We start from the raw sequence: 56,328 nt of genomic DNA, 5'->3' as shown, positions 1-56,328 counted from the left end.
TACTTCCGAGGAGTCCGAGTTCCGGCTCCTTCACCTGATGTGGGCGGCCGTGCTGAAACCCGTGTCGTTCTCATCGGCGTACGCATCGGTGGACGAGTACCGGCTCCTGACGTCGACCATCCGGTCGAGAGCGGATGAGGCCAAGGGCTTTTTCAGCAGGGCCGGGCGCTGGGAGGGAGGAATGCCCTTCCTCCCGGTGCGCATTCAGCAGCGAGGCTTGTTCATCGAGCTGTACATCGAGCTCCGCCTGCAGAATGCGGGCCTTCGCGTTGTCGGGTTCCGCAACACCTTCGAGAACGGGCAGGCCCCGCCGGAGGCGTATGTCCGTCACGTGCGGGACTCGGTCGCGCCACCGGGAATCCGCCGAACGGAAGCCCTGCCGTTCGGTGGAGGCCGCTCCGACCTGGAGACGGCCGCCGACGTCCGGCGTTCGGGGATCTCCCTGGGGCGCCGACCCTTGGGCAACGCGGTCGTCTGGCTGCATCGGAACCGCGATCCGAAGTGCACCGCACACGGAATTCTCGTGCTCTCGGAAATGCTGTGCGAGGCTGCCCGATACCCCGCCCTGGCCGATGCGATGTCACGCATCTGGATGACCGGCGGACGACTGTCGGCCGCAGCAGACACCGCAGCAGACGCCGCGGCAGTCGCCCGGAACTCTTCACATGGGCCCCCATCCACGAGCGTTGGGGCACCGAAGAAGGAGCGAGACCCTCTCCAGGAGCTCATCTCAACCCCGTACGATCTGCGATTCCCGTCCCGGGGATCCACGGAACAGGAGCGAATGTGATAGTCAAGCGCACCGGTCGCCTCGTGGTACTCGCCGCCGTACCCGCCTCCGTATTCCTGACCCTGGGCTTTTCCGGACCAGCTCTCGCGGAGGGTGGAAAGGCGTACCAGATCGACCTGGCGCAGCTGAACGAATCAGGCTCCAGCGGTACGGTCATGCTCAGCCTCAAGGGCAACCAACTCACCGTGCAAATCGAGTCCGAGGGCATGGTGCCCGGACAGCCGTCGGCGCAGCATCTGCACGGCTCGACGAAGGGGCACGACTTCCGCTGCCCGGACGCCACCGACGACACCGACGGCGACGGGGTCCTCAGCAACACCGAGGCCACGCACGACTACGGCGACATCAACATCTCACTCACCACGGCCGGGGACACCAAGGCCACCAGCGGTCTCGCCGTGGAGCGCATGCCCGTCGCCGACAAGCAGGGCAAGGTCTCCTACAAGCGGACGATCGCCGTCGGCCAGGACGTGGTCGACCACATCAAGGACCTGCACGTCGTGCAGCACGGCATCGACCGCAACAAGAACGACAAGTACGACTTCGAGGGGGCCGGCAAGAGCGAGCTCGACCCGAAGCTGCCCCAGGAGGCCACGGCTCCGACCAACTGCGGAGAGGTCAAGGGCGCGGCCGTGGGGTCCATTCCGGTCGGCGGCATCGAGACCGGCGGCGGTTCTCCGGAGCGCGCGGCGGTACCGGTGACGGTGCGCGACGGTGCGGCGATCACCGTACTCGCGGTGGTGGCCGGTGCGGTGGCCGTCGCGCGGAAGCGGGGCACTGCCGTCCCCGTCCGCAGGGAGACCACCGGGGGCGGCGCGTGAAGCCGGCCCCCGCGATCTCCGCATCCACCACAGGGCTCCGCCAGCGCCGGACCGCAGGCACTCTGGCGGCCGCCGCGCTCGCCGGGCTGCTCCTCGCGGGGTGCGCCGGCCAGAACGCGGTGAAGCCCCCCGCCCCTGAGGGGCAAGCCCTCCAGGGCGGGGCACCGGCCGCCGTCGGCGCCACTCCCACCGGGAAGGCACCCGCGGGCGGATCGCAGGGCGGTACGGGCACGGGTGCGGGCCGGGCCGAGCCCGCCCTCGCCCGGTCGGAGCCGCAGAAGATCACGATCCCCTCCCTCGGCCTGTCCAGCTCCCTGGAGACGCTGCGGCAGAACGCGGACGGCACCATGCAGACCCCGAAGGACCCCGCGCTCGCGGGCTGGTACGAGCCGGGGCCGACCCCCGGCTCCCAGGGACCGGCCGTGATCGCCGGGCATGTCACGTGGAACGGAGCATCCGCCGTGTTCGAGAAGCTGAAGACGATGAAGACCGGTGACACCATCGAGGTGACCCGGCGGGACAGCAAGACGGTCACGTTCACGGTGGACCGGGTCGCCGAGTACCCGAAGGCCGAGTTCCCCACACTGGAGGTCTACAAGAACCTCGACCACGCGGGCCTTCGCCTGGTCACCTGCGGCGGCGACTTCGACCCGAAGAAGCACTACTACGACAGCAACGTGGTCGTGTTCGCCCGCATGACGGACGCCGCGTAGCCAGGACGGCCGGCCAGGTCCGCTCGTACGTGTACCAGCGGCCTGCCCGGCCCGTTCGCCCGGATCCAGACCTCGCTCTCCGCTGGGGCAGGCGCCGACGGATCCGAACGCTTCGCCGCTGGAACGGATCGACCTGCGCCGACACACACGCCGCGCCGACATCCCCTTCAGCGCCGGCCATCGCACATGCACGGGCGACACCTTCGGCAGCTCTGGGGCGACGTCACGTCTCAGGCCCTGCCCTGCGCCCGTTCCAGCTGGTCCAGCGGGCGCAACACGCAGCGATTCAACAGCAGCGAAGGGCTGATCAGGGTCGAGCCGACCTCATGGCCCTCCTTGACGCAGGTGTACGGGGAGCTGTGCACCGCAACGTCATTGCCGACGGCGGTCACCTGGGCGGCCAGCGCGGACTTCTTCGCGCAGACGACCGTGGGACCCAGGACCTCGTCCGTGAGCCGGCCCGCCCGCACCCGGCGCACCCACAGCAGTTCGAGGATCAGCAGCCCGCGTACCGAGTACCCGCCGACGGCGGTGCCCAGCAGCCAGCCGTCACCCATCTGCCGCAGAAGTTCCGGCGGTGAGTACGGTCCCGGCTCGACCTCCAGCACACTGCACCGGGGCACCGCGGCCCCGGTGGCGCCCCGGCCGTGCCCGGTGCTCCGGCCCCCGCTCAGTCGGCGGGTGGCCCTGTGGGTCAGCAGGCCCGTCCAGCGGCCCTCCGTCAGCAACGTGACCGTACGGGCCGGGGTTCCTTCGTCGTCCTCGCGGTAGCTGCCCGCGTACGGGCGGGCCCCGGGGGTGTCCCGGACCGTCAGCGGGGCCGCGGTCCAGCGATCGCCCAGGACCCGGTCGGCCGAGGCCTCCTGGGCCAGGTAGTTGTCCGCCTCGCTGGTGTGGCCGAAGCATTCGTGGACGAACACCCCGGCCGCGGCGGGGGACAGGAGTGCGGCGCCCGACAGCGGCCGCGTGAGCGGCGTCCGCAGGGCCAGCAGCGCGCGGTCGGACTGTAACTGGCGTACGCCCCGCTGGATTTCCCCGGCCACGAAACCGCGGTCGTAGGCCGCGACCCCCCACTGGGGCGTATGGCCGTGGCGCGCGGGGCCGAGCGTGATGTGGACCCGCACCAGCCCGTCGTCCCGTTCCCCCGAGGAGATCTCCGTCCCCGGGCCGAGCAGGTCTGCGGCCTCCCTGAGCACGCCCGGGAGCGGATTCCCGACCGGATTCCCGACCGGATTCCCGACCGGATTCCCGAGCTGATATCCGAGGGTCACCCCGGCGCTTACCGGGAGGGCGTCACCCACGGCTCAGCCTGCTGATCGCCTCCCGGCAGCCGGCCATGAGCTGCTCGCCGGCCGCTGTCAGTTCGGCCGCCTCCAGCAGGTTCTTCTCGGCGGTCCGCAGCTGCCCCGCCTTCTGGAGCCGGTAGCGCTCCAGGCGGTCCAGCTCGACGGGATCGCTCTCCGTCGGCTGGTAGCGCCCGGCGGCGTACGCGTCGTTGATGAAGGACAGGATGCCGTGCAGGATGTGCCCGAGCGGGCGCTCGGCATCGACGAACGGCGAGTAGTGGGTCGCCTTGGGATTCCGTACGAGCGACACGCAGTCCAGCACTCCGCTGAAGCGCTGATGGGTGGCCTCGTGCACGAGCGACTGCGCCAGCATGTACGCGGGGCGCTCGCTGGTCAGGACGAGCCCGCGCAGCCCGTGCACGCTGAAGTTCAGCGGCTTCAGCCCGCGATGGCCGCCCAGCGCTCCGAAGGCCCGGATGTCGGTCGCGACCACGGCCAGCCCCTCGGGCCACACCTGCTCCAGGATGTCCGCCGCCGCCTGCAGTCGCGAGGCGAACGAGCGGGCACGTGCCGGATCGAGCCTGACGGCCTCCTCGTCGCCCTCCGACGCCCAGCCGAGCAGAAGCGAGCCCTGGGCGAGACCGTCCCCGGTGACCACCGGTGCCGAGGTGCCGACCGGCCCGGCGCCGCCCAGCCGTACGGAGGCGGGAGCCGCGGCCGGCTCGTACGCCAGGCAGTCGGCGAGCAGGCGCAGCAGCCGCGCCGGATCCGCGGCGCCCACCTCGCTGCGCCAGATCCAGCCGGTCACCTCCGGCCGCAGCGCCCAGTGCAGAGCGGCGTCCACGTCCATGCCGTCCAGCATTTCGCGGACCGCGGTCAGCGCCGGATCAGACCGGTGCTCCGCGTCCAGCCGCTGGACGGCGCGCAGAGCGCGGACCAGGTACTGCCTGGCGACAACCCGGTTCAGCTGCGTATCGGCCGCTATGGCCTCGGGGCCTTCGGCGAGCACGATCAGGGACAGCTCCGGCAGCCCCGCCGCCGACCTGTCCGCCGCCAGATCCTTTACGCGCATGGTTCTCCCACCTAGATCGTCCGGGCCCGGGCCACGGTCCGCAGGGCCCGCACCAGCGCCCCCTCAAGCCGGTCGAGGTCGGCGCCACCGGGCGGCAGCGGCCCCCACCAGGCCTCCTCCTCCGACAACCGGCGCAGCAGCGGCCGGAGGTACTGGTTCAGGGCGGATTCCGCGTTGTAGGAGAAGGAGACGCTCACCGAACCGCCGTCCTGCTGCGCGCCCTCGGTTCCTTCGTGCGGGGCGAACACCGGGAGGTACAGCACGTCGCCCGGCATCAGCTCGACCTGGAAGGGCGTCTCGGGCAGCCGGCCCGACGGAACGAAGCCCTTCGTCTCCAGCATCCGTTTGCGCTGCCGCTCCTGCGAAGTGTGCTCCGGAAGGCCGACCAGCCAGTTCTTCGACCCCTGCTGCTGGACGACGAAGTTGTCGCTGTGGTCGAAGTGGCAGCCGATGCCGGCGCCCCGGCCCCGGGTCACCGAAAGATCGGCGGTGCACTGCTCCCAGCCGAAGCGCTCGGCCAGAGCCGCGCAGGCTTCGGCGAGTTCGCTCAGCACGTGCTGTGCCTGGTTGACGAACAGCACCTGGCCGTCCTCGCGCCGGTGCACGTCCGACTTCGCCTGCGGCTCATCCGCCAGCCGCCCTTCCAGCGCCTCGATGTCGGACCAGTCGAGGGCGGGGGAGAGGAAGACGTCCCCGCAGCCCCGCCACACCACCGGCCGGCGGCGCCAGAAATCTCGGTAGAAGAGACCGACGTCCAGCTCCCGGCTCTCGACCAGTCCCGACTCGCCCAGCAGTCCCGACTCGTCCGTCACGCTCGTCCCACCCCTTCCGCTGTTCCCGCTCAACGCAACCCCCAGGCATCCAGCCGCTTTTCCAGCGCCTCGCGGACCTCCGGTGCGAGCTCCTCGCCGCGTCCGGTGAGGACTGCGACGAGCGCCCCGAAGACCGCCCGGCTTCCGCCGCCGATCACACACCGGCCCGGAGCGGCGAGATACATCGTGGGAACCAGTCCCCATGCGGCCGGCGCCTCGGCATAGTCACGGAACGCGTACAGCGTCCCCTCGTGCACCGCGGTGTCCGCCAGCCCGACGTCGAAGGTCGCACCGGCACCGGTGGCGATCGCCTGGGCCACGGCCACCGCGGCCTCGTGGTGGACGAGCGGCTCCACACCCGCCGCCTCACCCAGCGCACCGGAAGGTCCGAACAGCCGGGACTCCGCCACGAAACGATGGAAGCACTCGGGAAGGAGCCTCCCCCGCCTCGCGGGCGAGAACGGAACATCCCGGAAGTCCTGGAACTGCGGTGAGGCGATGAAGAGTTCGGCGATCTCATGGGGCGTACGGCCGGTGCGCTCGCGGACCACCTCCAGCGACCGGGGGAAGATCCGCCCCAGGCCGGGCCCCGTACCGGTCCCGCCGCTGACCACCTCCGAGCGGATGTTCCGCCCGACCAGGGCGAGTTCCCGTACGTCCACCCGCTCGAAGGCGGTGATCAGATCCGCGTCGAGCCCCAGCTCAGGATGGGACGGCCCGCCCTCGATGAAGGCGGTGCGTACGGTCTTGTCGTGCAGCAGCCGGTCCAGCACGTGCAGGATGCGCTCGTGCCGCCCGGCCTCGGTCGTCCGGTGGGCCGACCCCGGCAGGTGATCAGGCAGCACGGGTCTCCTCCTTCCACGCCCGCACCAGGGAGAAGAGCCGCTCGGCATTCGGCCGCGACTTCGGCACGAGCTCCCCGGCGGCGTCGAACTTCGGGTCCTCGTATGTGACACCGGCCAGCCGCGGCATTCTCGGCAGAAGATGTTCGAGCAGCATCAACTGCTCGTCGAGCAGCACCCCGTGGTGCAGGTCCCGGAAGCGCCCGTCGACGATCTGGCAGCCCGACAGGTGTACCTCGTGGCAGCGGTCCAGGGGCAGGGCCTCCAGCCCGTCGAGCATGCGCTCCCCTGTACGCCCCATCAGCCACTGGTAGGCGAGGATGTGCCCGACGTCGACCGTGGCGAGCGCACCCGTCTCGCGGACCACCGTGTCGAAGAACTCGAAGGCGTCCATGGTCCCCACCAGAAAGCTGCCACCCTCGGTGAAGCCCGGGAACTCCACCGACAGCGGCGCGTCCAGTCGTTCGACCCACTCGCCGACATGGCTGACGCAGCGCCGCAGCCCCTCGGCGGTCAGCACCGGCGGCATCGGATACGGCAGGCTCCGGCCGCCCAGGGACCATATGCCGAGGTCCTCGATCACCCAGCGGAACCCGTAGCGCTCGATGAGGGCGTTGGTGAAGTCCGCGATCGCGGACTTCTCGTAGCCCTCGGGGCTTCCGGTGTTGAGCATCGTGTGGTGGAACGCGCGCGGACGGCCCGCGCCGAACAGCTCGAAGAGCCGGTCGTAGGCCGGGAAGTAGCGCTCCGGCTCCAGCGGTCCGTAGTCGATGGGCTGGAAGGCGACGAACATGTAGTCGTACTCCTGCGCGCTCCGTCCGAGGAACGCCGTCACCTGGTCCGTGGGGCGTCCCTCGCCGGTCTTGTCGAAACCGATCCGTTCGCCCCAGACGAGATCCATGCCCAGGCCAAGTCCCAGTTTCTCCATCAGGAGACCCCCTCCACTCCTGGTTGATCCAGTACGAGCAGTCGTTTGTCCACCATGCGCGAGAGCCAGCGCCGGGCCTCCGGGCCCTCGGCGGTGAGCCGGCCGTCGGTCGTGCGCTCCACCCCTGGCGGCAGGGCCGCCATCCGGGGCCAGGCGACATCGGCCAGGAACCACTGGGCCCGTACGACGTCCAGGGCGACGCCGAACCGCGGTTTCACCCGCGCCCCGGCCGTCGTCGGCGCCCCGACCCCGGCCCCGGCTCCAGCCCCTGCCCCGCCCGCCGACTCCGGGCGCTGCGCGAGGTCGGGCCGGCTCGCACGTTCCGCGTCGGGAACGGCCTCCACCGACATGCGCAGCAGCCGCTGCCGGGCTTCTTCGGTCGCCGCTTCGTCGAGCAGGGCGCCGCCGACGCGTCCCGCGGCGAAGGCCAGGCCCTCGTTGGTGATCAGGTACTCGTCGTCCGGCCGGATCCGGCGGCTCTCCCACAGATGGCTTCCCGGCTCGGCGACGAGCAGCTGCATGGTGTCGAGGCCCATGTCCTCGGGGTGGCGCTGGATGACCTCGGCCGTGTCGCGGTACCCCTGCTCGGCGGCCGGATGGGCGAAGCCGTCCATGAAGGACAGATTGGTGGTGATCCCGGCCGCGGTCAGATTCCCCACGGCCAGCTCCGCGTGCCGGGCGTCCTGGCCCTTGCGCAGGGAGTCGAGGATGTCCTGGTGGTCGGTCTCGTACCCCGCCGACATCTGCACGCAGCCCAGTTCGTACAGCCGCTTGCAGAACTCCGAGTCGGCCAGCTCGGGTTCGAGCCGGGCCCGGACCCGGAAGGTCAGCGAAACTCCCTGGTCGCGCACCGCCTGCATCACTCGGAGCAGATGCCGCAGTCCGGTGTTCTCGTCGGTGACCGCCACATCCGTGATGCCCAGCCGGGCGGCGAGCGCGACCAGATGCGCGGCGGCCGCCTCCGGGGCGATCTGCTGGAAGGCCCGGGCGTCGTGGTAGCGGTTGCCGTACGAACAGAACGTGCACTTTCCCCAGAAACAACCGACGGTGAGCCGGTAGGGGAACTGGTGGGCCTGGTTGCTGTAGTCGGCGAAGTCGAACTGGCCGAAGTCCGGCATCGGCTGGTCGTTCAGCACGAAGCCGTCCGCGAGTCCGGCCGCCTCCAGCCGTGCCTCCCGCCGCGCCTCCAGCCCCACTTCCCGTCCCGGCTCCAGGTCAGGGTCCGGCCCGGGTCCCGGTTCCGCGGCGGGCGGCTGCGGGCCCGCGGCCATCGGCCCGCCGAGGACCTTCGCGAGATAGTCCTCGCCGTGCCCGAGGCACCAGTGGTCGATGAGGCGCGCCGCCGCGACCCTGTGGCGCAGCGCCTTCTCCCACATCTGCACCGTAGGCCCGCCGACCATGATCCGCTGCTCGGGACGCCGCTGCTTGAGCAGCGTGCACAGGGCGAGCGTGGGAACGAGCTGGCTGAAGAACGGTACGGAGAACGCCAGGACCCTGGACCGGTGTTCGTCCAGCAGTGCTTCGAGACGGTCGGCGCCCCAGCGGGCGGACCAGCCTTCGGTACCGGCCCGCACCAGCCTGTCCAGCCGGGACATCAGGAGGGGACCGGGGAGCATCCACCCGTCCTGGGTGGCCTGCTGGGTGACGTAGCGGACGATCGCGCGGATCGCCACCTCCTGGTCGAAGCCGGAGGTGCGGTCGCGGGACCGGTCCAGCAGCCGCTGGCCGTGATGCTCCCGGTAGCGATCGGAGACGCGTCGGAAGACCTCCTTGGCCGGTGGCCGCGGACCTTCGCCGGACCCGGGCCGCCCGGGGTCCTCGTCCGTCGCGCGCCGGCGCAGGACCGCGCTGCGGTACTCAAGGTTCAGATCGCAGCAGATCACGTCGTAGCCCTGGGCCGTCCACGCCGCGGTGAGCTGCGGCAGCGCGAGGTACGGGAACTGCACGGCTTCGCTCACCGGCGGCATCACCAGCAGTACGTCGCTGCCCGGGCCGCCCGTCATACCTGCTCCGCGCCCTGCCCCGCACCGCGCGGGCCGGTGCCCTGCGGGCCGGTCAGCCCGCCGATCAGCTCCAGCCGCCGGCCGGCCGCGGCCGCGCTCTCCCGGTCGCCCGCGTGCTGCGAGAGCAGCCGCAGCGTGCGCCAGACCCCGGCCCGTAGCGGCAGTTCGTCCGCCAGGCCGCGCAGCTCGTCCAGGGCCGGGCCGGGACCGTCGAGCCGGGTGGTGGCCCGGACCGACATGATGCGCGCGTGCATCGCCAGGGTGTCCCGGCCGTCGACGGCGATCGCTTCGCGCAGCCAGTACCTGGCCGTCCGGTGCCCGCCCCGCGCGTAATGGGCGATACCGATCTTGTACGCGAGCCAGCTCGACCGGTACCCGCCGGCCACGGCCCGCTCGTAGAACTCCTGGGCCTGCGCCGGACTCTGGGAGGCGAGGGCCAGACCGCGCAGCGCGATCGCCACGCCGGGCGCGGCCTCCGTACCGCTGCCACGCTCCGCCGTCCCCGTACCGTCCTCGTCCGCCGGCAGCGTGTGCCCCCGGTGGACGTTGAGCAGGAGGTCCTCCGGCCACGGCGTGGAGGGCAGGAAGGAGGAGGTGCGAGCCCGCAGGCCCAGCCGTGCGGCGACGTCCGCGCCGACCCGGCGGAATTCGTGGGGCAGGAAACCGGACCGGGTCGACCAGGTCATCGCGGACAGCTCACCGCCACAGGCGGCGACCATCGAGGCCAGGTCCTCCACGGAATGGTCAGCCCGGCCGTGCTCGTCCATCAGCCAGTCCAGGTCGATGTCGACCACGACGTCGCCGGACACGTGCGCCGCGAGGTGCCGGGTGAGCAGATCGGGCGGTACGACGGCCAGCCACACCCCGCACAGCCGGACGGTCAGGCAGCAGTCGCTCATCCGGGGTTCGGCGTCGGCGCCGCCCGTGGCGATCAGTGAGACGGAGTCCACCGCCGTCGCCGCCCAGCCCTCGTGGGAGGTCCAACTGGGCACCCACACCAGATCGGTGAGTCCGCCGGCGATCGCGGCCGCCGACCAGAAGTCGTCCAGCCCGAAGGCGCCGGCAACGCCCCGGACCGGGAGCCTCCGCAGCAGCCCGGCAGGGTCCTCGCCCCGCGCGGCCGCCCGGCTCAGGGCCTCCTCGCCGCCCGGGGCGAGCGGTTTGAGGTCGAGGTGGCGGTCGAAGCAGACGACGGTGCGGTCCCGGTAGAGGCCCTCGGTCCAGAGGGCCGCCACCTCACCGTGCTCCTCGAAGAGGTCAACGTGTCCGGACATCCTCGGCCCGTTCCGCGGAGAGGGCCTCCGCTGATTGAGGCTGCGTCTGCGGCTTCGGCTCCCCGCCGGCCTCGTCCCCGGGCTTGTCGGCGGGCTTGTCCGCGGACGGAACCGGGGCGGAGCCGAAGCGGCGGGTGTCCGGGCTGAACATCGTCAGGGCGGTGGTCACGAGGACGAGGACGCCGGCCCAGAGCATGATTGATTCCGCGTCGAGGAAGTGCAGCAGTGCCGCGCCCAGCAACTGGCCGAGCGGCAGCGAAGCGAAGGAGAAGAAGAAGTCCGCGGAGAACGCGCGGCCGTGCAGGCGGTCGGGCACCTCCCGGCGCAGCCCGGCCATCTTCACCACGTCGAAGGCCTGCTGGCCGATCCCGCCGACGACGAAGGCGGCCGTCAGCAGCAGCACCGATTCCGTCAGCACGGGCGCCAGCGCGGTCAGGCCGAACAGGCCGAGCAGCCCCAGCGCGTACAGACCGCGACGGCTGCCGCGGATCCGGCCGCCGAGGAAGGCGCCGACCACCGTTCCCGCCGCGAAGGAGCCGAGGACCAGCGCGTAGACGGTGGCGCTGTGTCCCCGCTCGATGATGAGTACCGGCAGGGCCACCATCCACGGCCCGACGGCGAACAGGACGTGCACCACGGCCAGCAGCTGTACGTAGCGCAGCCAGCGCACCCGCCACAGCACGGCCAGGCCGCCCAGGGCGGAGCGCAGCAGAGGCTCCTCGGGCTCCTCCTCTTCTGCTTCCTTCCGCTCCTCCGGCCCGGCGAGTTCCCCGGCCGGTTCCGGGGCCGGTTCCCCGGTCCGCTCTCCGGCGTGTTCCCGGAAGTCCTCGGTGCTCTTCCCGGCTTCCGGCGCGGCGGACCGCGCCGCATACCGGCCACCGGCCCAGCGGGTGGCGGCCGCGGACAGGCCGAAGGTCACGGCGGCGGCCAGAGCGCCTGCCGACGGGCTGAGCAGCGCGATGAGTGCGGCAGCCAGCGTCGGCCCCACGATGCCCGAGGTGTTGCGCATGCCCTCCAGCAGCCCGTAGGCGGCGGTGATCCGGTGCTCCTCGGCTTCCTCGTCCTCCTCCGAACGGGGACCGGCCGCCGGATCCTTTCCGGGCAGGATGCGAGGGGCGATGACGAGCAGCGCCGGCTCGCTCACCGCCTCGCAGAGCCCGATGACGATCGCGACGGCAAGGACGACCGCGTCCAGGTCTCCGTGCCAGAAGAGGGCCAGGGTGATCAGTGCGAACACCCGCGTGGCATCAGCGGTCACTGCGGCGATTACCGGATTAATACGATCCAGAAGAGCGCCACTGAAGAGAACCACACCGCCCAGCGCGAGAAATCGGGCCGCGAATGCGGCCCCAATGGTCTCTGCCGGAGTTCCCGCCTGCGCAGCGGCAACAACGACGATGATCGGGAACAGTGCATCACCGAGGAGCGAGACCGCCTGCCCGAAACAGAGTGCCGCGAAACGTCGTTGGCCGAGCAGATCAAGATAGATTCTCACGGGGGGCGGGAAGCCTTTCTCGCGCTGAAGCCGGCCGCCGACCCCGGGCGGCCTGAACTGTGAACAGCGAGCTCAGAGCCGCTGTGGGGCCGACGGCCTGCTCAGAGTCAGTTCCGGAAACGGAACGCGTGGAACGCCACGCCCTCGTCCAGGTCCTCGGCCTCAAGCACTTCGAGGCTGTCGAGGGACTCGATGTCCTCGATGATGTTCTGCTCGTTCGTGGACTCGCCCATAATTCCTCCAACATAAGGAAGATGGAACCGATAGACGGATGCCTATCAGTGGAGCGACCCCGATTCTATGGAGCGCGCTTCGCGCCAGTAAAGAGTCGAAGCCAGTTTGGCCGGAACGGCGGCTGAAGTGGAAGGTTTAATTCATCTGTGTCTGCCTGACCTGGGCCAATGGTCAATGAAACTGGAATTCTTAATTCGGATGAGTGTCGTCTGGCTTGATTTCGCCTTGAGTTCAGGGGGGGGCATGCAGACGTCCTGGGCCGGATCACGCCAACTGTCGTTGGACAGGTTGGCGGAGACACGCGCCGGCCACGGCCAGGCCGTCGGGATCACACCCGCCTCGTGGCGGATGCCGACGGCCTGCACCAGCTGTCACGCGGGCGGTGCGGCGCATCCCCTCGCACAGGCGAGAATGGAGGAGAACGGGGGTAACGGACATGGAACACCTGGTAATCGTGGGGATCGGTCTCGCCTGGGGGCTCTTCCAGGCCGCGCGAGGCGGCGCGTTCGGCGGCAGGTCATCGCGGAGGAGACGGCGTTCGGGATCGTGGAAGAACGACGGCGTCAGCTTCTCCTGCGGAGACGGCACGTCCTGCGGTGGCGGCTCCTCCTGCGGTGGCGGCGGAGGCGACTGACACCGCGACCCGTACCGCCGAACCGTCACACGCCGCCGTCCCAACGGGCCCGCCCCGCCTACGCGCCGAACACCGCGTAGCGGCGTGGCGGCTTCTCGCGGGCTGGTTCTGGGCGGCCGCCGCACCACCCGGCGCCTCAAATGATCCATTTGCCGGTCTCTGCAGGGCTCCGGCGACAAGGGCGGGCTCTGAAGGGGAGGAGGTTGCGCGTGCTGCCCGTCGGTAGGGTGGCACATCACCGACTCCGGGCCGATGGTCCGCTGATGTCGCTGCGTACCTGAACGGACTCCCTTCGACGAGTCATTGCGTTACCCGCCGTATCGCCTGGCACGCCTTCGTGCGCAGCAAGGGTGATCCGTACGACGGGGACCTCGTGAGCTACCTGCGTGCCGGCTCGGTGCTCGCGGCGACCGGATCAGCCGTCCATGACGTTCTCAGCCCGGCGAACGACCTGAGCGGTACCACGTGCCGGTGATGAACGATGCGTCGAGCACGCACGCCTCCGTGAGTGGTCCCCACCGCAACTGAGCGAGGCCGAGCTGATCCAGATTGCAGACGCCTTCCTCCCCGACGACGAGGAGTGAGAGCCGCGCAATTGCGGCTTGTCTGCGCACCAGCAGCACGGCGGCACCGCGCCCGTGGTCACACGGTCTTTATCGCGCCTCCGTCGATGATGTGGTCCGCCCCGGTGGTGCTGCCGGCGAGGGGCGATGCGAGGTAGGTGACGAGGGCGGCGACCTCGTCGGGGCTCACGAGCCTGCCGGTGACCATGCCCATGGCGGTCGGGAGATGGGCCAGGAGCTGTTTCTGTTCCAGGCCCATCGACTCGGCCAGCTCGGCTCCGTAGCCGTCGGGGCTTTCCCACATGTCCGTGCGGACGGGGCCGGGCGAGACGGTGTTGACGCGCACGCCCTGGGGGCCGAACTCCTCGGCCAGCGCCTTGCCGAACGCGGTCAGTGCGGCCTTGGCAGTGGTGTAGGTGATGGGGCCCGCATGCGGGGTCCTGGCTCCGTTGGAGGAGATGTTGACGATGGCGCCGCGGCTGCTGGTGAGGTGAGGCAGAGCGGCCCGGGTCGTGCGGACCGAGGCGAGGAAATTCAGGTCGAACGCGTCGTGCCACTGCTGGTCGGTGAAGGTGAGGAAGCCGCCCGTCTGGCCCTCCCCGGCGTCGCCGCCGCCGACGTTGTTGACCAGGAGATCCAGCCCGCCGAGCTCGGCTTCGGCCTGGGCGACGAGCCGGGCAGGACCGTCGGCTTTTGAAAGGTCCACGGATACGCCGATCGCGCCGGTGGCCTTGAGCTCTGGTGTGATCGTCCGTGCCGCGGCCACCACGCGCATGCCCTCACCCACCAGTGCGGAGACGATGGCCAAACCGATCCCCCGACTGGCGCCGGTCACGACAGCGGCCTTGTTGGTCAGCTTCAGGTCCATGGAGCACCCCTATCCAAGAAATGAGTCTTGTTCGATGCGTAAACTCTAGAACTTGCAACACGAATGTTGCAAGTTGTGGATGAGTGGCGACTATCCCGTACTCTTCTCGGAGAGTCAGGGAGAGGGAGCCTCGTGGATCAGAAGAGTCGGCAGCGGCCACTGCGCGCGGACGCGGAGCGGACCGTGAGGGCCATCCTGGAAGCCGCCGAGCGTGTCCTCAGCTCCAATCCGGCGGCCACGATGGAGCAGATCGCGGAGGCGGCCGGAGTCGCCCGGACGACCGTGCATCGCCGGTTCACCAGCCGCGAGGCCTTGGTGGACGCTCTGACGGCCTGGGCCACGCGGCAGTTCCACGAAGCCGTGACGAGCGCCCATCCCGACAGCGCTCCACCATTGGTCGCCCTCTACCAAGCGACCGCCAACGTCCTCCGGGTCAAGATCGGGTGGGGGTTCGCAATGAGCAGGACCACGCCGGAGGACCCCGACGTGGCACGAGCGCATGCCGATGTGCTCGATCAGTGCGACCGCCTGTTCCAGCGCGCACTGGAAGCCGGCGTGCTACGCCCTGACACTGACCTGGCATGGGCTCGCCGTGTCTATTACGCCCTCATTCACGAGGCCGCCCAGAACCGCTCGGACGAAGCCGACAATGTCGATGAACTGGCAACCCTCGTGGTCGACACATTGTTGCGTGGCATGGGTCGAGAGGGCAGCTTCCTCAGCCCTTGACGAGTTCTCTGCACTTCGCACCCCGATGAGCCGAGTGGGGGTTCAGGCTTGGACCCAGCACCCGAGCCGCGTCCACGTCGTCCGGGGTGCCGTCGCCAAGTGGGGGCGCGGAAGTCACGCGCCCACCCGCGCCCGCACGAGTGCGGCGAGCACGGCCGCCGCGAGCGCGGCGACAGCGGCGGCGAACACGGTCCCGGCCGTGGTGAGGCCGTACGCCTCCACCAGGACACCGACGCCGACTGCGGGCGTGGCGAGCATCGCGTACAGGATCACGTAGAAGGCCGAGAACGCCTCGCCGCGCCGTTCGGGGGCCACCGATGTGGCGATGCGCGTGACGCCGTCCCTGACGGCGACGCCGGTGGCCAGCCCGGTGAGCACGGCGGCGGCGATCAGGGGCACGAGGAGCCTTCCGAGCAGAGCGGTGGCGATGAGCGCCGCCGCCACGATGAGCCCGCAGCACGCCACCGGGAGCGCGGCACGCGCACCGAGGCCACCCACCAGGAGCTGACCGGCCCCGGCACTCAGGAACGCGAGCGCCACCACCACCCCCGAGACGGCGAGGTCGCGCACCTGGACCTCGGCGAGGAAGGACTCGGCACCCTCACCGTGATCGACGGCAGCCACCGGTGGGAGGAACTCCCCCTTCCGGACAGCAGCACCCTCCACTTCGCCCAGCGCGACACCCACAGGCTGGAGGGCCTGCTCCACGCCACCGCGCGCCACAACGGCACCCGCGCAAAGGCCGTCCCGCTCGCCTTCAACAAGGGGCAGCTCAGCTTCCACCACTGCCGCACCTACCACGGCAGCGGGCCCAACGTCAGCGGCGCACCCCGCCGGGTGGTCACCGTCCGCTTCCAGGAGCGGCACAACCGATGGCGGCGGACGTACCGTTCCTGTACCACTTCAGCCGCGGCGCCGAGGTCACCGACGAAGCCCCGTTCCGCGAGATCGCCGCCTACTGCCGTGCCCACCGCGACAAAGTCGACCGGGTGTTTCGGACCCTGTCCTACTTCGACTGCGTCAACTTCGCGGCACGCTCCCGGGCACCGGTCCTGTTCTCGGTCGCCCTCATGGACCAGATCACCCCACCCTCCACCGTGTACGCCGCCCACAACCACTACGCCGGGCACAAGGAGATCCATGTCTACCCCTACAACGCGCACGAGGGAGGAGGCCCCCACCACCAGGTGACCCAACTCGCCTTCCTCGGGAAGGTGCTGGCCTGAGGGCGCCGGTCGGGGGACGAACCCGGCAGGACATGGCATGCCGACGGCGGCTCAGAACCCGGGAAGGCCAGGGCAGACGGCGGCCGATCCGGTCGTGCCGTACGGCGGGCCGGGTGCCGCCCATCACGCCAGGAGGGCGCGCCAGTGGTCGGCCGACACCATCATGTCCTCGACGACTCGCTCCAGGAACGTCCCCACCTTGGCCAGCCGCTGCCCCACGGGCGTGTCCAGCCCGAGCGTCTCGGCCGCCGCCATCGCGGCCTGCGCCGCCTCCAGCGTCTGCCGCGAGCTGATCATGATCGAGTGGTACCAGGCGTCGTCGTCGACCACATAGATGTCGCGGCGCCGCTGCGGATCGCGCTCGCGCCGGACATACCCCTGCTCGACAAGGAAGTTCACGGCCACGGAGACGGAGGCCGGGCTGACCTTCAGCCTGCGGGTCAGCTCGGCTGCGGTGCGCCTGCCGTCCTCGGACAGCAGCAGGTCGACGTGCACGCGCGCTGTCATCCTCGGCAGCCCCGACCTGACCGCCAGCTCGATGATCTCCTCTTCCATCGTGCCGCCCGGCACTCCGGCCGCGCGCGGGGGTGCCGGTGTGCCGCGCTGCGCCCGTTGGACCGTCGCCCGGTGCGCCTGCTGGGGCCGGTAGCCTCCGGGGCCGCCGTTGCGTGCGACCTCCCGGCTGATCGTCGAGGTCGGCCGGTCGAGCCGCCTGGCGATCTCGGCGTAGGAGAGCCCGTCGCCGAGGCCGGCCGCGATGCGCTGGCGGTCCTGCTGGGTCAGTCGTCCTCCGGGCATGCCGCCAGTATTGCCTTCGCCGTCATTCAATGCAACGCGCCATTGCATTCGCTTTCAGCGTCATTGCATCAATTTACCGTCTCCCACCTGGAGAAATGCCATTCAGTCGATTGACGGAACTCTGAACGCAACGTAGCTTTCGATACCTGTCAAACACGTAATGTCGCGAGATGAGGAATGGCCATGGGTGAATCCCTCCACACCGTCACGACGCTGCCGGCGGCGCGCCGGCCCGGCTGCCCCTTCGACCCGCCGGCAGGGCTGATCGACGCCCGCCGGCACGGGCCCATCAGCCACTACACCCACCCCGGCGGGAAGCCCGGCTGGCTGATCACCGGATACGACCTGGTCAGGTCGGTCCTGGCCGACCCGCGGTTCAGCTCGCGCAAGGAGCTCCTGAACGTGGTCGACTTCGAGCTCCCTCCGGCGCCGCCCGGCGAGTTCCTCCTCATGGACGAACCACAGCACGGGCGCTACCGGAAACCGCTGGTGGGCAAGTTCACCGCACGGCGCATGCGACTGCTCACCGAGCGCGTCGAGCAGATCACCACCGACTGCCTGGACGCCATGGAGGAGGCCGGCCCGCCGACGGACCTGGTGACCGCGTTCGCCAAGCCCATCCCCACCATCATCATCTGTGAGCTGCTGGGGGTGCCGTACCAGGACCGGGACTCCTTCCAGGAGCAGATCGACTCGTTCATGAACGGGGAGCCGAGCGAAGAGGAGCTGATAGCCGCCTACACCGCGACCCAGCAGTACCTCGCGGAGCTGGTGGCCGCCAAGCGCGCGAACCCCACCGACGACGTGCTCAGCGAGCTCACCGACAGCGATCTGACCGATGAGGAGCTGAAGGGGATCAGCCTCATCCTGCTGGCGGCCGGGTTCGACACCACCGCGAACATGCTGTCCCTTGGCACCTTCGCGCTGCTGCAGAACCCGGCGCAACTGGCCGCTCTGCGCGCCGATCCGGCGCTCGCCGACCGCGCCGTGGAGGAACTGTTGCGGTATCTGAGCGTCGCCAAGACCTTCATGAGGACGGCGCTGGTGGACGTCGAGGTGGGCGGCCAGACCATCAAGGCCGGCACGACGGTCGTCCTGTCGTACAACACCGCCAACCGCGACCCCGAGCGCTTCACCGATCCCCACGTGCTCGACCTCCACCGGAAGGACGGCGGACACCTGGCCTTCGGCCACGGCACCCACCTGTGCCTGGGCCAGCAGCTGGCCCGCGTCGAGATGCGGGTCGCGTTCTCCGCGCTGCTCAACCGCTTCCCCACGCTGCGCCTGGCCGTACCGGCCGAAGAAGTCGGCCTGCGCCCGGAGACCGCGGACATCTACGGGGTGAAGAGCCTCCCGGTCACCTGGGACGTGTGACCGCGAACCGGTGACGGGTGAGTTCGCGTACGGTCGCCCGCCACCGCTGCGGTTGCTCGCCTGCGATGATCGCGCCTTCGTCGCCCTCGCCCTCGTCGCCAGCGACCTGGACCCGGTCAACGGCCGGGCCCGGCCGTCCTTGGTCGTGCTCGATCGCGTTCGGGCTTCCGGATCATCTGCCATGCGCTCAGCCTCAGGCGACAGGCGGGCGCGGTGACACGGCGTCTCGGGCGCTTCGCCGGGTGTCACAGGCCCAGGGTGATGGCCAGTCGGGTCAGCTCGGCGGTGCTGTGGGCGTTCAGCTTGGCGCGGATGCGGCGGAGGTAGGCGTCGACGGTGTGCTTGGAGAGTCCCATGTGGCGGGCGGTCTGGAGGTAGGTGCGGCCTGCGGCGATGTGGCGCAGTGCTTCCTGCTCACGCGGGGCCAGTGCGGCTGCGGGGGTCTGGGTGTGCGGCTTGGTGAGGGTGAGGCTCATGGGATTTCCTCCGCCGAATCGGCTCGGTCATCACTGCTCGCATCCTCGGAAGCAGCGGGCTAAATGCCCGTTTTGTCTCTTATTAAGAGACTGGCCGAGCGACTTCGCGAGAGTGTCCGCCGACTGTCACAGGCGTGTGACAGGGCACGCCTGCACGCGCGGAAGGGTGTGGTCGCAGAGGGGCTCGGGTGCGGCGCGGGGGCACGTGGATTACGCCGGACCGGCCCCAGGTGACGCGTCTGTGAGTGGAACCTGAAGGGCCTCGGCCGCGAACTGGGGCGCTGCGCCTACGGCAACACAAGCTCCGTCGGCCCGGCCCGGCCCGGCCCGGCCCGGCCCGGCCCGGCAGTCGCAGCAGGGTGCGCGCCGGGCGCCGGTGCGCACTCCGATGCGCCCTGACTGTGAGCCGTGGTCGGGTGGGTGAGAGGCCGTGCGGGACCGAACATGAGCAGCAACGTACCGGCCAAGGTTGTTGAACGCGCAATGAGCAGGAGGCTGCCGATGCCGTTCGGTGTGGTGCAGTGGTTCAACGCGAACCAGGGCATAGGTCAGATCCGTCCCGACGGCGAGGAACCGGAGGCGTGGGCGTGGGCGGAGCAACAGGCGGTCCAGGGCAGTGAGGCCCTGGACCGCGGCGATTTGGTCCGTTTCGATCTCGCCCGCGACAGCGATGGCCTGTGGGCGGACAACATCCGCCGCCTTCCCAGACGCCGGGGGCCCGCAGCGCCGACAAGCACGGAGGACGGCGGTGAGCGCGCCAGCCAGGCACGCGACTGCCCGACCCCGCCGGCGTAGCCCGCGGTGCCAAGGCTGGGGGCGCCGGACGACGCCGGAGCCGGTGGCCTGGGCATCCTTCCGCCTCCGGAGATCTCGTGTGCTGCACCATCGGCTCGGGCCCCCGCCTGTGGTGGTGGGGCGCTACCACCGCAGGCGGAGCGTGGACCGAACGCTTCCTCGCCTGCTCCGCCCTCGTAGTCGCGGGTGTGGCCGCCGTCTGGCTGCCCCCACTCGCATCGCTCGCCATCCTCGACGTCATCCTCGTGATCACCGCAGCCGTCCTCTCGCGCGCACCAGCGCCTGGCACGCTCGCTGCAAGACGCCCCGGGAACCTGATGGGAAACCGACGAAAGTCGCCGGCTTCACCCCGGCCCGCGGAACTCGGCGGCATCATCCACGGCGGGCCGGGAGCTGCTGCCTGCTGTCGTCTCGGCGCGCTACGGCGTCGGATCGACACTCGCCGTCGACCACTCCGGTGTCTCTGCTACGCAGAGCTCGATTACTGTCAGTTTGCGCATCGTTGCTATCGGTTCAGCAGGGAGTGCCTTTGTCGTGGGCGGGGCCGGGCGGGGCGGCGTCGTGCCGCCCCGCCCGGCCGCGGGCTACTGCTTCACTCCGGTGGCCGGCCGCGTCAGTCGTCGTCCGGTGCCGGGAGGATCCGCACGGTCACGGTCTTGGTGACGGTCTTCTTGACCACGTTGCCGTGGTGGTTCTTGGTCGTCTTGGTGACCGTCTTGGTCGTGGTGACCTTGACCCTGCCGTCGAACAGGGTGCGTTTGACCGTCTTCGTCACGGTCCTGGTCGTCGTCGTGTTGCCGATCGGGTGCGCCTGGTGGTCGGGCGCTGTCTGCACGGCTGCGACGACCTGCGGTGCCGCCGGTGCGGCGAAGGCGCTGGAGGGCAGCAGCGCGCCACCTGCGGCGAGGGCTCCGGAGGCGCCGAGGAGGGCGAGGCGCTGGGTCAGGGTGGTGCGGATCATGGTGTTGCTCCTTGTGGTGTGAGATGGCCGAGGCCGGGGTATCGGCCTTGTCCGGCGGGCCCGTGCTGGGCCCGTGTCTCCATTGGGCCCCAATGCCCCGTGGCGGGTCATGCCCCTGGAACTCGTGGCTTGACGCGCATCGGCCGACGTGGCAGTGCCGCGGAGCGCACGACGGGGACGCTGCGGAGTCCCGCGTCCCGGAGGCGGGGCCCCCGAGGATCCGCCGGTGCTTCGGATCAAAGACGCTCGGCGTCACGGGCTCCGCCGCCATCACCTTTCTCGGGTTCCGCTGCGCTTGTCGCGAGGGTCCGCCTACGATCCGTCGCCGTGCGGGTTCGCCGCCAGGTCGCGGGGAGGGTACGGGGATGTCGGAGCTCGAACGGATCACGGCTCGCCGGAGCGAGCTGGACGCGCTCGCCGTCAGGTGCGCCCTCGGCGCGAGCATGCCGAAGGCGTACGCTAACTCCCCGTCAGGCACTGCGAGATGAGGTCGACTGGGGGCGGATTGATGCTGACGTGGATCGAGGCCGGGGCATTCGGTGCGGGCGGTGGACTGATCGCCGAAGCGGTCGTCACCTACGGACGTTTACGCAGCTGGCAAGGGGCGCGACATGCGGCGCGGGCTTCAGAGACACCGCTCCCACCACTCGGCAGGTTCGTCGATCCACTTGCGGACTCGCTCGCCGCACTCGTGCGCGTGGCGCTGGGAGGCGCGGCCGGGTGGCTGCTCCACACCGAGGTCACCGGTATCTACGCAGCGGTGACCGTGGGAGCCTCCGCCCCGGCACTACTGGCCCAGATCGGCCGAGCGGCCACACCAACCGAGGCTCTCCGCGCACCCGGCGGAGCACCGCCGGACACACCTCCGACCCCGGCGGATCACGGGGGAACGCCTCCCGTCCCCAGGGAGGCGTCGTCATGACCATCGGCTCGGTCGCCCGGCGCTCCTGGCGCTCGTTCACCGGCAGCACGGTCGCCCACCGCCCCCCGACAGGGGCTCGCGCCCGCGCAGGGTACACACTGCGGCAGCGGCTATGGGCCTCGTTCATCGGCGCGGACCTACCCTCCGGACCCCTCGCCACCGAGCCTTTCCTCCCGGAGAAGCCAACCGGGAACCGGCATCCGGCTTCCAAGGCTGCGCGCGATCGGTCACGCCCTCAGCCGCTTGCTCCGGGCTGGTTTCCTCTCCCACGGCTTCCGCAGGCCGGCGGCCTGGCCGCCGCGGGAGGCGACACCGTGCTGTTGGAGGCATCGTCCCCGGACGGCACCGCCCGGTTCCTCGTGCGCAGGCACCGGGACTCCGTCCCTGGGTACAGCCTGGAACTTGTCGTGCACGGCGTCGAGGGCGCCGCGCCACTGATGACGGCGGTCAGGTACGCGGGCGGGGCCGGTTCTGAGCGGGTGCTGCTCGTGCCTGTGGTGCGGGGGCGTTTTGGCCCTGCTGCCTCGTACGTCCGGCTCCCGGGCTTCGTCGGGGAGGGATGGACGGCCTCCGTGGCGGCACCGGTGGGTCCGGACAGTACGTGGGACGTCGCGACGGTCACACTGTCGGTCGGCGCCTCGCTCAATGACGCGACCCGTGATGCCTGGCGCGAGGTGCGGGCGCTGATTTCGGACGCCGGTCTTCGTCGCGTCATTGACCAGGAGCTGCGGTGACCGGGGCAGCGGGACCTGGGCATCGCGCGAGTACTCAGGATGTAGCCCCCGCGGCGGCCGTGGCGACGCGCCGAACGGGCTGGCGCTGGCCGACGACCCGTGGCGGCCCCACGGCTCGGACCACGGTCGAGAACGTGCTGGAGCGGGCATCCGGCCCGCAGGCCGCAGTCCGGGAGCTGCTGGGAGAGTCGGCGCTGTGGTGGAGCTGCTGCAGCGAGGCGGTTCGTGACGATCCGGCGTGGCTCGCCGGTCGCGGCTCCGAGGAACTGCGCGCCTGGCTCGGGGCCACCGCGCCGGACCAAGAGCACGCGGCTGTGATGCGAGCCGATCACCCCCTCCTCCTGGCCAGGGCGCTCGCCGGGCCGAAGGGCGGTGCCGAGGGGCACGACGGCGCACTCATACGACTGCTCGAAGCGTGGGAGGGCAGCGGACTGCTGTGCTCCGAAGCCGCTCCTGGGCCCGCGGAGCCCTCCGGCAAGGGACTCGCCGAACTCTCGCCCCGTCTCGCCGGCGGAATCGACGCGCTCCTACAACGGAGCCGGCAGCTGCGCCATGCCGCGGCTCCGGACGGGCCGTCGCTGGCTGCCGAGGGACTTCTGGTGATCGCCGCGCTCATGATGGCGGGCATCGCACCGCGCAGGCGCTCTGTCGTGCGGGTCCCCGTGGTCTTCGGCCGCTCACCCGGACGGAGCGGAGAGGCCCCGGCCGCCGAGGGCGCCACCGGCATTCTGGAACTGCGCGAGTTCACCCCGGGACCGGCAGGGCTGTATCCCGACCCGCGGACGATGGACGGGGTGCGCAGCCCGAATGCCCAGTTCGCCTCCGCGCTGGGCACGGCCTGGCGCCTGGCCGGTGCGCAGACCGAAGGCCGCTGCGTGGTGTGGCGGATCATCCTGTCCGACGAACCCTCGGCCCCCGAACGGATCGAGGGGCCCTCCCTCGGCGTTGCCTTCGCGCTCGGGCTTCGCGCCCTGCTGCGGAGCCGGCCCGGTGCGGGCCGGCTCCGAGACGTCTTCTACGGACTGCGCCCGCGCACCGTGGTGACCGGCGCCCTCGACGCGGACGGCCGCCTGCTCAGGGTCGCGGGCTTGGACGCGAAGCTGCTCGCCGCGCGCCGCAAGGGCTTCCGCCTGGTGGCACCCGAGCCGAACCGGCTCGAAGTCTCCGCGACTGCTCCCCGTCCCGGTGACGTGAGGTTCGCTGCCACCCTGCGCGAGGCCGACCGGTACGCCCGGCAGTTCCGCACCGGCCGCATCGCTGTCACAGCGCTCGTCCTCGCCGCCGTGATGACGGGGGCATTCGCCCTCCACCAGCGCGACCTCGCCCGGACCCAGCAGCAGACCGCGCTGATCAGCCAGGTCACCGCACGAGCGGACCAGCTACGCGCCACCGACCCTTCACTCGCGGCCAGGGTCGACATCGAGGCATATCGACTGAATCCCACCGGAGACCGCTACACACGCCTGGTCGAAGACGCGAACAAGCCGCTGTCCACCGTCCTGGGCGATTTCTCCTCCAGTGTCTACAAGGTGGCATTCAGCCCTGATGGCCGTACGCTCGCCGCCGCAGGCCACGACGACGCCAAAGACACAGGCATAGTGCGGTTCTGGGACATGACGAACCCGGCACATCCCGTCCTGCTCGGCGAGCCCCTCCGGGTTCCTGGCGCTGCCTGGATGGTGTTCAGCCCCGATGGAGGCACACTCGCCACATCCCCCGGCCCGGTCCCCGGCAAAGAGAAAGAGGGGGTACGACTGTGGGATGTCACGGACCCAGCCCGTCCCCGCGCGCTCGGCACAGCCCTCCCGCATACCACCGGCGGCAGCCCACTGGGGTTCAGCCCTGACGGGCACTCGCTGGCCACCGGCACCGGCAGCTACACGGAGGAACAACTGTGGGACGTGAGGGACCCCGCCCGCCCCGTCCCGCTGGGCCAGCCCCTCAAGCACGCGTCCGCAGTCAACGTCGTCACGTTCAGCCCGGACAGCCGGTCCCTCGTCACCTCCTCCGTGGACGATGGGGCACGGATGTGGAACGTCACGGACCCCGCTCACCCTGCCCCGCTCGGCAAGATCTGGACCGCTCTCAGCGTCGCGATGTTCACTCCGGACGGCCGCACCCTCGCCATCGGCCACGGCGGCGCCGTCCAGCTGCTGAATGTGACTGACCCGACGCACGTGGTCGCGTTGGGCGGTCCCGTGACGAGTTTCCTCGGTAATCTCAGCGCGATGGCGTTGAGCGCGGACGGCCGCACCCTCGCCACCCCCGGCGGAGAGCGGACTCTCCGGCTGTGGAACATCACCGACCCTGCCCATCCGACATCCATCGCCCCGCCCCTGGCCGGCCACTACATGGCCGCCATGTCGTTCGCCCGCGACGGTCGCACAGTTGCTACCACCAGCGGTGACCGCACGGTGCATCTGTGGCACCTGCCCACCGCCCTGCTGACCGGCCACACCAAAGTCGTCACCTCGACTGTGCCGGCTCCTAACGGCCGCATCCTCGCCTCTGCCTCCACCGACAACACCGTGCGACTGTGGAACACCTCGGATCCAGCGCACCCCACCCCCCTCAGCATGATCAAGGACTTCAGCAACACCGTCATATCCCTGGCGTTCAGCCCCGACAGCCGCACCCTCGCCACCCTCGCCAACGGCGAGAGGCGCGTGATCCTCTGGAACCTCGAAGAACCGACCAAGCCTGCCGTCCTCTCACAGATCAACTTCTCCGTGGGCGCCGGAACCGGCGTCTCGTCGGTGGGGTTCAGCCCCGACGGAAAGACCCTCGCCACCGCCACCGGCACCGTCGTCGTCGGCGGCGAACACAGCGTGAGCCTCTGGGACGTGTCGGACCCCGTCCATCCCCGGCTACGCGGCAAGCCGATCACCACTGACGGTGACACCAGTCGCGGCTGGATGCAGACCAGCTTCGTCTTCAGCTCCGACGGACACACCCTCGCCATCGCCGGTCGCTATACGTCCAACACGGTGCAGCTGTGGGATGTGACCGATCCGGACCGTCCGGCCCGCTCCGGGCCGCCCATCACCGGCGGCGCCTTATGGATGGCGCTCAGCCCGGACGGGCGCACCCTCGCCACGGTCAGCTCAACTGCCATCAGTGGCGGCCCAGGAGACGGCGACGTCAAGTTGTGGAACATCTCCGACCACAACCACCCCACGCTCCTCGGGCCGCCGCTGAGCGGCTACACCAGCCGTGTCACCGCCCTGGCCTTCAGCCCCGACGGGCACACCCTCGCCACCACCGGAGACGGTGTGCGCCTGTGGAACGTCACGGACCCGGCCCACCCTGCGGCGATCGGCCAACCCCTTGCCATCAGCACTGCCGAACTCACCTCACTGGCATACGTCCCCAACAGCCAGACCCTCGCCACTGGCGGATGGGACAACACGGTTCGACTGTGGCCACTGGCAGTGGACGAGAGCGTCCGACAGATCTGCGCCAACACCGACACCCCGACCCGTCCGCAGTGGCAGCAGTACCTGCCCATGCTCCCTTACCACCCCACCTGCGGCTGACGGCGAATCCCACATGTGCGACGATCTTTCGCTGGCAACATCCCAAATGGCCAGCTACCTCTGAGTGGTGTGCATCGTGAAGTTGCAGGTCACGGGCCTGGTGTGCGTGGATGTCGGCGTGCTCGTGCTCGTGCTGGGCGTGGGCGGATGACTCTCGCGTAGATCGTCGGTCAGCGGGCGACTTCGCGGTTCGTCAGGACCAGCAGGGCCCGCACCAGCGCGGTCGCCCAGTTCGGGTCGGCGTGGACCTTGCCGAGCACGCGCCAGTTCTTCAGGTGGGCGAAGCCGTGCTCGACCGGCGCCCGGACCGCGGCCAGCGCTTTGTTGGACAGCTTCTGACCCCGGGTCAGGGGCCGGTTCCGGGCGGCCTTGAACCGCCCCAGTCACCCGGGCAGACGATCTTCACCCTGGACACCCGCCGCAGACCAGCACGAGCACGCCGGCATCCACGCACACCAGCCCGCCCGACCTGCAGTTTTCACGATGCACACCACTCAATGGGTGAGCGGGCTCGTGAGGAGACCGCCGGCACCGCCGCGTGCACGGTGACCGTCACCCCCGCCCGGCCGCTGTGAACGATCCGTTCAGGAGCCGGTGGCGTGGGCCGAGCCGGTGCTCGAGCCGCTGGTGTCGCCCAGGAAGCAGGTGACTTCGCGGTCGCCCGGGCCCCAGCTGGCGGCGGACGGGTAGTAGGAGTACACCCGCAGCGTGTCCGAGAGCTTCGTGGATATCGGCCCACGTAGTCGGTGAGCGCCGTGCCGGCGCACCTCTCCGTGGCGGTCGCGGTGACCTCCTCCCTGCCCGGGTACGCCCCGTCCTCCAGGTTGAAGACGGCCTACGCCTCCCCCTCGTGAGGCTGATCGCAGGGCACGACCCCGGCCGCCGAGGCTCAAGGGCGCTCTGTACGCGGCGATCCGACGTGATTCACGCGCCGGCATCCGGGCCGGGGCGCAACGGCGGTCTCAGGCTCCGGTCGGTCCCGGGTCGCCCCGTCGTCCGGCCCGTGTCACGGAGGCGATCAGGGTGGACAGGGCGAACGTCGCCACGAGGCTTGCAGTCATGACCATGCCTACGCCAATCAGGAAGAGGCCGCTGGCGTCGTCCGACCAGTCGTAGCAGGCGGCGGCGGTCAGACCGGCCGAGGTGCCGATCACGGCGCTCGCGACGTGGCGCCGGGACGCCGCCCAGTACACCGGTGCCAGCAGGGTCAGCACCAACCCGATCACCTGCCAGGCCTCGTACGGGCCGGTCACCGAGCCGTCGGGATGTACGTCACGATGCTGGTCCCAGCCCAGCCAGGCGGCCCATGCCGCAACCGGTATGAGAACCAGCAGGTAGGGAGCGAGTTTCAGTGATCTCTGGCGCATGGCCCAAGCGTCCCGGCCGGCCCAGCACTGCGGCAGAGCGCACGTACTCACCTCCCTTTGAGTAGCCGGACACCCACAGCCCTGGCAACGATGGATGCCGAACGGCCCGACACCTGCTCACCTGCCCTATGCCAACAAGTCGGTGACTGCTTGCGCAGGTTCCGACGCAGACGGACCTTCCGGGCGCGGCCCCACCGGTTCACTGCCGGCAGCGCCCGAAGGTCACGACGTAGGTTCCGGCCCATCGGCGCACAGGCGGCAGAATCCTCGCTGGCTCGACGGTTGTCCCGGTCAGCGCTTGCCGGGCCTGGTCGCAGTCCAACCGACGGGCCGGGTCCTTGTGCGTCAGCCCTGAGACGACCGGCCCGAGCGATCCCGCCTTCTCGATCTGCGGTCCTTCCCCCATTATCAGGCGGGCTATATGCGGACCCACGTCCTCATCCGCGCGGTATGCCCGCTGTCCTTCCGCGGCGTAGTAGAGGGTTGCGCCCAACGACCACAGATCCGACGCAGGCCCGACCGTTCCGGAGGAAAACCGCTCGGGGGCGATGTAGCCCAACGGGCCCACCACCATGCAGGTAGACGGCCTTGTCGATTCGGCAGGCCGGCTCTCGGCGCCGGGCTCGGCCCGCGAGTTGGTCGACACGCTCCGGCATGGTGGCCTTGATACAGCGCTTGCGGAGGTAGACGTGCAACGCGCGGGACGAGACCAACGATCCGGTGATCGGAAAGGCGTCCCCTAGCAGGCGGCCAGGGCCTCCAGGGCGGGGACCGTTTCGGCCGGGCTCGGCAGGGCGGCGTTCTCTGCCCGGAGGCGGGCGGCGGCCTCGCGCAGGGCCGGGTCGATGGTGAGGCGGGTGAGGAGCGGGGCGTCGACGTCGTGGGACGCGGAGCGCAGGGCGGCGCCGGTCATGGTGAGAGCGTCGGCGTTGGTGAAGTGGTCGGCGCCCTGGGGGAGTAGGAGCTGGGGCAGGCCGGCCTGCAGGGCGGTGAGCAGGGTGCCGGAGCCGCCGTGGTGGATCAGCGCGTCGGAGGCGGTCAGCAGCTCGGCGAGCGGGATCCAGGGCAGAGGGCGCACGTTGTCCGGGAGGGTGCCGAGCGGTGTGAGGTCGGCGTCGCCGACGGCGAGCAGGAACTCGGCGTCCACCGAGGCGGCGGCCTCGATCAGGCGGACGATGGCGCGGACGCCGTCCAGCTCGGTGAGTACGGTGCCCAGGGTGACCGCGACGCGCGGGCGGGTGCCGCGGCGGAGCAGCTCGGCGGGGACGGTGCCGCCGCCGTTGTAGGGGACGTAGCGCATCCGCAGGCCGCCCGGGTCGCCGCCGAGCGAGGCGGGGACGATGTTCAGTGCGGTGGGCTCGGCGGGGCCGGCCACCCCGTACGTCTCGTACGCTTCGGTGAAGTTGGCGGCGAGCCGGCCGACCATGTCGAGGCCGGAGGTTACGCCGAAATTCTGGATGACCGACGGGATCTTGAGCTTGGCCGCGACCAGCGGGGCGGAGGCCTGGAAGGAGTCGTAGACCAGTAACTCGGCGCGCCAGCTGTCGGCGGCCTCCAGCAGACCGTCCACGGTGGGGCGGGAGACGAGCGCGAAGCCGCGGGCCGCCATGTCGAGGATCTCGTCCGGGGTCATGTCGGGGACGACGTAGCGCACCTCCTCGTCGGTGGACTGCTCTAACACGTCCCGGATGCTGCGGCCGTCGCCGATCTCGACGATCGGAAAACCGGCCTCGCGGAGCTGGTTCAGCGGCTGCGAGCTCGCGAACAGCACCTCGTGGCCGGCGGCGCGCAGGGCTTGCGCGGTCGGGATCATCGGGAAGAGGTGGCCGACCGCGGCCGGTCCGGTGAAGAGTATGCGCACGGGTTCTCCTAGCCGTTGTTCTGCCGTTCGAGGACGAGCGTGCGGGCTCGCCCCGGTTCCCTTCGGTGAACTGACGGGAAGGCACGTTGTGTTCCCCCGGGAGGATCGATAATCGGACGTTCTGGTGGACCCTTCCGGGCGAGGCGCGATGTGCTCCTGGGGCGGCGGTGCCGGACCGGCGGTGGTCAGAGGTCCGTGATGGGCAGGGCGCCGACCCGGCCGGCGTCGGGAGCAGGTTGACCTTGGTGATGCGGTCGGCGACGACGGGGAACGCCAGGACCGGCTCGTTGCCGTCGCCCAGGTTCGGCGTCCGCGCATGCTGCTGGCGCTTTCCGACCGCACCCGCTCGGTCCAGGGCCGGGAGTGCATCGAGTGGTGGGCGCCGTGTGAGTCGCAGTGGTTGGCGACAGTGTCCGTCAGTGGATCTTGTCGATGTTGTGGCTGGTTGTGGGTGGTTCTGGGTTCCGGGCTCGCGCCGTGGTCGCCGAGCCTGTGGGAATCGTGCCGAGCGTCGGCAACGGCTGTAAATTGCCGCAGGGTTATGCCCAAAAGGTGACTGTCTGCAGCCCGACCTGGTCGGATAGTAATGACGCGGCGCCTGGCACGGCCTGCCGACGGTCGGCGGCGATCCCAGCGTGCCGAGAGGAACGTCTCGTGATCCGCACCCGTTACGCCGCCGCTCTGGCCACCATGGCCGTTACCGCCCTCGCGATCACCGCGAGCCCCGCCTCGGCGGCACCCGGCGACACGCTCACCATGTGCTCCAGCACGCTCACCCCGGACGGCTGGGTGGACGTCCAGTGGTGGAACAGCGGTGGGTGCGGCTCCGGCTTCACGCCCAACACCAAGCAGATCAAGGACCTCAGAGGCTACCCGGTCGGCACCCAGGTCAACGCATGCGCCTCCACGTGGCCGCCCGCCGGCTGGACCATCGCCAGCACCTACTACTCGAGCGGCTGCCGCTACTCCGCTGTCCCCAGCTTCAACCCCAACACCTGGACACTGAAGCGCACTTCCTGACCTCGCGCCGGGCGCCGTAGTCGACCTCTGCTGCCGACTACGGCGCTCGGTGCCGCGCCCGCCGGTGGCTGGGGCCGGGAGTCCGCTGTCGTCGGTTCGGGATCGGCGGAGGGCGGCTGACGGTGGTCCGACCCACGGCCGTCGGGCGGGACAGGGACGTGGCCCGACAGGCCACGTCGCACACGGCCGGCCGAGGCTTGATCAGTCGTCTTCGAGTCGCTGGAAGATCGTGGAGAACTCGTCGGTCTCGATCAGTCCGGCGATCACGTGCGTCATGCTGTCGATGCCGGGATCCCTGACGATCGGGCCGTCCGAGACCCAGAAGTAGCGGCCGCCGAGAGCCTCGTCGCTTCCTGCCCAGGTTTCCATCAAGCGTTCGACTTCCGTGACCGTGAACTTGGTCGCGCTCCACCGAGATCCATCGAGATCCATCGTTGGCAGCCCGCCACCGCGCCGTAGGCGGCCCCTCGTGTCACCCTGCGGGGGCGATCCGCCAGGTGCCGTGGCGTACGTCGAGCGTCGCCGTCAGGTCGGCCCGCTGCGGGAACGGAACGCCCAGCCGCCACGGGTCCGGCAGGGCAGCCAGCCCGATCGTCACCTGCTCCTCGGTGACCGTGCCCAGGGCCCCGATCCAGTGGGGTGCGGTGGCGACCAGCCGCTCAGGCAGCCACGGCCCGGGCTCGGGAACGGGCGAAGAGGGCCCCTCGGTGAGTTCGGCGAGGGCGGAGCCGGCCAGCAGGGTCAGCAGCCGCGCCAGGACCGCGGCCGGCAGGGCGGGATCTCGGGTTTCCAGCAACACGTAGCAGTCGTCGTGGCCGGAGAACCAGACCCGGGAGCCTCCCAGGCGGCTCAGGAGCGGCTCGTCGACGCCGGTCGTGCCGAGGACGAGGGCGAGCTCGTCGAGTTGCTCAGGGGTCACGCCGGCGGGCACGTCGATCAGCGTCAGCTCGTACGGCGACCAGCTGCCGTCGAGGAGATGGGGGAGGCGGTCGCGGTCCATCACAAGGATCTCCTCCGCGAGTCCGTACGTGCCGGACGCCCAGGATCCGAGGGGGTGGACCGTGCACGGCACGCCGAGCTCGGCCGCGATCAGCGACGGCCGCAGCGACCGCCAGTCCTCGTCCAGGAAGGAGTTGGTCTCCAGCGACACCACCGCGACCACTTCGTTCGCCACGGCCACGAGCAGGTCGGCCAACTCGCCCGCCTGGGCCGCGCCGGCGCCCACCTGCCACGCGTCCTCGGCCTCGCGGACGCTGAAGCTCAACGGGAACGGCCGGCACTCCATACCGACACCGTTCACGCTGAACGCGCCCTCCCGCCCGACCTCGATCACTGTCCCACCCCCCGAGAACCCACCGGACGCCACCGCGGCGCCCGCACCCATCATCGCCGGTCAGCGGGGCGGGCCTGCCACTGCCGGCGGCCCCTCGACGGGGGCGTGGTCCGGGGAACACAACCAGGTGTAGTTCGCGTCGGTCACGGCGTTCAGGGCCGCGTCGGTGACGGCCGCGCGGGGGCCGGTCGGGGCAGCGAGAACGGGGCCGATGGGCGGGAAGACCGGTGGCTCGGAGACCCGGAGTTCGAGCCGCTCTGGGCCGAGCTGGACGCGCGTGCGGCGGCGGTCCTCGTCCACCCCACCGCGCCGCCCGGTGCGATGGTCCCCGGCCTGCCCAGCCCGCTGGTGGACTCCCCGTACGACACCGCCCGCACCGCCCTGCACCTGGCCGTCGCCGGTGTCCCGGGCCGGTACCCCCGGCTGAAGATGATCCTCTTGACCTGCAACGTTCTCAAGACTTCGCCCAGGTTCCGTCGATCTGCCGGCGCCGAAACCGCGTCCCGAGCTCGTCGACCAGCAGGCGGTGACACGCCGCCTCCAGACGCTCGCCGTAATCCGGCATGAAGATCTCGGTGAGCGTCGTGTCGAGCGTCCCGGAGATCCTGTAAATCGGGGACCAGACCGCAGGGTCTGTCAGCAGGTCATCCAGGGTGTTGGATTCGTACATCGCTTGGTAGAGCCAGTGCGACATCACGAGGGCCTGATCGTGCGTGAGTTGGATCCGCGAGCGTCCGCCGTCGGGACGCCGGGCCTCCCACCATGCCGGACGGCCGGGGACGGCCCGGGCCACGGATTTCGACCGCTCCGCGTGCGCGGGAACGCGCCACCCGGTAGCGTCGAAAACGCGCGTTCCGCCCAAACCGCTGCGGCCTGGCCCGGCAGGTCCGCCGCCGATGTCGGCACAGGAACGAGATCACATGCCACAGCACAGCATCCACGTGGTGACTGCCGCGGCCGCTCTGGTCTGCCCGGCAGCAATCGGCCCCACACCCAGCAGCGCCGCGTCACCACCCGCCCAGTCCGCCCAGTCCGCGGGGCCCAGCCCGGCAGCCCCGTCCCGGTTCGTGCCCGGCCCCTGTCCGAAGCCGCCCGAGCTCATCGAAGCGCTGAGCGACGCACGGTGCGGCTTCCTCCAGGTCCCCGAGAACCGATCCCGCCCCGGCGGCCGGACCATCAAGCCGGCCGTGGCGGTCATTCCGGCCGTCACCCCGGCGAAGCCCGCACAGGACCCCGTGGTGTTCATGGCGGGCGGCCCCGGTGGCGACACGTTCGACGACATTCCGTTCCTCGTCGACTCCGGCCTGAACAAGGACCGCGAACTGATCATCATGGCCCAGCGCGGCAACCTCTACGAGCAGCCGAACCTCGCCTGCCCGGAGGTCGACCGGTTCAACGCGCAGGCCGTGGGCCTCGGCTATGACGCACAGCAGGCGGAGCGGCTCATGCTGAAGGCGGTGAAGGAGTGCCGGGACCGCCTGACGGCCGACGGCATCGACCTGAGTGCCTACAACACCACGGAGAACGCCGCCGACTTCGCCGACCTGCGCAAGGCGCTGGGCCTTCCCCGGTGGAACGTCTACGGGTACTCCTACGGCTCCGACCTGGCCCTCACGTACCTGCGCCTGCACCCAGAGGGCATCCGCGCGGTGGCGATCGACTCGATCACACCTCCCCAGACCGCGACCCTGCCGTGGACATGGAGCAGCGCCGCTGAGGGGACCAACAACATCTTCGAGGCGTGCGCGGCGCAGCCCGCCTGTAAGAGCCGGTACCCGGACCTCCCCCGTACGCTGACGGAGCAGGTGCGCAAGCTGGAGGCACAGCCCCTGACGCTGGACGTCCCGCCGCCGAGCGGAGGAAAGCCGGTCAAGGTCGTCCTCGACGGGGGCGCGCTGCTGAACCTGATCGTCGCCTTCACCCCCCGGCCCAAGGACGTCCCGGCGGCGCTCGACGAACTCAGCCAGGGAAACCCGGAGCGATTCGCCCAGGCCCGCGCGGCCGGCTCGGTCCAGAACGTCGGCGCGTCCGTGCACGGCCTGACGAACTCGGTGGCGTGCAGCGAGTGGGCGCCGGGGTACTCGGAATCCGACGTGCTGAAGGCGGGGCGCAAGGCCTTCCCCGGGTGGCCGGACACGGTCCTGGCCCAGGTGCCGCAGCTTCCCTTCCAGTACGCGGCGTGCCGGATCCGGAACGTTCCGGACCGCTCGTCCGTCCAGAGGGTGGCCACGGTCAATTCGGTGCCGGCGCTCGTCATCTCCGGCACGTTCGACGTGAAGACCGGGGCGAGTTGGGCGCGGGACGTGGCCCGTAACCTGTCCCGCTCGACCGCCGTGCAGATCCCCGGAATCGGCCACTGGGTGGTCCCGCAGTCGCCTAGCGCGCAACGCGTGCCGGCCTCGTTCCTAGCTCGCCCGACCGCGCCCGACACCGCTTGCGTGGACGACCTCGAGCCCGAACCGTTCACGATCATCCCGAAATAACCGGGAGGGCAGATGGCAGTCCACCACGCGCCCCGTCGTCGCCGCACCCTACGACGACTCCAGGCCTCGTCGGCCGGCATGGCGACCGGTCTCCTCGTCACCGGCCTGCTCGCAGCGCCCGCTCAGGGGCAGCCCCGCACCGACACCAGCGCCGGCCCCGGAGCGCCGATCGGCACGGTCGCCCGGACGGTGGGCGATGCCAGCTTCGAACCGGGCCCCTGTCCGAAGACGCCGGAACCGATCGAGGCGCTCGAAGGGGCCCGCTGCGGAACGCTCACCGTGCCCGAGAACCGCGCCGAACCAAGCAGTCGAACGATCAAGCTCGGTGTCGCGATCGTGCCCGCCGAGACCGACACACCGAAACCCGACCCCATCGTGTGGCTCGCGGGCGGACCCGGAGACGACGCGGTGGGGGAGGCGAAGATGGCGATCGACGGCGGCCTGAACCGCGACCGTGACGTGATCTTCATGTCCCAGCGCGGTACGTACTCGGCCGACCCGACGGCCCTCTGCCCCAACATCGACGAGTTCAACGCACGCGCGGTCGGCCTCGTCTACGACGCTCCGTCCACCGAACGCCTGCACGTCGAGGCCACGAAGGCCTGCCGCGACCAACTGGCGGGCCGCGGGATCGACCTCAGTGCCTACAACGACACCGAGAGCGCCGCCGACTACGAGGACCTGCGCACCGCGCTGGGCATCAAGCAGTGGAACCTGTTCGGGATCTCCTACGGCACCCACCTGGCGCTGGCCTACATGCGCCTGCACCCCGAGGGGCTGCGCTCGGTGGGCATCGACGGCATACTGCCGCCGTCCAAGGCAGGGTCGGCGGCGACCTGGAGCAGCGCCCGGCAGGGCTTCGACGGCCTGTTCAAGGCCTGCGCGGACCAGCCGGCGTGCAACAAGCGCTATCCGAACCTGTCGGCCACCTTCGACCGGCTCGTCCGCGAACTCGAAGCCAAGCCGGTCACCACCACCGTCACGCTCCCCGGCGACGACAAGCCGGTGAAGGTCGTACTGGACGGCGGAGCCCTGGTGAACTGGATGACCTCCGCCACCCACGTGGCACCCCAGGTACCCGCCGCCCTCGACGAGCTGGCGCACGGCAAGCCGCAGCGGATCGCCCAGCAGTGGGCGGGCGGCAAGCTCAGCCCCCAGGCCATGGGCAGGGTCGCGCACGGTCTCGTCTACGGCATCTTCTGCAGCGAGTGGACGCCGTACGAGAGCCAGGAGGAGGCGCTCCGGGGCGGACAGGAAGCGTTCCCGTCGTTCCCCCGCTCGGTGCAGGCCCAGGCTCCGCAGCTCACCTTCCTCCGTCCGGACTGCGACGTCTGGAACGTCCCCGCGGCGGCGCGCTCGATCCGGGACGTCACGCGCGGCGACATCCCCACCCTCGCCCTGTCGGGCGGGTTCGACTCCCAGACCGGGGCGGACAACGGGCCGTACGTCGCCCGTACGCTGAGCAAGGCCAAGGTCGTCACGGTCCCCTACGAGCCGCACGTGGTGTTCGCCACCTCGAAGTGCGCCCAGGAGATCACCGTCTCGTTCTTCGACACCCCGGACGCACCGAAGACCGGATGCCTGAAAACCCTGAAGCCGCCAGAGTTCGAGATCGGGCCCTGAGACCGGGTCGTTGGCCCGGGGTCCGGGGGAGTCAACCCGCGTTCAGTTCCGTCGTGCTGGGGACCGTGTCCTCGCCTCCGCGCCCGCGCCCGCGCCTCCGGGATCCTGACGATGAGTCCCGTCTGCCCGCGCCCGGGTATCAGCGAAACGGAGGGTTACGGGGCCCCACCCGCGCACGTCCGCGGATATCCGCTTGGCGGCGGGCTGCCCGGACCCTACCGTCCACACCCATGGACATCACCTTTCGGAAGCTGCCGGACGATCAGCACGAGATCCTGGTCACCGGACGCAAGGGCCCCGACGTCCGGTTGCTCGCCCACCCGGACGGTCCCCGCATCCCGCACGACCTGGCGCACGCCGCGGTCGAGGAGGCGCTCGGCATCCACGACGGGTTCTGGGGAGCCGTCGCCGACGGGGCGACCTTCCAAGGTATGGAACCGACCGAGCCCACCCGGCACCGGCGGTCGGGGCTGAAGGTCCTGCGCCGCAAGGGCGAAGCCGTGCTGGCGGCGGAGCTCTCCGTCAACTGGGCCTTCCGGGTCTGGTCCGGGCTGTCCGTCACGGGCCGTGGAGTGGGCCGTTCCCCGCTGGACGAGGCGGCGCTGGATCGCGCCATCACCGCTTTGGAAGCGGCGGCCGACCGCTGGGCGGCGGTGCCGGAGGGTGGGAGCCTGGTATGGCACTGGCGCCGCCACTGAGCTCCTGCGCAAGCGGGTGCTGCTCGCCTCGTGACCTCACTGTCGGTGGCCAGTGCGATGATCCCCGGACGGCCACGCGAGGAGATCACATGGGCACCTGGGACATCGGCCCCTTCGACAACGACACCGCCGCCGACTTCGCCGGCGATCTGGACGAGGCAGCCGTGGAAGAACGCGAGTCCATGATCCGCAGCGCACTCGAACGCGCCGCCGACCCCGCGGACCACCTGGACACCCCCGACGCCGAGCGAGCCGTGGCCGCGGCAGCCCTGGTTGTGGCACAGCACCCTGACGGCGAGCCGGCGTGTTCGAACTACGGTCCATCGGAACCGCTGCCGGAGTTCTCCGCAGACCTCCGAACGCTCGCCGTCGACGCCCTGGACCACGTGGTCGCCGACCTGTCTGAACTCGCCGAGCTGTGGGGCGAAGCCGCGGACGGCCCGAAATGGCGCCAAGACATCACCCGCCTCCGCGACGTCCTCGCCCCTCCGATCCCGCCACGAGAGCAAGCCCTCTTCGAGATCTGACCGGTGCCCCACAGTCACGGACCACAGAACCTGTCTGAGCCAGAACCCGAGTTTCGACAGCATCTGGCACCCGATCGGGCCGGTCGTGGGCGTCGCGCGTGTGGCCGGAGGCTCGAAGTCGGTTGAGCCTGGGTTCCGGGGTTGAAGTTGTCGCTGCGGCAGCTTCTACCGTCCTTGCCAGGGCCGGAGAGACCGGCCCGGTGACGCACTCGTGAGGGAGCGGTGATGGACCGGTCGATCGCGGAGGTGGCCCGGATGTCGGGCGTGACCGCCCGGACCCTGCGGCACTACGACGAGATCGGTCTCCTCCCGCCCGCCCGGATCGGCGCCAACGGCCACCGCTACTACGAGGACCGCCAGCTTCTGCTGCTGCAGCAGATCCTCGTCCTGCGGGCGCTGGACGTCGGGCTGCCGGAGATCGGCCGGATCCTGGCCGAGCAGGTCGACGAGGTGGAAGCGCTGCGCGGCCATCATCGGCGGCTGCTCGCCGAGCGGGACCGGCTCGACGCCCTGGCCGGAACTGTCGCCCGCACGATCGTCGAACTGGAACAGTCCAGGAAGGACGGCCAAACCATGACCATCAACCGACCGGAGAACCTTTTTGAGGGCGTGCAGCCCTCCCAGTACGAAGAGAACATGCGCGACTTCCCCGAGCTCGCCGAGGAGGTCGGTCGCCGGGCCGCCACGATGAGCCAGGCCGATGCCGAGGCCGGACACCGCGAGCGCACGGCGCAGATGATCCGGCTGGCCGAGCTGATGGCCGCGGGCCACCAGGCCGACGCCGAGCCCGTGCAGGCCGAGATCGGCGCCCAGTACAGGGCGCTGACCGAGCTGCGCGCCGTGTCTGCCGAGGAGTACCGCGCGATCGGGCGTTCCTGTGTGGACAACGAGGTGTGGCGCGCCGCGTATGAGGCGATCACCCCGGGCCTGGCCGCGTACCAGCGCGACGCCATCGAGGCCTACGCCAGGTCCAGGCCGAGCTGAACCACGACAGGGCCACCGCCGCTCGAGGGGGGAGGGGGATGGGGGAGGTCGCGTACCGCGTGGTCCGCAGCATCGGCGAGGCGGGTGGTCCCGCTCGCGCGCCGGCTCTCAGCAAGCCGTTGTTCACCGCCTCCAGATAGGCCCCCGCGGCGGCCCCCGCTGGCCGGCGGACGAGCTGACGGACACCCGCGCGGCCTTCCGTCGCGCGCTGCGGAAGGACAGCGGGCCTCCGATGGCGGCTGCCTGTTCCGCCTGTTCGGCCGCTGACCGCGAGGCGTGACCCGAAGCATCCCCGGGCCACGCCCTCTACAGTCTCGGTCCTGGGCGATCAGTGCCAGATGATGTCTCCGCCCGCACAGCCTTCGTGGAAGATCGGGTTGCCATGGATGACAGCGGCGGACAGTTCGCAGGCGCTGTGGTGTGCCGAACCGCTGGGGTGGTCGTCGTCCGTACCGTGGGCCAGAGCGGTGGCGGCGCCGCCGAGGATCATGGTGGCGGCGAGGGTGGCTGTGGTGACTGCGGCGCGGATGCGCATGACTGCTCCCTGAGAGAGTGAAAGGGGGTTGTCGGACTTCCCAGAAATCACCCCTGCCGCGGTGCGGAAAACCCCGCCTGGGTCGGATGGACGAGCGATCGACCGTGGCAAGCAACGATCCCGGTTGCGGAAATGCCCACTTCCTGTACGAATCCGTCTCCCCCAGACTCCGGCTGGTCAGCACCTGCCCGCAGGACATCAGACGGTGACATTCCCTGCCTTCGCCACTGGGCACCACGCGTGGGTAGCCAGGGTGGTCGAGGAGAATCGTCCCGTTTCACCTGGACAAGAGTGCAGGGGCACGACGGACCTCTGACCCCAGCCTCGCGACCCTCCGACCGCCTCGCCGGTCTGCTCGACCGACTCGACGACCCCCGCGACCGTCTCATGGACAACTCGCCTACAAGAAGAATGGCCCCATCGTCCCGTAGGGCAGTGGGAATCAGGCTGGGCACGCGATCAGCGGACGGACTGCCGGTAGAGGGTGCCAAGCGCTGCGGCCGTTGCGCCGAGGAGAGTAGTGCTGTCGGGGAGGTGGGGTGGGAGACGGGCGCCCGTCGTCATGCGGGCACCCCGGCCTCGTCCATGACCACGGCCATCTCAGCCGGGGGAAGGGCCGGGTTGGCAGCTGCGCTGGAGGCCGGCTCGGGCAGGGCGAGGGTCTCGAGGAGCCGGGGGAGCGGCAGGCGCGGGTCGCGCGTCGCCGCCTGACGCGTCCAGACGTCCGGATCGTGGTTGAGCCGCTCGATCAGATCGGGGCCGGCGGTGGGGTCGCGGACTGCCAGCTGTCGGTAGATCCCGTCCGGATGGTCCGCGAAGCGGGCGGCGAGCCCCTCGCGGGGGAAGCGGGGGTGGCCGGTCGCCATCCAGGCGGAGAACGTCCCGCCGAGCCGTGCGTACACGCTCATCAGGACCTCCTCCGGGGTGTCGGGGTGATATACGGCCAGGTGGGTGCGCACGAGACGTCCGCGTCCCCGGCCAGACGCTGCAGGAGATCGGGTGGCAGATGCGGACTGCGGGCCGCGGCGCGGCGCAGCAGAGGAAGGGCGGAGGTCGCGGCCCGGTGCAGTACCTCCTGATCGGCGATGCCAGCCGCCACCCAGTCCACGTCCCCCCCACCCCCCGCGTTCGGAGCCATCGTGAAGTCGATCGCGGGCGCGTCGGGCTTCGGCCAGCTCGGGCCGAAGGGAGACGGCGAGCCGCACCCCGTCGTCGGGGTCGACGGCGAGACGGTCCACGAGATCGGCCGACAGGGGCAGCGATGGGGCACCCTCCGTGAGGGACCACGGAAGACGGAACGAACGTGGTAGCTGTTCGCTGCCGCGCCAGGCGTGGGTGACATGGCGTGGGAAGACAGCGCGGTTGTTGTGCCTGCTTCACCTGATCCTCGTGGTGATCGCTTGGACGGAGGTGCCGAGCCCGCTCTGACAGCCCGACCGACCATCGATGCGAGTTCTGGGCGGCTACGGCAGCCCCTGTCTCCGGCCGACGACAGGTGAACTTCGACAGGAACACGGCGCCACGGTCGAGCCACGATGTGGGCACCTGTCTTGCGGTGCATTCGTCCGCATTTCTGCCTGTGAACGGAGGCACCGTGCTCAGGACACCGGTGTGCGGCGTACTCGGCATCGAGGTGCCGATCGTGCAGGGGCCTCTGGGAGGGCCCTGGCAGCAGAGCATGGAGCTGACCGCCGCGGTCAGCAACGCCGGCGCCCTCGGCAGTGTCCCCACCACGATGCGCACTGCGGCGCAGGTACGCGACGATGTGGCGCGCTTGCGGGAGCTCACCGACAGGCCGTTCGCGGTCAACATGACCCGCCGGCCGTTCGACGCCGAGGTCTTCGACGCCGTCGTCGCCACGGCCCCGCCCGTGTTCTCCCTCGCGCTCGGCGACCCGGGTGACCTGGTGTCACGCGTCCACGACGCCGGAGCGTTGTTCATGCAGCAGGTGACCACGGTCGAGCAGGCCATGCGCGCGGCCGAGGCAGGAGTCGACGTGATCGTCGCGCAGGGCACCGAGGCAGGCGGGTTCAGCGGCCCGGTCACCACGATGGCGCTGGTGCCCCAGGTCGTCGACGCGGTCGGACCGCTGCCGGTGCTCCCTTCCGGCGGCATCGCCGACGGCCGGGGCCTGGCCGCGGCGCTCGTCCTCGGGGCGCAGGGCGTGAGCATCGGCACCCGGTTCCTCGCCTCGGCCGAGTGCGGTGTCCCGGACGAGTGGAAGGCGGCCATCCGTACCGCAGCCAGCCAGCACGCGGTCAAGGTCCTCTTTGCCGGGCACGTCCTGTCGGCCCCGACGGAAGGCGGCTACGAGACCGTCCCGCGTTCCCTGCGTACGGAGTTCGTCGACGAGTGGAACGACCGGCCGGAGGCCGCCGTTGACTCGGCTGACGCGTTGCGGACCCGGGTCATGGCGGCGATGAAGAACGGCACGGCCCACCAACTTCTGCCGCTGACAGGGCAGTCCGCCGGGCTGATCACCGACATCGCCCCCGCAGCCGAACTCGTCCACCGTCTGGTCTCCGAGGCCGCGGCGATCCTGCGCACCACGTCCCGCACCCTCGTGGACTGAGCCCGCAGCGCGCGCGTGGTTACTGCCGGTGCGAAGGAGCGCCTGAACGGCGATCACCGACCTCGTCCAGTGGCGGGGGCGCAGGCGGTACGGCTCGGGCGGTCCCCGACAGCCCTGCCCTCCACTGCTGGTGGAGGCAGGGCTCATCGGGGCCGGCCGCCGCTCCCCGATCGCCGCCCTGTCCCCGGTGGCCGTCGACGACGACCGGTTTTGTTTGCGGAGACGGCGACGGGGGTGGGCCGAGCCGCGGTGGTGAACTGGCGCCGCCGATACGACGCCTTCCCGGCTCCGGTGGGTGGCAGCGCGATGAGCCTGGAGTTCGACGGGGGCGCGGTGGCCGCCTGGCTGCTGGCCAACGACAACACCGGTGTGACCACCGTTCTGCCGGCGGCCTCGCTGGTGGTCTTTGGCGCGGAGAGCGGTGCGCGCAGGCTCCCCCTCGATGACCCGTGGCTGGTCCTGGCGGACGACGCCGAGGGGGAGGACTGCGTGTCCGGCTGGTCTACTGCCGGCGGTCAGTGGAACTGAGCAGTCGTCAGGCTCCTGTTCCCGCGGTGCAGACGCACATGACGGAAGCCCCGCCAGTTGGACTGGTGGGGCTTCCAAGGCGTCAGATCATCAGCAGCAGCCGCGTGTGCGCTACCAGTTTCCGGTTCACGCTGGTGCTCTGCACGAAGATCGTGAAGTCGTCGTTGTGGTCCGGCTTGACGCGGGCTTCCGTGTTCGGCAGGCCGAGCAGGGCTCGGGCCGCCGGTCCCGTGTAGACCTGGTCCGTCTTCTTTTCCAGCACCGCAATCTGCTTCTGCGCCTGAATCTTTTCTGACTTACTCAGCTGGTAGAACGCACAACCGGTTCGGTAACTGTGCCCGCACTCGATGACCCAGTCCCGGATCGCCGTTTCGCGAGCCACGGGAATCAGCTGGTACTGCGACGGATCGGCCGGGGTGAGACCGGCTGCCTCGATGGTGTCTTTGTTGACCGCCTCCGCACCCGTGGAGAACACCGCCCGCGATCCCCGGATGCCCTTGGTGCGACCCACCATAAAGTTCTCGGTGGCCTTCAGGATGACCTGTCCGGCTTCCTCCAGACCCTGTGTGCTCGTGGCATCCCAGATGGCGATGTTGTCCTTCGGGAAGCCGCACTGCATGGCCTCGCGCTTGCCCATCTGGTCCGGCACAAGGACGGCCAGCGTCCAGTTGTCCTCCTGCGTCTCGATCATCGTGGCCACGGCCCGCACCAGTTCACGAGGGTCCCTGCTAGGGGCATCCGGGCAGCGGTGACTCGCGTTCTCCTGCCCGTCGGTCAGTACGAACGTGAGAAAGCTGTGGTCGCCGTACAGTTGAGCTGTCTGCGCCAGCTCCCGCTGTGACTTCAGCGTGGCCGCCAGCAGAGCCGTCATTCCACCAGCCCGGTACAGCTGCTTCAGGGACGGCATTCGCAGCACGTCCTTGTCGTAGATGACGCACTCCACCTTGTCTGCGAAGACGTACACCGTGACGCGGGTTTCCTGGTCCAGTTCCTGCGATCGGCGGGCCAGATATGCAATCTGTTGGTCGGCGACTTCGACGACCTTACGGCTCAGGTGCGACATGGACGAACTGGCGTCCAATACGAGAGCAACGTGATTGATGTAGTTCTGGTTTCCGGACATGAGGGCTCCCCCGTTTTCCGACTCGATGCTCCGATCTTCTCACCCACCACTGACAATCGATCTTGGACTCCAGGCCGGACTTCCCCGACCTGCGGGAACTGCGCGCGGGTGCTGTACCCCGCCAGCTTGAAGCCCCCCGATCTGAGACTTCGTGACCCCTGCGCTGCGATCACCCTCATGACCAGCCGCATCACCCAGAAGCAGAAGCTCAGCCCTCCACCCTCGCCGAAGCCGCCTGAACCCAGCACCCCCAGGGCCGACCCCGGCACCACCGCACCGCTACGCGGTCCGGGCGGAACGCCAGACTGTCGCATCGACGAAGTGCACGTCGTAGCGGACCTGTTCGGGCAACAGGCTGTCGAAGGAGTCCAGGCCGTGCTGGATACGGCCCAGCGTCCGGAAGTATCCGAAGCGGTCGACACCCGGCGTCAGGACCGCCAGGAGCTCGGCGGTGCAGCCGGCAGCGGCACCGAAGGCATGCGCCACCTTCGGCGGCACGACGACCATGCCACCCCGCCCCACGGCCGCCCTCTCGTCGCCGACAAGGAACTCCACCGTCCCGTCCAGTACGTAGAAGGGTTCGGTCGACAGTGCGTGGTAGTGCGGCCGTGCGCCGTCGGCGCCCATGCCGAGGGCAAGGCGGTTGGCGCCCAGCGCGCCGCCGGTGTCGCCGGCGTCGGCCGGCAGCCGGAAGCCTCCGCCGTGCGGCAGCGCTGCGTACTCGGCTTCCTCGGGCCGCACGATCAGCGCGGTCTCGTTGCCGGTCTCCATCAAGTCTCCTTGATGGCGGCCTCCGGGAGGAGGTGCCCTTCTGTGCTCGAAGCCCTGCCCCTCGTCGCCGAAAGCGAGGCGACGAGGGGCAGGGCACTGTCCGGTTCCGTCAGGCGGCGTGGCCGCCGTCGACGGAGAACTCGGAGCCGGTGATGTAGGCGGCCCCGTCTCCGGAGAGGAAGGCGACCGTGGCCGCGATCTCCTCAGGACGGCCGAACCGGCCGAGGGCCGTCATCGCGGCCTGGGGGTCCGCGTAGGGTCCGTCGGCCGGGTTCATGTCGGTGTCGACCGGCCCGGGATGGACGATGTTGGCGGTGATGCCCCGTCCGCCGAGCTCCCGGGCGAGGGCCTTGGTGAGCCCGGTCAGCGCCGACTTGCTCATCGCGTAGAGCGTTCCGCCAGGGCCCGGTACCCGCTGCGTCATGCAGGTGCCGATGGTGATGATCCGGCCTCCCCGGCCCATGTGAGCGGCTGCTGCCTGCGAGGCGAGGAAGGCACCTCGTACGTTGACCGCGAGCACGCGGTCGACGTCGGCCAGCGTCAGCCCGTTGAGCGGGCCCAGGACGCCCACGCCTGCGTTGTTGACCAGCACGTCGAGCCGGCCGAGTGTCTGCACCGCCCAGTCCACGGCACCCGCCGCGTCACCGACGTCGCCCGCGTCCGCCCTGACGGCGACGCCCCGGCGGCCGAGCGCCTCGATCCTGCGGACCACTTCCTTGGCCGCCGCCTCGTTGGCCGTGTAGGTGATGGCCACGTCGGCTCCCGCCTCGGCCATGGCCAGTGCGATCGCCGCGCCGATGCCCCGGCTGCCACCTGTCACCAGAACCGCCTTGCCGTTCATGCGCTCTCCTCGTCATTGGTTGCTGGTTCAATCAAACGAGACGGTGATCGTCGGCGCTGGCGGGAATCCGACCTGGCGTTCGGCCCGTCCCAAGGTCCAGACCTGGATGCCGCGGTAGCGGATCGGCCCCCTGGACCGCGGGACGAGGTCGGAGGCCGTCTCGCTGCTCAGGGTCAGGAGTTCGCACCCCGGGGGCTGACACAGCCCGGGACCGCGCCCCGGGTGGGGGCGCGGAGCGCGTCGCGATGGCGGGCGGAGTCGGGCCTGAGCGGGCAGGCAGCTGAACCATCCGCCTCTTCATCACCGCGCAGGGAGAGGGGTTACGCGCTCGGCGGCCACGGCTGAATCAACTCTCCCTCGCCATCGTCGAGTTCAGGTCAGGCTACGCAGACGTTCCACCGGCCCGGAGGCCACACCGACCCAGAGCCGGCAGGATCGATCACGCTCCGGACGGGGCCTGGTGGAGTCAAGGCCGTCACCGGGCGGCGAGCGGTCGACAAGGGCTGCGCGCTGCAAACCCTGGCTGAATGCCTACGTGCGGAACGTGGACCTTGCGCGGATTCGCGCGGTTCACGGCTGGCAAGTCCTTGCCATGGCGAGGACTTGCCGTCATCAGGTCTTCACGTCGGCGTTCCTGGGCCGATAGACCCATGGCATGTTCTCCCCCTCTCAGGCTTCCGCCTTTCGGCGCAGGCGCTGGCAGCTGATCTCGGCCGCCACCGTGGTGCCGCTGCTGGCGTCGGGACTCGCAGTGATGCAAGCGCCCGCTCAAGCCGCTCCGAGCAAGCCCACCGTTCCTGCCAAACCCTCGGCGACCCACAAGGTCACCCTGGTCACCGGCGACGTCGTCACCGTCACCACGATGGCCGACGGCAAGCAGGTCGCCGACGTCGACCGGCCGGACAGCGCCGTCGGCGGCGTCAAGATCCAGGAGATCAAGGGCGACCTGTTCGTCATACCGGACGAGGCGGCGCCGCTGCTGGGCACGGACAAGCTGGACCGGCGGCTGTTCAACGTCACCGACCTGATCGAAATGGGCTACGACGACGCGAAGTCGGCAGCCGTGCCGCTGATTGCGACGTACGCTGCCCAGCCGAAGTCTCGCTCGGCCGTCGAGCCGACGGCACCCCGGGGCAGCAAGCTGACCCGCAGCCTCAAGGGCATCGGCGGCGCCGCGCTCAGCACCGAGAAGCGGCAGGCCCGCACCTTCTGGACCACCGTCGCGCCGCAGGGCAGCGCGACGTTGGGCGCGGGTGTGTCGAAGCTGTGGCTCGACGGTCGTGTGAAGGCCAACCTGAAGGAGAGCGTGCCGCTGATCGGCGCGCCCGAGGCCTGGGCGGCCGGGTACACCGGCAAGGGCGTCAAGGTCGCGGTGCTCGACACCGGCATCGACGTCAACCACCCCGACTTCGCCGGCCTGATCGACGGCACGGCCAGCTTCGTACCGGGTGAGGCCGTCACCGACGTCAACGGGCACGGCACACATGTGGCTGGGACGATCCTCGGCTCGGGCGCCGCCTCCGGCGGTGCCAACAAGGGCGTCGCCCCCGGCGCCGACCTGGTCGTCGGCAAGGTGCTCGGCGGCGCGGAGGGCTACGGCCAGGACTCCTGGGTCATGGCCGGCATGCAGTGGGCCGCCGAGTCCGGTGCGGACGTCGTCAACATGAGCCTCGGCGACTCCTACCCGACGGACGGCAGCGACCCGATGTCGCAGACGGTCGACGCGCTGTCCGCGCAGTACGGCACGCTGTTCGTCATCGCCGCCGGCAACGCGGGTCCGGAGAGCATCTCCTCTCCGGGCGCTGCCGCCTCGGCGCTGACCGTGGCCGCCACGGACAAGCAGGACCAGCTCGCGTCCTTCTCCAGCACCGGCCCGCTGGCCCACTCCGGCGGCATGAAGCCGGACATCGCGGCGCCCGGGGTGGACATCACCGCGGCCCGCTCGCAGGACATGACCGGCGGTGGTGAGGGCCTTTACCGCACCCTCAGCGGCACCTCGATGGCCACCCCGCATGTGGTCGGCGCGGCGGCGATCCTGGCCCAGCAGCACCCGGACTGGACCGGCGCGCGGCTCAAGGAACACCTGATGAGCACCGCGAAGGGTCTGGACGAGCGGTACTCGCCGTACGAGGTCGGCACCGGCCGTCTCGACGTGGCCGCTGCCGTGCGCACCACGGTCCGCGGCACCGGATCGCTCTTCTTCGGCAACTACACATGGCCGCACGAGCCGAGCGACGTCGCCGTCACCAAGGACGTGACCTTCACCAACTCCGGTTCCTCCGACGTCAGGCTGAACCTGGCGCTGACCAACGGCGGCGGCGCGTTCGCGCTGGGAGCCGGCACGGTGACCGTCCCGGCGGGCGGCACTGCCGCCGTCCCGGTGACCAGTGACCCGCAAGCCGCCCCGGCCGGCCGGCGCGTCGGATACGTGATAGGCACCGATGCGACCACCGGAAAGCCGGTGACCCGCACCTCCGTGGCGCTGCTCAAGGAGGAAGAGCGCTACGACCTGAACATCAAGCTGGTCGACCGGAATGGCAAGCCCGCCGCCGGCTGGGTCACGGTCAACCTGGCCGGCGACTTCTGGCCGTGGAATCTCTACGTCGACGGATCGACCACCATGCGCATGGCACCCGGCCTGTACACCGTCGCGGCGTACCTCGACGTGGCCGGCGAGAAGGCGGACCGCTCGGGTCTGGCCGTGCTGGTCGACCCGGAGACCCTGCTCAAGGACGGCTCCGCGGACGTGGTGCTGGACGCGCGCAAGGCACGCTTGCTGCAGACCGAGGCGCCGCAGCGCACCGAGGACCGCCAGCGCAAGGTCGACTTCAACGTCCACTACAAGGGCTTCGACCCCTTCACGGACTACCGCAGCGCGTACGTGCTGCCGCCGACGTACGACGACGTCTACGTCGCGCCGACGGAGCCGATGAAGCAGGGCGAGTTCATGTTGACCACCCGCTGGCGCAAGGGCGAGCCGCAGCTCAGCTTGAGCACGTTGGGCGGCCGGCTCAAGTTCGAGGCATTGGTGCAGGCGGGCAGCGCCCTGGGCACCGCCACGGACACGCTGGACACCGTCTACGGGGGCAACGGCTCGGCGGCCGCGTACGAGAAGGCCGGCGCCAAGGGCAAGGTCGTCGTCGTCGAGCGCAGCGACAAGGTCTTGCCGCAGGAGCGCACCGAGGCCGCGGTCGCTGCCGGTGCGAAGGCGCTGATCGTGGTCAACGACGGTGTCGGTGCCCTGATGGAGTACGTCGGCGAGTCGACCATCCCGGTTGCCACCGTGCACCGCGACGCGGGCAAGACCCTCATTGCGATGGCCAAGGCCGGCAACCTCAAGCTGACTGCACAGCAGACCCAGTACACGCCGTTCGTCTACGACCTGACCCGGGACTACCCCGGCCAGGTGCCGGACCGGGCCCTGGTCTACAAGCCGACCCAGGGTGACCTCGCCCGGATCGATGCCCGCTACTACTCGGCCACGGACGGCCGGTTGGCGGAAGGCTACCGTTCCGACTTCACCCTCAGCCCGTCGTTCAACTTCCCCGAGCTCGAGTGGCACCCGGGCACCCGCACCGAATGGGTGACCCCGGGACAGGTCTGGAGGGAGTTCCACGCGCAGGGCGTCGACGGAGACCTGCCGTGGGTGATGGTGTCGGGCGACAACACGTATGCCAAGGGCAGCACCACCCGTCTGGACTGGTTCGCTCCGGCGACCCGGCCCGCCCAGAGCGAGTCCTTCGGCGTGTACAACTCCCGCTGGCAGAACCACATGACCTGGAACGTGCAGGCATGGGCCTCCGCCAGCGACAACATGCGGCTGGGCGGCTTCCTGTCGTGGGGTGAGACGCCGACCCACCTGCAGGTCTTCCAGGGCGACCGGCTGATCCACGACAACCCGTACAGCACGGACATGCAGTGGAAGGAGGTGCCGGCGGGCAACCTGCCCTACCGCGCCGTCCTCGACGCGGAGCGGCCCGGTGACCTCTTCCGACTGTCGACGCGCACCCACACCGAGTGGACGTTCATGTCCGACACCGTCGACTCGGACTTCTTCGAGCCGTTCTCGGTGCTGAACCTGAACTACAAGCTGGAGTCGGACCTGCACGGGGACGTCAAGGCCAATGCGACCCAGCAGATCGCGCTCAAGCCGGTGTCGATGGACCTCGGCACCGTGCCGGGCACCGTCACCACGGTGAAGCTGGACGTCTCGTACGACGACGGCGCCACCTGGCAGAAGGTGACCGTGACCAAGGGCGCCGACGGCTCCTGGACGGGTTCCTTCAGGACGGCCAAGAAGCCCGGCGGCTTCATCTCGGTCCGCGCGAGCGCCGAGACGGACAGCGGCTTCAGCGTCAAGAACGAGATCATCCGGGCGTACGGCCTGCGATGAACCACACAGTCGGGCCCCGGGGAGGCAACTCCTCGGGGCCCTTCCCGTCACACCTGCTCCCAGCAGGGACTATTCAGGGCCTGCCGCCATGGCACATACTCTCCCCGCTGCGGCAAGAGGAAGAGAGTCGGTCGCCGATGCTGGATGTTCTGGGCCTCGAACCCGATGACGAGCGCGTCTACCGGGCGCTGCTCGGACGGCCGAATTCCACCGCGACGCTGCTGTCGGATCTACTCGTCCTCTCGCAACCCCATGTCGAAAGCACCTTGTCCCGCCTGGTCGGGTGGGGACTGGTGACCAGGTCGGCGGACGAGCGGTTCACCGCCGCGCCGCCGGCCATGGCGCTCGGCTCTCTCATCAGCCAGCGCCGGGACGGGCTGCGCATGGCCGAGCAGGCACTGGTGACCTTCGCCGAGGAACACCGGGCGGCGATGACCGGGAGCAGCATCAGCGATCTGATCGAGGTGGTCACGGGCGTCGACGCCATCCGCCATCGCTTCCTACAGGTGCAGCAGGCTGCCCGTACGCAGGTCCGCAGCTTCATCACGGCACCGTTCGTCGCCTTGCCGCCCGACGAGAACACGGCCGAACCCATGGCCATCGGCCGCGGCGTGCACTTCCGGGCGGTGCTGGACCGGGCCGTGCTGGCAGAGCCGGGCATCATCGACGATGCGATCGATTCGCTGCGCAACGGCGTGGAACTGCGTGTCGCCGACCAGCTGCCGATGAAACTCGTGCTGGCCGACGCCGACCTGGGCCTCGTCCCGCTCGCGGTCACACCGGACGGAGAGCCCGGCGCCGTGCTGCTGCACCGCAGCGGCCTGTTGGATGCGTTGGACGCGCTGTTCGAGACGGTATGGCGCACTGCCCATCCGCTCGAGCTGTCGGGCCCCGGCGGAGAAGCCGAAACCACCGTCGAGCTCGGTGCGGAAGGCCCGACCGAGCTCGACCGGAGGATCCTCGCGCTGCTTCTGGCAGGCCTGACCGACCCGACGGCCGCGACACAGCTCGGTCTGTCACCGCGCACGCTGCACCGACGCCTGCGCCACCTCATGGACATAGCCGGAGTTCGGACCCGGATGCAGCTCGGCGGTTACGCCATCCGACACGGCTGGGTAGAGCCGCACTGAAGGTCCTACGCCGTGTCCGGTCCCGGGCAACCTCCTGCGTCGGCAGGCATCCGCACGGCGTCGGACAAGCCGGGACTGCCGGAGCGCGGAGCGCTTGTGTGCAGCCGAAGGTCGCGGCCGGACGGCGCGGGGTTCGGACGGCTTGTGCAGGCACGGCGTGGCAGCTTTTACCAAGATCGGTTCTGGATGTCCAGCCACGTATTCGAGTGGCGTGACGCACGTGCCCTCGCAGGGTTTATTTGAAGTGTGCCCACCGGGGAAGCCCGGGAGGAAATGAGGTCGGAAAACTATTCCCGGCCTGTTCTGCGGGACGGTATTCAATCCCTTTTCTTTACATCGAATGGAGAATTCTCATGCACAAGCTGTTCTCGACTCGTCGTGTTGTTCTGGCCGGAGCTTCCCTGGCGCTGGTGGGTGGCGGTATCGCGCTGCCGGCGACCGCGATGGCCGCGCCGGCCGCCGTCCCGCAGCACGCCGTCACCCTTGTTCCCAGTGACAGCGCCGACGGTATCGGTACGGGTGGTGACGCCAACGCCGAGAACACGACGGTCGGTGGTACCGCCACTGGTGGAAACGCCAACTCGGGTGTCGGTCAGTGTGAGGGCGGGTGCGATGTCACCACGGGTGCGGCCACCGGCGGCAACGCCAGCGCCGACGCCGTCAACACCGGCGACGCCACGTCTGTGGGCGGTGACGGCACGGGCACGGGCGGCACGGTGAGCAAGGTCGAAAAGCAGGTGATCAAGAACCAGCTCAAGGACGCCCTGAAGGCGAAGCTCGGCAAGTGAGGGCCGACAGCCCCACAGCCCCGGGAGCAGATCCCGGCGAGCCCGCCCCACCCAGCAGACGCCGGAGAGGCCCACAGCCTCTCCGGCGTCTGCATGCCGGGCGGCGACTCCGCGGCCCCGCTGCATCGTCGCGGCACTACCAGTGCTCCAGCAGTACCAAGACGATCGATGACACCCGTTACCAGTGGGCGGCTCTGGGCGTGGACCCGGTGCGCACAACAGTGCTGCACGTAGAGGAACACGAGCTGGTCTGGAAGGTCTACTGGCAGTCCGAGGAATACGCGCGCACCCGGAACCCCTCTGCCATGTTGATCGGCCACGGCCCTTACCTGGTCGACCGCATCGACGGAGGGCTGTACCAAATCGGGATTGTCTCCGAGAAAGGCGGCCACTGGGAGCCTGACTACCGTGTTCGCATCCGTGGGCTGGCCATCCGCACTTCTGTGGACGATCTACACGATGAGATACGCGAAGCCACCGCCGTACTCGGACGCATCCGTGCGGCGCGCATCCTGCGCCAGAGACTGCCGATGCTCTCTCCATCACAGGCCCTCGAGTACGTGAGCGCGTTGCTGCACGCCGATGCCCCAGCCCACCTCGTGGCTGTCGCCGTTGAACAACTCATCGAACCCATGGACCCGGTGCTCGCCGTGAAGACAATCCGTCAGGGAGAGCTCGACTGGCGAATCTGACTCACGACGGTTGACTTCTCCATTGGGAAGCCGCCAGGAGGCGATGTCGGACGTAGCTGGCACGATGCTCCGCATGGATCTCGTACACCCGCTCGACGGCTTGGATGCCCACCCCTGGCTCGCCTCCTCCCACGCGTACGGCAGCGCGGAGGACATCCCCGATCTGCTGCGGGCGCTGACCGGAACCGACGCGGATGCGGCGGACGAGGCCTTGTCGGACCTGTACGGGAGCGTGCTGCACCAGGGAACGGTCTACGCCGCCAGTGCGGAAGCGGTGCCGTTCCTTGCCAGGATCGCGGCAGTCGGCCACCGCACGGCTGACGTCCTGGGGCTGCTCGGCGGCATGGCCGAGAGCGAGGACGAGTACGGCGTGGCACCGGGCGCGGTACGGGCGGCCGTGGCTGAACAGCTTCCGCTGCTCCTACCGCTGCTGGCCGCCGCCGAGCCGACCGTCCGCCGGACCGCCGCCTGGGCGGTCTCCCACACCCGCGCGGCCGAGATCGCGCTGCCCGCCCTGCGCACGCGCTGGGAAGAGGAAACCGAACCCGCCACTCGCGCGGAGGTCCTGGCCGGGGTCGCCCGGCTCGACCCGCAGGGCGGCTCGGTGGCGGCCGCTACCGTCCTGGAGCCGTCCCAGCCGTCCCAGCCCGCCGAGGTTCGCATGGCCGCCGTCTTTGCCCGCCTCGACGCGGACGCTCCGTGGACCGAGGCCATGCACGCGACGATGCTCTCCCTTCTGCCCGCCGACGCCCTGCGCTCCGACCTCGACCTCGAACGCGGCGAACCGCTGGCCGCCGTCGTCGAGGCCCTCCTGGGCCGGGGCCGCCCCGAGGAACGCGAAGCGGCGTTCGACCTCGTCGACGCGGCTCTGCACGACGGCCGGGCAGAGGTGCGGGCCGAAGGCCTCTGGGCGGCGGACCGAGCCTGCATGCTCTCCCGCAGTGCCCCGCGGCGACTGGTGCGGAACCTGCGCGCGGCGGCCGTCGATGAGGAGTCGGTGGTCGACATGGCGTCCCTCCTCGGCCGGCTGGGCAGCGCCGCCGCACCGGCCGCGGACATCCTCGCCGCGCTCGCCGGACGGAACCCGCACGAGGACGACGACCACGCGGACCGGGCCCTGGCCGCGCTCGTGCTCGTCGCGCCCGCGCAGGCGGCCCCGCTCCTGGCCGCCGGCCTCGGGCGGCGCCCGCGGGCCCTCGACGCGGCCTCCGGGTTCCGGAGCCCGATGGACTCCGCCTTCCTGTACGACGGCGAACTCCTCGACGAGGTCCGGTACCGCCTCTCCCGGCCCGAGGCACTGAGCGGCAACGAACCATGGCAGCTGACGAACCTCCTGGCGGGCTGGGGCGCCGACGCGGCGCCGGCGTTGCCCGAGCTGTGCGCGGCGCTCCCGCACTTTCCCGGGCAGGCCGCCCGGGCCATCGCTTCCGTCGCCGCCGACTGCGCTCCGGCGGACCGCGCCCGGGCCGTCACCTCGTTGCGGACGGTGGCCGAGCAGGGAGTGCTCCCCGCGGCGAAGGCGCTGCACGACCTCGTCGGCGAGCCCGCGCCCCTGCTGCACTGCCTCGAACAGGACCTCCGGCGTGGCGCCGGCCAGCTCAGGGAGGCCGCCGGAACGGCCGGCGCGCTCGGTCACGGGGGAGCGGCGCTGGCGCCGACCCTGCGCAAGGCGCTCAGCGGCTCCGACGGCGATACCACGCCCGCGCTGGACACGGACACGGCTCTCGCCGAAGCTCTGTGGCGCGTCACGGGGGAAGCGGACGAGGCGGTCGCCGTTCTGGACTCGGTCTTCGCCCGCGCCGAAGGGAACTCCTGGTCCCGGTGGTCGGTGGTGCGGGCCGCCCGCACGGCGGCGCTCCTCGGTCCGGCGGGGCGGCCGCTCGCCGCCCGCCTGGAAGCCGCCCTCGACGATCCGGCGCAGGCGCCGGCAGCCGTGGTGGCCCTCACGGCCGTAGCGGAACCCGCCTCACTGGACCGCACCGCGCTCGCCGCGGCCGCCTTGAGGTCGGCCGAATCGGACGCCGATCCGGCGGGTGCCTGCGACGCCTTGGAAGCCCTCGGCGCCACCGCCCTGACCGGCGACCACCTGCGCCGGCTCGCCGCCCTCGCCGACGGCGACGCCCGGGTCGTCCGCTCGGGAGTCGAAGACCGCGTCATCCGCCAGGATGAAGCCTTCCGAAACCGCGCCCGGGCACTCCTCACCACCTTCACGGACCGCGCAGCACCCTGACCGGACAGACGCCGTCGGCACAGCGGAGCCGGGGGAGTGACCCGTCCGGCGCCCAAGATCCCGGCTTGTTCCCGCACGGCGGCAGGTGCGCCGTACAGCCGCCGGGGCCAGGCGGATCATAGCGGGGCAGGGGCCGGTTTCCGCCGAATCCGCCATTCAGCGCGCACGGCGCCCCACGCTCAGTAGCTTGTGTCTCACAGTCAGTCCGGCCCTGGATTGGAACCGAGTGCCGGGCGTGGAGAGAGAACAGCAAGGGAGCGCGGACGGCGATGGCGAATGTGGAAGTCTCGTTGAAGGAGACGATGACCTCGATCGAGGGCGCGCTGGGTGCCGCACTGGTGGACTACACCAGCGGAATGGCCTTGGGTACCCTCGGCGGCGGGAAGGACCTCGACCTGACGGTCGCCGCAGCAGGCAATACCGATGTGATCCGGGCCAAGGTCCGCACCATGGAAATGCTGGGCATGCAGGACGACATCGAGGATCTGCTGATCACGCTCGGCACTCAGTACCACCTGCTCCGGCTGCTCAAGGGCCGCGGGGGCAACGGACTGTTCCTGTACGTGGTGCTGGACAAGAACAACTCCAACCTGGCCATGGCACGCCACCAGCTCAAGCGCATCGAGGCGGCGCTGGAGCTGTAACGCCGCATCGTCGGGGCCCACGCATGCCCACAAATTGAAGACTTCTTCAACCCGGCACATCCGAAACCGGTCAAGTTTGGGCATGCGTGGCCCCATCGGACGCGACGATGACATCGAAGACCGGCTCGGGCTCGAAGACCCGCAGCCACGGCCACGGTCCAAGCAACACAGCAGGAGCGTTCGTGGGAGTGCAAGTACCGCTGTACCAGGCCAAAGCCGAGTTCTTCCGCATGCTCGGACACCCGGTCCGCATCCGGGTCCTGGAACTCCTGCAGCGCGGGCCCATGCCCGTGAGGGACTTGCTGGCCGAGATCGACGTCGAAGCGTCCAACCTCTCCCAGCAACTGGCGGTGCTGCGCCGCTCGGGCATCGTCATCTCCACCCGCGAGGGCTCGACCGTCAGCTACGCCCTCGCCGGCGGCGACGTCGCCGACCTCCTGCGAGCGGCCCGGCGCATCCTCACCGAGCTGCTGGCAGGGCAGAGCCAACTCCTGGCCGAACTGCGGCAGGTGGAACCGGGCGCCGACTCCCTGGGAGCGGGGCTGGGCACGGAAACGGCTGCGGGTACGGAGACGGCTGCGCGTACGGGCCGCTGATCCGCCCGGTCCTGGCGGCAGGCGGTGACGGTCGCTTACCTGGGCTTCGCCGCGATCCTCGCTGTCGCAGTGGCCGCCGCTTTCGGCGCCACATCCCTGCCCGAGGTCGCCGTCCCCTACCTCGGTCTGCTGCCGCTCGCGCTGGGCCTCAAGGCCGCGTGGCAGGCGTGGAAGCACCGCGGCAGCGGCGAGGAAGAGGAGGAGGCGCAGGCCAAAGAGGGCGGGCCGAGCCTGCTGGAGGTCGCCGCAGTCACCTTCGCCAACGGCGGTGACAACATCGGCGTCTACGTCCCGGTGTTCGCCACCGCCGGCGTCGGCGGGATGAGTGTGTACGCCGTGGTGTTCCTCGTGCTGGTGGCGGTGTGGTGCTTCGACCGCCCGGAGCTCGTTCCAGGTCCCGCCAGTGCGGCCCGGGTCCGCACCGGCCCCGGCAGGGGCGGCCGCCAGGAGCGGTTCGACGGCGGCCGGCACGGCCGTCAGCCTGTCCCGGCTGAGGCGGTCGGTGGCCGCAACGACTTCGGCGGTGTCCGCCAGGGGCGGGTACGGCTCCCCGAGCAGGGCGTAGTCCGGGAAGTGGAGCGCGGGCAAGGGACCGCCGCCGCAAGCTCGGTGGTGGGGCTCGACTCGTCGCGCATGCGACCTCCTCGGATGCGGCCGGACCGGGCGTACCTGTCCCACTGCGGGCCCCCTCATGCCACCGGCCGTGCTCAGCGTGCGACACGTACAGCCTTCGAGCAGTCGGGCGACCGGCAGCGGAAGCGGGCCGTTGGGCGCTGCAAAGCACCGACTGGTTTTCGTCGACCGGCTGTTGGCCACTCTGGTTCATCTCTCCGTCGCGGGGCCACTCATGACGTGCTGGCCTGCTGGTCCGGCGTGGACCGTTCGACCGTCACGCGGGCAGTCGGCGAGGTGCGGTGAGGCGAGGGCCGGCGCAAAGCGCATTCCTCGCGACGTATCCGCGTCGAGCATGGCATCGCACACCTGAAGAACTCGCGGGCGCCGGCCCGCCACCTCGGCCGCCCGAGCACATGAGTGACACCGTCCGAGCCATCGCTAAGGGCTGTCCCGTAATCCCCGGCGGGCGCACGACGCCAGCTACGGCACCTCGCTGCGTTGTCGGAACGCCCGAATACGCCCAGTATGGGGGCGCCCCTCCGCCTTGCGATGCACCGCATCTGACGCCGTGCGCTGATCCACCGGGGATTACGGGACAGCCCTTAGCCTGCTGTCCCGCCAACAGATCATTGACCTGACATCGGCACCTCAGAGGTGAGCCCCGAGGACCACCGGGTTCTCGACGTCTCACCGCCAACCATGCACGAGCTCGTTGGTGCACGTGCCCGATCCGCTTGCGGCAGCCGCGGTGCGATCACAGCCCTCGCTGCGTAGAAATCTTCCCGCCCCTCCCGACTCGACCAACGATCCGGTGATCGGAAAGACGCCTACCTACGACCGCCGCCTCTGGCCCGGGTCGGGGGTCCGGCTCCGGCCGGGGGCCCGGGTGGAGCCGGCTCAGCCGAACCAGACCACCAGGCGGACGTTCTCGTCGCCGTACTCGGCCGCCAGCGCGCTCATCGACGCCCACAGCGGGGCCCAACGGCCGTCCGGCGGAACGAACATCCCGGCCGTGAGGACCACCGGACGGTACACGGAGCCGTTCAGATGGACCTCGCCGCCCGGTGGCCATTCGGACGGGAACAGAT

At 70.2% G+C, this 56,328-nt stretch carries 52 protein-coding genes and 4 pseudogenes (1 of these 56 cut by a window edge); 26 read left to right on the top strand and 30 right to left on the bottom strand.

What is annotated here, in order from left to right; translation table 11 throughout:
• Positions 1-49 precede the first annotated feature (49 nt).
• Genes ACGFYQ_RS35520 through ACGFYQ_RS35510 form a run of 3 tightly spaced genes read left to right on the top strand, consistent with a single transcriptional unit; the run spans position 50 to position 2,324 of the window.
• Positions 50-790 (top strand): ribosome-inactivating family protein, encoded by a 741-nt coding sequence (locus tag ACGFYQ_RS35520; protein WP_393750331.1) that lies wholly within the window; start codon positions 50-52, stop codon positions 788-790.
• Positions 787-1,611, top strand: a complete 825-nt coding sequence (locus tag ACGFYQ_RS35515) for a hypothetical protein (RefSeq protein WP_393750330.1) — start codon at positions 787-789, stop codon at positions 1,609-1,611. The genes ACGFYQ_RS35520 and ACGFYQ_RS35515 overlap by 4 nt, the downstream gene beginning before the upstream one ends.
• Complete coding sequence (locus ACGFYQ_RS35510) at positions 1,608-2,324, top strand: class F sortase (protein WP_393750329.1); 717 nt, start codon at positions 1,608-1,610, stop codon at positions 2,322-2,324. The genes ACGFYQ_RS35515 and ACGFYQ_RS35510 overlap by 4 nt, the downstream gene beginning before the upstream one ends.
• Positions 2,325-2,554: 230 nt before the next feature.
• On the opposite strand, the gene ACGFYQ_RS35505 is transcribed toward ACGFYQ_RS35510, so the two are convergent.
• From ACGFYQ_RS35505 to ACGFYQ_RS35450, 12 genes and pseudogenes are all read right to left on the bottom strand, one after another.
• Positions 2,555-3,520 carry a metallopeptidase TldD-related protein gene (locus ACGFYQ_RS35505; protein ID WP_393750328.1) on the bottom strand — a complete coding sequence of 322 codons (966 nt, stop codon included), beginning with the start codon at positions 3,518-3,520 and terminating at the stop codon, positions 2,555-2,557.
• Positions 3,521-3,617: 97 nt separating this feature from the next.
• Positions 3,618-4,682 (bottom strand): aKG-HExxH-type peptide beta-hydroxylase, encoded by a 1,065-nt coding sequence (locus ACGFYQ_RS35500; protein ID WP_393750327.1) that lies wholly within the window; start codon positions 4,680-4,682, stop codon positions 3,618-3,620.
• 11 nt (positions 4,683-4,693) lie between these two features.
• Positions 4,694-5,494, bottom strand: coding sequence for a JmjC domain-containing protein (locus ACGFYQ_RS35495; protein ID WP_393750326.1), 801 nt, complete (start codon positions 5,492-5,494; stop codon positions 4,694-4,696).
• 29 nt (positions 5,495-5,523) lie between these two features.
• A complete protein-coding gene (locus ACGFYQ_RS35490) occupies positions 5,524-6,339 on the bottom strand; it encodes a hypothetical protein (RefSeq protein ID WP_393750325.1) in 816 nt (271 codons plus the stop codon).
• Positions 6,329-7,264, bottom strand: a complete 936-nt coding sequence (locus ACGFYQ_RS35485; protein ID WP_393750324.1) for a DUF692 family multinuclear iron-containing protein — start codon at positions 7,262-7,264, stop codon at positions 6,329-6,331. The genes ACGFYQ_RS35490 and ACGFYQ_RS35485 overlap by 11 nt, the downstream gene beginning before the upstream one ends.
• The gene (locus ACGFYQ_RS35480; RefSeq protein WP_393750323.1) at positions 7,264-9,267 is read right to left on the bottom strand and encodes a B12-binding domain-containing radical SAM protein; all 2,004 of its coding nucleotides are present in this window, start codon (positions 9,265-9,267) and stop codon (positions 7,264-7,266) included. Before ACGFYQ_RS35480 ends, ACGFYQ_RS35485 begins: the two co-directional genes overlap by 1 nt.
• On the bottom strand, positions 9,264-10,541 hold the full coding sequence (locus ACGFYQ_RS35475; RefSeq protein WP_393750322.1) for a hypothetical protein: 1,278 nt from the start codon (positions 10,539-10,541) through the stop codon (positions 9,264-9,266). Before ACGFYQ_RS35475 ends, ACGFYQ_RS35480 begins: the two co-directional genes overlap by 4 nt.
• Complete coding sequence (locus ACGFYQ_RS35470; protein WP_393750343.1) at positions 10,525-11,778, bottom strand: MFS transporter; 1,254 nt, start codon at positions 11,776-11,778, stop codon at positions 10,525-10,527. The genes ACGFYQ_RS35475 and ACGFYQ_RS35470 overlap by 17 nt, the downstream gene beginning before the upstream one ends.
• Positions 11,779-11,826: 48 nt before the next feature.
• A pseudogene (locus ACGFYQ_RS35465) lies at positions 11,827-12,036 on the bottom strand (hypothetical protein); the annotation flags it as partial.
• Positions 12,037-12,143: 107 nt separating this feature from the next.
• The gene (locus ACGFYQ_RS35460) at positions 12,144-12,269 is read right to left on the bottom strand and encodes a hypothetical protein (protein WP_393750321.1); all 126 of its coding nucleotides are present in this window, start codon (positions 12,267-12,269) and stop codon (positions 12,144-12,146) included.
• Between the two features lie 1,069 nt (positions 12,270-13,338).
• Positions 13,339-13,527 (bottom strand): hypothetical protein, encoded by a 189-nt coding sequence (locus ACGFYQ_RS35455; RefSeq protein ID WP_393750320.1) that lies wholly within the window; start codon positions 13,525-13,527, stop codon positions 13,339-13,341.
• A gap of 19 nt (positions 13,528-13,546) precedes the next feature.
• Positions 13,547-14,335, bottom strand: a complete 789-nt coding sequence (locus ACGFYQ_RS35450) for an SDR family NAD(P)-dependent oxidoreductase (RefSeq protein WP_393750319.1) — start codon at positions 14,333-14,335, stop codon at positions 13,547-13,549.
• A 132-nt stretch (positions 14,336-14,467) separates the two neighbouring features.
• Here ACGFYQ_RS35450 and ACGFYQ_RS35445 point away from each other — a divergent pair, with 132 nt between their 5' ends.
• Complete coding sequence (locus ACGFYQ_RS35445; protein WP_393750318.1) at positions 14,468-15,064, top strand: TetR/AcrR family transcriptional regulator; 597 nt, start codon at positions 14,468-14,470, stop codon at positions 15,062-15,064.
• Between the two features lie 114 nt (positions 15,065-15,178).
• Here the strand turns inward: ACGFYQ_RS35445 and ACGFYQ_RS35440 are convergent, their stop codons facing one another.
• The gene (locus ACGFYQ_RS35440) at positions 15,179-15,688 is read right to left on the bottom strand and encodes a hypothetical protein (protein ID WP_393750317.1); all 510 of its coding nucleotides are present in this window, start codon (positions 15,686-15,688) and stop codon (positions 15,179-15,181) included.
• Here ACGFYQ_RS35440 and ACGFYQ_RS35435 point away from each other — a divergent pair.
• Positions 15,671-15,844 (top strand): annotated as a pseudogene (locus ACGFYQ_RS35435) (phytanoyl-CoA dioxygenase family protein); the annotation flags it as partial. The gene ACGFYQ_RS35440 and the pseudogene ACGFYQ_RS35435 sit on opposite strands and share 18 nt — an antisense overlap.
• A gap of 92 nt (positions 15,845-15,936) precedes the next feature.
• Positions 15,937-16,290, top strand: coding sequence for an acetylxylan esterase (locus tag ACGFYQ_RS35430; protein ID WP_393750316.1), 354 nt, complete (start codon positions 15,937-15,939; stop codon positions 16,288-16,290).
• A 123-nt stretch (positions 16,291-16,413) separates the two neighbouring features.
• Here ACGFYQ_RS35430 and ACGFYQ_RS35425 read toward each other — a convergent pair whose 3' ends face one another.
• The gene (locus ACGFYQ_RS35425) at positions 16,414-17,088 is read right to left on the bottom strand and encodes a helix-turn-helix domain-containing protein (RefSeq protein ID WP_393750315.1); all 675 of its coding nucleotides are present in this window, start codon (positions 17,086-17,088) and stop codon (positions 16,414-16,416) included.
• A 183-nt stretch (positions 17,089-17,271) separates the two neighbouring features.
• Here ACGFYQ_RS35425 and ACGFYQ_RS35420 point away from each other — a divergent pair, with 183 nt between their 5' ends.
• Positions 17,272-18,462 carry a cytochrome P450 gene (locus ACGFYQ_RS35420; RefSeq protein WP_393750314.1) on the top strand — a complete coding sequence of 397 codons (1,191 nt, stop codon included), beginning with the start codon at positions 17,272-17,274 and terminating at the stop codon, positions 18,460-18,462.
• Positions 18,463-18,707: 245 nt separating this feature from the next.
• On the opposite strand, the gene ACGFYQ_RS35415 is transcribed toward ACGFYQ_RS35420, so the two are convergent.
• Positions 18,708-18,938: a response regulator transcription factor gene (locus ACGFYQ_RS35415; protein WP_393750313.1), complete on the bottom strand. Its 231-nt coding sequence runs from the start codon at positions 18,936-18,938 to the stop codon at positions 18,708-18,710.
• Between the two features lie 444 nt (positions 18,939-19,382).
• Here ACGFYQ_RS35415 and ACGFYQ_RS35410 point away from each other — a divergent pair, with 444 nt between their 5' ends.
• Positions 19,383-19,733, top strand: a complete 351-nt coding sequence (locus ACGFYQ_RS35410; protein ID WP_393750312.1) for a cold-shock protein — start codon at positions 19,383-19,385, stop codon at positions 19,731-19,733.
• Positions 19,734-20,346: 613 nt separating this feature from the next.
• Here ACGFYQ_RS35410 and ACGFYQ_RS35405 read toward each other — a convergent pair.
• On the bottom strand, positions 20,347-20,694 hold the full coding sequence (locus ACGFYQ_RS35405) for a hypothetical protein (protein ID WP_393750311.1): 348 nt from the start codon (positions 20,692-20,694) through the stop codon (positions 20,347-20,349).
• Between the two features lie 1,329 nt (positions 20,695-22,023).
• Between ACGFYQ_RS35405 and ACGFYQ_RS35400 the strand changes: the two genes are divergently transcribed.
• Together ACGFYQ_RS35400 and ACGFYQ_RS35395 are read left to right on the top strand one after the other, a co-directional pair.
• Complete coding sequence (locus ACGFYQ_RS35400) at positions 22,024-22,350, top strand: hypothetical protein (RefSeq protein WP_393750310.1); 327 nt, start codon at positions 22,024-22,026, stop codon at positions 22,348-22,350.
• A 134-nt stretch (positions 22,351-22,484) separates the two neighbouring features.
• Positions 22,485-25,886, top strand: coding sequence for a hypothetical protein (locus ACGFYQ_RS35395; protein ID WP_393750309.1), 3,402 nt, complete (start codon positions 22,485-22,487; stop codon positions 25,884-25,886).
• A 170-nt stretch (positions 25,887-26,056) separates the two neighbouring features.
• Here the strand turns inward: ACGFYQ_RS35395 and ACGFYQ_RS35390 are convergent.
• From ACGFYQ_RS35390 to ACGFYQ_RS35375, 4 genes and pseudogenes are all read right to left on the bottom strand, one after another.
• A pseudogene (locus tag ACGFYQ_RS35390) lies at positions 26,057-26,260 on the bottom strand (transposase family protein); the annotation flags it as partial.
• A gap of 588 nt (positions 26,261-26,848) precedes the next feature.
• Positions 26,849-27,253 carry a hypothetical protein gene (locus ACGFYQ_RS35385; protein WP_393750308.1) on the bottom strand — a complete coding sequence of 135 codons (405 nt, stop codon included), beginning with the start codon at positions 27,251-27,253 and terminating at the stop codon, positions 26,849-26,851.
• A gap of 199 nt (positions 27,254-27,452) precedes the next feature.
• Positions 27,453-27,899 (bottom strand): hypothetical protein, encoded by a 447-nt coding sequence (locus tag ACGFYQ_RS35380; protein ID WP_393750307.1) that lies wholly within the window; start codon positions 27,897-27,899, stop codon positions 27,453-27,455.
• Between the two features lie 93 nt (positions 27,900-27,992).
• Complete coding sequence (locus ACGFYQ_RS35375) at positions 27,993-29,114, bottom strand: nucleotide disphospho-sugar-binding domain-containing protein (protein ID WP_393750306.1); 1,122 nt, start codon at positions 29,112-29,114, stop codon at positions 27,993-27,995.
• A 654-nt stretch (positions 29,115-29,768) separates the two neighbouring features.
• Here ACGFYQ_RS35375 and ACGFYQ_RS35370 point away from each other — a divergent pair.
• Positions 29,769-30,134 carry a hypothetical protein gene (locus tag ACGFYQ_RS35370; RefSeq protein WP_393750305.1) on the top strand — a complete coding sequence of 122 codons (366 nt, stop codon included), beginning with the start codon at positions 29,769-29,771 and terminating at the stop codon, positions 30,132-30,134.
• A gap of 201 nt (positions 30,135-30,335) precedes the next feature.
• On the opposite strand, the pseudogene ACGFYQ_RS35365 reads toward ACGFYQ_RS35370, so the two are convergent.
• The 4 genes and pseudogenes from ACGFYQ_RS35365 to ACGFYQ_RS35350 form a co-directional block, all read right to left on the bottom strand.
• Positions 30,336-30,557 (bottom strand): annotated as a pseudogene (locus tag ACGFYQ_RS35365) (hypothetical protein); the annotation flags it as partial.
• Positions 30,558-30,606: 49 nt separating this feature from the next.
• A complete protein-coding gene (locus ACGFYQ_RS35360; RefSeq protein WP_393750304.1) occupies positions 30,607-31,467 on the bottom strand; it encodes a hypothetical protein in 861 nt (286 codons plus the stop codon).
• A 60-nt stretch (positions 31,468-31,527) separates the two neighbouring features.
• Positions 31,528-31,767 (bottom strand): hypothetical protein, encoded by a 240-nt coding sequence (locus tag ACGFYQ_RS35355; protein ID WP_393750303.1) that lies wholly within the window; start codon positions 31,765-31,767, stop codon positions 31,528-31,530.
• 154 nt (positions 31,768-31,921) lie between these two features.
• Positions 31,922-32,260 (bottom strand): hypothetical protein, encoded by a 339-nt coding sequence (locus tag ACGFYQ_RS35350; RefSeq protein ID WP_393750302.1) that lies wholly within the window; start codon positions 32,258-32,260, stop codon positions 31,922-31,924.
• A 127-nt stretch (positions 32,261-32,387) separates the two neighbouring features.
• Between ACGFYQ_RS35350 and ACGFYQ_RS35345 the strand changes: the two genes are divergently transcribed.
• The 5 genes from ACGFYQ_RS35345 to ACGFYQ_RS35325 all read left to right on the top strand — a co-directional run bounded on the left by ACGFYQ_RS35345 (position 32,388) and on the right by ACGFYQ_RS35325 (position 37,782).
• Positions 32,388-33,950, top strand: coding sequence for an alpha/beta hydrolase (locus tag ACGFYQ_RS35345; protein ID WP_393750301.1), 1,563 nt, complete (start codon positions 32,388-32,390; stop codon positions 33,948-33,950).
• 78 nt (positions 33,951-34,028) lie between these two features.
• Entirely contained in the window at positions 34,029-35,573 is a 1,545-nt protein-coding gene (locus ACGFYQ_RS35340) for an alpha/beta fold hydrolase (RefSeq protein ID WP_393750342.1), read from the top strand.
• A 230-nt stretch (positions 35,574-35,803) separates the two neighbouring features.
• Positions 35,804-36,271, top strand: a complete 468-nt coding sequence (locus ACGFYQ_RS35335; protein WP_393750300.1) for a hypothetical protein — start codon at positions 35,804-35,806, stop codon at positions 36,269-36,271.
• An 89-nt stretch (positions 36,272-36,360) separates the two neighbouring features.
• Positions 36,361-36,798, top strand: coding sequence for a DUF4259 domain-containing protein (locus ACGFYQ_RS35330; RefSeq protein ID WP_393750299.1), 438 nt, complete (start codon positions 36,361-36,363; stop codon positions 36,796-36,798).
• Positions 36,799-37,023: 225 nt separating this feature from the next.
• Positions 37,024-37,782: a MerR family transcriptional regulator gene (locus tag ACGFYQ_RS35325; RefSeq protein WP_393750298.1), complete on the top strand. Its 759-nt coding sequence runs from the start codon at positions 37,024-37,026 to the stop codon at positions 37,780-37,782.
• A 328-nt stretch (positions 37,783-38,110) separates the two neighbouring features.
• Here ACGFYQ_RS35325 and ACGFYQ_RS35320 read toward each other — a convergent pair whose 3' ends face one another.
• Both ACGFYQ_RS35320 and ACGFYQ_RS35315 read right to left on the bottom strand, forming a co-directional pair.
• On the bottom strand, positions 38,111-38,317 hold the full coding sequence (locus ACGFYQ_RS35320; protein ID WP_393750297.1) for a hypothetical protein: 207 nt from the start codon (positions 38,315-38,317) through the stop codon (positions 38,111-38,113).
• Between the two features lie 560 nt (positions 38,318-38,877).
• Complete coding sequence (locus tag ACGFYQ_RS35315) at positions 38,878-39,225, bottom strand: hypothetical protein (RefSeq protein WP_393750296.1); 348 nt, start codon at positions 39,223-39,225, stop codon at positions 38,878-38,880.
• A gap of 686 nt (positions 39,226-39,911) precedes the next feature.
• On the opposite strand from ACGFYQ_RS35315, the gene ACGFYQ_RS35310 reads away from it, so the two are divergent.
• Complete coding sequence (locus tag ACGFYQ_RS35310; protein WP_393750295.1) at positions 39,912-40,889, top strand: NAD(P)H-dependent flavin oxidoreductase; 978 nt, start codon at positions 39,912-39,914, stop codon at positions 40,887-40,889.
• 234 nt (positions 40,890-41,123) lie between these two features.
• Positions 41,124-41,417 (top strand): hypothetical protein, encoded by a 294-nt coding sequence (locus ACGFYQ_RS35305; protein WP_393750294.1) that lies wholly within the window; start codon positions 41,124-41,126, stop codon positions 41,415-41,417.
• A gap of 82 nt (positions 41,418-41,499) precedes the next feature.
• On the opposite strand, the gene ACGFYQ_RS35300 is transcribed toward ACGFYQ_RS35305, so the two are convergent.
• From ACGFYQ_RS35300 to ACGFYQ_RS35290, 3 genes are all read right to left on the bottom strand, one after another.
• Complete coding sequence (locus ACGFYQ_RS35300) at positions 41,500-42,540, bottom strand: vWA domain-containing protein (protein ID WP_393750293.1); 1,041 nt, start codon at positions 42,538-42,540, stop codon at positions 41,500-41,502.
• A 279-nt stretch (positions 42,541-42,819) separates the two neighbouring features.
• The gene (locus tag ACGFYQ_RS35295) at positions 42,820-43,311 is read right to left on the bottom strand and encodes a cupin domain-containing protein (protein WP_393750292.1); all 492 of its coding nucleotides are present in this window, start codon (positions 43,309-43,311) and stop codon (positions 42,820-42,822) included.
• 109 nt (positions 43,312-43,420) lie between these two features.
• Positions 43,421-44,152, bottom strand: coding sequence for an SDR family oxidoreductase (locus tag ACGFYQ_RS35290; protein WP_393750291.1), 732 nt, complete (start codon positions 44,150-44,152; stop codon positions 43,421-43,423).
• A 655-nt stretch (positions 44,153-44,807) separates the two neighbouring features.
• On the opposite strand from ACGFYQ_RS35290, the gene ACGFYQ_RS35285 reads away from it, so the two are divergent.
• The 8 genes from ACGFYQ_RS35285 to ACGFYQ_RS35250 all read left to right on the top strand — a co-directional run bounded on the left by ACGFYQ_RS35285 (position 44,808) and on the right by ACGFYQ_RS35250 (position 55,543).
• Positions 44,808-48,545, top strand: coding sequence for a S8 family serine peptidase (locus tag ACGFYQ_RS35285; RefSeq protein WP_393750290.1), 3,738 nt, complete (start codon positions 44,808-44,810; stop codon positions 48,543-48,545).
• A 137-nt stretch (positions 48,546-48,682) separates the two neighbouring features.
• Entirely contained in the window at positions 48,683-49,675 is a 993-nt protein-coding gene (locus ACGFYQ_RS35280) for a helix-turn-helix domain-containing protein (RefSeq protein ID WP_393750289.1), read from the top strand.
• A 353-nt stretch (positions 49,676-50,028) separates the two neighbouring features.
• Entirely contained in the window at positions 50,029-50,463 is a 435-nt protein-coding gene (locus ACGFYQ_RS35275) for a hypothetical protein (RefSeq protein WP_393750288.1), read from the top strand.
• A 200-nt stretch (positions 50,464-50,663) separates the two neighbouring features.
• Positions 50,664-51,155 carry a YrhB domain-containing protein gene (locus ACGFYQ_RS35270; RefSeq protein ID WP_393750287.1) on the top strand — a complete coding sequence of 164 codons (492 nt, stop codon included), beginning with the start codon at positions 50,664-50,666 and terminating at the stop codon, positions 51,153-51,155.
• 73 nt (positions 51,156-51,228) lie between these two features.
• On the top strand, positions 51,229-53,385 hold the full coding sequence (locus ACGFYQ_RS35265) for a hypothetical protein (protein WP_393750286.1): 2,157 nt from the start codon (positions 51,229-51,231) through the stop codon (positions 53,383-53,385).
• 269 nt (positions 53,386-53,654) lie between these two features.
• On the top strand, positions 53,655-54,029 hold the full coding sequence (locus ACGFYQ_RS35260; RefSeq protein WP_393750285.1) for a hypothetical protein: 375 nt from the start codon (positions 53,655-53,657) through the stop codon (positions 54,027-54,029).
• A 188-nt stretch (positions 54,030-54,217) separates the two neighbouring features.
• Positions 54,218-54,625 carry an ArsR/SmtB family transcription factor gene (locus ACGFYQ_RS35255; protein ID WP_393750341.1) on the top strand — a complete coding sequence of 136 codons (408 nt, stop codon included), beginning with the start codon at positions 54,218-54,220 and terminating at the stop codon, positions 54,623-54,625.
• 24 nt (positions 54,626-54,649) lie between these two features.
• Complete coding sequence (locus ACGFYQ_RS35250) at positions 54,650-55,543, top strand: cadmium resistance transporter (RefSeq protein ID WP_393750284.1); 894 nt, start codon at positions 54,650-54,652, stop codon at positions 55,541-55,543.
• A 594-nt stretch (positions 55,544-56,137) separates the two neighbouring features.
• Here the strand turns inward: ACGFYQ_RS35250 and ACGFYQ_RS35245 are convergent.
• Positions 56,138-56,328: the final stretch of a hypothetical protein gene (locus ACGFYQ_RS35245; RefSeq protein WP_393750283.1), read on the bottom strand. It continues 409 nt past the right edge of the window; 191 of the gene's 600 nt are visible here — the last part of the coding sequence; its start codon lies beyond the right edge, outside the window; its stop codon occupies positions 56,138-56,140.

Origin of the sequence: Streptomyces sp. NPDC048258 (genome assembly GCF_043201995.1) — a bacterium.
Lineage (GTDB): Bacteria > Actinomycetota > Actinomycetes > Streptomycetales > Streptomycetaceae > Streptomyces.
Note: the sequence above shows the minus strand (reverse complement) of the source record. Positions and strands in the feature narration are given on the sequence as shown.

Bases quoted from the DNA above. Each gene is read 5' to 3' on its own strand.
- ACGFYQ_RS35500 (WP_393750327.1), bottom strand. From the start codon at position 4,682: ATGCGCGTAAAGGATCTGGCGGCGGACAGGTCGGCGGCGGGGCTGCCG.
- ACGFYQ_RS35485 (WP_393750324.1), bottom strand. From the start codon at position 7,264: ATGGAGAAACTGGGACTTGGCCTGGGCATGGATCTCGTCTGGGGCGAA.
- ACGFYQ_RS35480 (WP_393750323.1), bottom strand. From the start codon at position 9,267: ATGACGGGCGGCCCGGGCAGCGACGTACTGCTGGTGATGCCGCCGGTG.
- ACGFYQ_RS35475 (WP_393750322.1), bottom strand. From the start codon at position 10,541: ATGTCCGGACACGTTGACCTCTTCGAGGAGCACGGTGAGGTGGCGGCC.
- ACGFYQ_RS35460 (WP_393750321.1), bottom strand. From the start codon at position 12,269: ATGGGCGAGTCCACGAACGAGCAGAACATCATCGAGGACATCGAGTCC.
- ACGFYQ_RS35450 (WP_393750319.1), bottom strand. From the start codon at position 14,335: ATGGACCTGAAGCTGACCAACAAGGCCGCTGTCGTGACCGGCGCCAGT.
- ACGFYQ_RS35430 (WP_393750316.1), top strand. From the start codon at position 15,937: ATGGCGGCGGACGTACCGTTCCTGTACCACTTCAGCCGCGGCGCCGAG.
- ACGFYQ_RS35425 (WP_393750315.1), bottom strand. From the start codon at position 17,088: ATGCCCGGAGGACGACTGACCCAGCAGGACCGCCAGCGCATCGCGGCC.
- ACGFYQ_RS35420 (WP_393750314.1), top strand. From the start codon at position 17,272: ATGGGTGAATCCCTCCACACCGTCACGACGCTGCCGGCGGCGCGCCGG.
- ACGFYQ_RS35415 (WP_393750313.1), bottom strand. From the start codon at position 18,938: ATGAGCCTCACCCTCACCAAGCCGCACACCCAGACCCCCGCAGCCGCA.
- ACGFYQ_RS35410 (WP_393750312.1), top strand. From the start codon at position 19,383: ATGAGCAGCAACGTACCGGCCAAGGTTGTTGAACGCGCAATGAGCAGG.
- ACGFYQ_RS35405 (WP_393750311.1), bottom strand. From the start codon at position 20,694: ATGATCCGCACCACCCTGACCCAGCGCCTCGCCCTCCTCGGCGCCTCC.
- ACGFYQ_RS35385 (WP_393750308.1), bottom strand. From the start codon at position 27,253: ATGCGCCAGAGATCACTGAAACTCGCTCCCTACCTGCTGGTTCTCATA.
- ACGFYQ_RS35345 (WP_393750301.1), top strand. From the start codon at position 32,388: ATGCCACAGCACAGCATCCACGTGGTGACTGCCGCGGCCGCTCTGGTC.
- ACGFYQ_RS35340 (WP_393750342.1), top strand. From the start codon at position 34,029: ATGGCGACCGGTCTCCTCGTCACCGGCCTGCTCGCAGCGCCCGCTCAG.
- ACGFYQ_RS35335 (WP_393750300.1), top strand. From the start codon at position 35,804: ATGGACATCACCTTTCGGAAGCTGCCGGACGATCAGCACGAGATCCTG.
- ACGFYQ_RS35330 (WP_393750299.1), top strand. From the start codon at position 36,361: ATGGGCACCTGGGACATCGGCCCCTTCGACAACGACACCGCCGCCGAC.
- ACGFYQ_RS35325 (WP_393750298.1), top strand. From the start codon at position 37,024: ATGGACCGGTCGATCGCGGAGGTGGCCCGGATGTCGGGCGTGACCGCC.
- ACGFYQ_RS35320 (WP_393750297.1), bottom strand. From the start codon at position 38,317: ATGCGCATCCGCGCCGCAGTCACCACAGCCACCCTCGCCGCCACCATG.
- ACGFYQ_RS35315 (WP_393750296.1), bottom strand. From the start codon at position 39,225: ATGAGCGTGTACGCACGGCTCGGCGGGACGTTCTCCGCCTGGATGGCG.
- ACGFYQ_RS35300 (WP_393750293.1), bottom strand. From the start codon at position 42,540: ATGTCCGGAAACCAGAACTACATCAATCACGTTGCTCTCGTATTGGAC.
- ACGFYQ_RS35295 (WP_393750292.1), bottom strand. From the start codon at position 43,311: ATGGAGACCGGCAACGAGACCGCGCTGATCGTGCGGCCCGAGGAAGCC.
- ACGFYQ_RS35290 (WP_393750291.1), bottom strand. From the start codon at position 44,152: ATGAACGGCAAGGCGGTTCTGGTGACAGGTGGCAGCCGGGGCATCGGC.
- ACGFYQ_RS35285 (WP_393750290.1), top strand. From the start codon at position 44,808: ATGTTCTCCCCCTCTCAGGCTTCCGCCTTTCGGCGCAGGCGCTGGCAG.
- ACGFYQ_RS35280 (WP_393750289.1), top strand. From the start codon at position 48,683: ATGCTGGATGTTCTGGGCCTCGAACCCGATGACGAGCGCGTCTACCGG.
- ACGFYQ_RS35275 (WP_393750288.1), top strand. From the start codon at position 50,029: ATGCACAAGCTGTTCTCGACTCGTCGTGTTGTTCTGGCCGGAGCTTCC.
- ACGFYQ_RS35265 (WP_393750286.1), top strand. From the start codon at position 51,229: ATGGATCTCGTACACCCGCTCGACGGCTTGGATGCCCACCCCTGGCTC.
- ACGFYQ_RS35260 (WP_393750285.1), top strand. From the start codon at position 53,655: ATGGCGAATGTGGAAGTCTCGTTGAAGGAGACGATGACCTCGATCGAG.